Origin of the sequence: Sediminibacterium salmoneum NBRC 103935 (genome assembly GCF_000511175.1) — a bacterium.
Taxonomy (GTDB): domain Bacteria; phylum Bacteroidota; class Bacteroidia; order Chitinophagales; family Chitinophagaceae; genus Sediminibacterium; species Sediminibacterium salmoneum.
Genome location: NZ_KI866530.1, coordinates 2,056,075 through 2,113,307, shown reverse-complemented (window position 1 = coordinate 2,113,307; position 57,233 = coordinate 2,056,075). Strand labels below are relative to the sequence as shown.

General features: G+C 39.4%; 58 protein-coding genes (2 of these 58 only partly in view). 27 read left to right on the top strand and 31 right to left on the bottom strand.

Annotated elements, in window-relative coordinates:
* The 3 genes from P767_RS0109855 to P767_RS0109845 all read right to left on the bottom strand — a co-directional run.
* On the bottom strand, window positions 1-476 hold the 5' portion of the coding sequence (locus P767_RS0109855) for an RNA polymerase sigma factor (protein ID WP_026750861.1). 67 nt of this gene lie to the left of the window's left edge; 476 of the gene's 543 nt are visible here — the first part of the coding sequence; the start codon lies at window positions 474-476; its stop codon lies off the left edge, out of view.
* Between the two features lie 4 nt (window positions 477-480).
* Entirely contained in the window at window positions 481-858 is a 378-nt protein-coding gene (gcvH, locus tag P767_RS0109850; RefSeq protein ID WP_026750862.1) for a glycine cleavage system protein GcvH, read from the bottom strand.
* 67 nt (window positions 859-925) lie between these two features.
* Window positions 926-1,270, bottom strand: coding sequence for a hypothetical protein (locus P767_RS0109845; RefSeq protein WP_026750863.1), 345 nt, complete (start codon window positions 1,268-1,270; stop codon window positions 926-928).
* A 73-nt stretch (window positions 1,271-1,343) separates the two neighbouring features.
* On the opposite strand from P767_RS0109845, the gene serS reads away from it, so the two are divergent.
* Window positions 1,344-2,615 carry a serine--tRNA ligase gene (gene serS, locus P767_RS0109840; protein WP_026764369.1) on the top strand — a complete coding sequence of 424 codons (1,272 nt, stop codon included), beginning with the start codon at window positions 1,344-1,346 and terminating at the stop codon, window positions 2,613-2,615.
* Between the two features lie 87 nt (window positions 2,616-2,702).
* On the opposite strand, the gene P767_RS0109835 is transcribed toward serS, so the two are convergent.
* The gene (locus P767_RS0109835) at window positions 2,703-4,853 is read right to left on the bottom strand and encodes a S9 family peptidase (protein WP_026764368.1); all 2,151 of its coding nucleotides are present in this window, start codon (window positions 4,851-4,853) and stop codon (window positions 2,703-2,705) included.
* Window positions 4,854-4,936: 83 nt separating this feature from the next.
* Between P767_RS0109835 and P767_RS0109830 the strand changes: the two genes are divergently transcribed.
* Entirely contained in the window at window positions 4,937-5,281 is a 345-nt protein-coding gene (locus P767_RS0109830; protein WP_026750867.1) for a carboxymuconolactone decarboxylase family protein, read from the top strand.
* A 3-nt stretch (window positions 5,282-5,284) separates the two neighbouring features.
* On the top strand, window positions 5,285-6,325 hold the full coding sequence (locus P767_RS0109825; protein WP_026764367.1) for a 2-oxoacid:ferredoxin oxidoreductase subunit beta: 1,041 nt from the start codon (window positions 5,285-5,287) through the stop codon (window positions 6,323-6,325).
* 18 nt (window positions 6,326-6,343) lie between these two features.
* Here the strand turns inward: P767_RS0109825 and P767_RS0109820 are convergent, their stop codons facing one another.
* A complete protein-coding gene (locus tag P767_RS0109820; protein WP_026764366.1) occupies window positions 6,344-6,997 on the bottom strand; it encodes a response regulator transcription factor in 654 nt (217 codons plus the stop codon).
* 273 nt (window positions 6,998-7,270) lie between these two features.
* Between P767_RS0109820 and P767_RS0109815 the strand changes: the two genes are divergently transcribed.
* A complete protein-coding gene (locus tag P767_RS0109815; RefSeq protein WP_026764365.1) occupies window positions 7,271-7,882 on the top strand; it encodes an L-threonylcarbamoyladenylate synthase in 612 nt (203 codons plus the stop codon).
* On the opposite strand, the gene P767_RS0109810 is transcribed toward P767_RS0109815, so the two are convergent.
* Entirely contained in the window at window positions 7,879-8,478 is a 600-nt protein-coding gene (locus tag P767_RS0109810) for a ribonuclease HII (protein WP_026764364.1), read from the bottom strand. The two genes, P767_RS0109815 and P767_RS0109810, sit on opposite strands and share 4 nt — an antisense overlap.
* Before the next feature lie 72 nt (window positions 8,479-8,550).
* Between P767_RS0109810 and P767_RS18990 the strand changes: the two genes are divergently transcribed.
* From P767_RS18990 to P767_RS0109795, 4 genes are read left to right on the top strand one after another with little or no spacing between them, the layout of a single operon-like run.
* Window positions 8,551-9,135, top strand: a complete 585-nt coding sequence (locus tag P767_RS18990) for a COX15/CtaA family protein (RefSeq protein WP_262506400.1) — start codon at window positions 8,551-8,553, stop codon at window positions 9,133-9,135.
* A 32-nt stretch (window positions 9,136-9,167) separates the two neighbouring features.
* The gene (locus P767_RS18985) at window positions 9,168-9,614 is read left to right on the top strand and encodes a COX15/CtaA family protein (protein ID WP_262506399.1); all 447 of its coding nucleotides are present in this window, start codon (window positions 9,168-9,170) and stop codon (window positions 9,612-9,614) included.
* Between the two features lie 45 nt (window positions 9,615-9,659).
* A complete protein-coding gene (locus P767_RS0109800) occupies window positions 9,660-10,940 on the top strand; it encodes a hypothetical protein (RefSeq protein ID WP_026764363.1) in 1,281 nt (426 codons plus the stop codon).
* Entirely contained in the window at window positions 10,922-11,896 is a 975-nt protein-coding gene (locus P767_RS0109795; RefSeq protein WP_157611468.1) for a hypothetical protein, read from the top strand. Before P767_RS0109800 ends, P767_RS0109795 begins: the two co-directional genes overlap by 19 nt.
* Before the next feature lie 52 nt (window positions 11,897-11,948).
* Here the strand turns inward: P767_RS0109795 and P767_RS0109790 are convergent, their stop codons facing one another.
* The 3 genes from P767_RS0109790 to P767_RS0109780 all read right to left on the bottom strand — a co-directional run bounded on the left by P767_RS0109790 (window position 11,949) and on the right by P767_RS0109780 (window position 15,014).
* The gene (locus P767_RS0109790; RefSeq protein ID WP_026764361.1) at window positions 11,949-12,857 is read right to left on the bottom strand and encodes a diacylglycerol/lipid kinase family protein; all 909 of its coding nucleotides are present in this window, start codon (window positions 12,855-12,857) and stop codon (window positions 11,949-11,951) included.
* A gap of 19 nt (window positions 12,858-12,876) precedes the next feature.
* The gene (locus tag P767_RS0109785) at window positions 12,877-13,926 is read right to left on the bottom strand and encodes a 3-oxoacyl-ACP synthase III family protein (RefSeq protein WP_026764360.1); all 1,050 of its coding nucleotides are present in this window, start codon (window positions 13,924-13,926) and stop codon (window positions 12,877-12,879) included.
* 80 nt (window positions 13,927-14,006) lie between these two features.
* Window positions 14,007-15,014, bottom strand: coding sequence for an alpha/beta hydrolase (locus tag P767_RS0109780; RefSeq protein ID WP_026764359.1), 1,008 nt, complete (start codon window positions 15,012-15,014; stop codon window positions 14,007-14,009).
* A 170-nt stretch (window positions 15,015-15,184) separates the two neighbouring features.
* Between P767_RS0109780 and typA the strand changes: the two genes are divergently transcribed.
* The 4 genes from typA (at window position 15,185) to P767_RS0109760 (ending at window position 19,269) form a co-directional block, all read left to right on the top strand.
* Window positions 15,185-17,002 (top strand): translational GTPase TypA, encoded by a 1,818-nt coding sequence (gene typA, locus P767_RS0109775; protein WP_037351720.1) that lies wholly within the window; start codon window positions 15,185-15,187, stop codon window positions 17,000-17,002.
* 222 nt (window positions 17,003-17,224) lie between these two features.
* Complete coding sequence (locus tag P767_RS0109770; protein WP_026764357.1) at window positions 17,225-17,509, top strand: hypothetical protein; 285 nt, start codon at window positions 17,225-17,227, stop codon at window positions 17,507-17,509.
* Window positions 17,510-17,571: 62 nt separating this feature from the next.
* A complete protein-coding gene (locus P767_RS0109765) occupies window positions 17,572-18,684 on the top strand; it encodes a hypothetical protein (RefSeq protein ID WP_026764356.1) in 1,113 nt (370 codons plus the stop codon).
* A gap of 3 nt (window positions 18,685-18,687) precedes the next feature.
* Window positions 18,688-19,269, top strand: coding sequence for a hypothetical protein (locus P767_RS0109760; RefSeq protein WP_026764355.1), 582 nt, complete (start codon window positions 18,688-18,690; stop codon window positions 19,267-19,269).
* A gap of 256 nt (window positions 19,270-19,525) precedes the next feature.
* Here the strand turns inward: P767_RS0109760 and P767_RS0109755 are convergent, their stop codons facing one another.
* The 11 genes from P767_RS0109755 to P767_RS0109705 form a co-directional block, all read right to left on the bottom strand.
* Complete coding sequence (locus P767_RS0109755) at window positions 19,526-19,948, bottom strand: hypothetical protein (protein ID WP_026764354.1); 423 nt, start codon at window positions 19,946-19,948, stop codon at window positions 19,526-19,528.
* A 117-nt stretch (window positions 19,949-20,065) separates the two neighbouring features.
* Window positions 20,066-21,067, bottom strand: coding sequence for a GTPase ObgE (obgE, locus tag P767_RS0109750; protein WP_037351718.1), 1,002 nt, complete (start codon window positions 21,065-21,067; stop codon window positions 20,066-20,068).
* Between the two features lie 41 nt (window positions 21,068-21,108).
* Window positions 21,109-21,702: an acyltransferase gene (locus tag P767_RS0109745; protein ID WP_037351717.1), complete on the bottom strand. Its 594-nt coding sequence runs from the start codon at window positions 21,700-21,702 to the stop codon at window positions 21,109-21,111.
* Complete coding sequence (gene paaI / locus P767_RS0109740; RefSeq protein WP_026764351.1) at window positions 21,699-22,118, bottom strand: hydroxyphenylacetyl-CoA thioesterase PaaI; 420 nt, start codon at window positions 22,116-22,118, stop codon at window positions 21,699-21,701. The genes P767_RS0109745 and paaI overlap by 4 nt, the downstream gene beginning before the upstream one ends.
* Before the next feature lie 18 nt (window positions 22,119-22,136).
* On the bottom strand, window positions 22,137-22,913 hold the full coding sequence (locus P767_RS0109735; protein ID WP_026764350.1) for an enoyl-CoA hydratase-related protein: 777 nt from the start codon (window positions 22,911-22,913) through the stop codon (window positions 22,137-22,139).
* Window positions 22,914-22,922: 9 nt separating this feature from the next.
* Complete coding sequence (gene paaD, locus P767_RS0109730) at window positions 22,923-23,420, bottom strand: 1,2-phenylacetyl-CoA epoxidase subunit PaaD (protein WP_026764349.1); 498 nt, start codon at window positions 23,418-23,420, stop codon at window positions 22,923-22,925.
* The gene (gene paaC, locus P767_RS0109725; protein WP_026764348.1) at window positions 23,414-24,205 is read right to left on the bottom strand and encodes a 1,2-phenylacetyl-CoA epoxidase subunit PaaC; all 792 of its coding nucleotides are present in this window, start codon (window positions 24,203-24,205) and stop codon (window positions 23,414-23,416) included. The genes paaD and paaC overlap by 7 nt, the downstream gene beginning before the upstream one ends.
* Complete coding sequence (paaB, locus tag P767_RS0109720) at window positions 24,205-24,573, bottom strand: 1,2-phenylacetyl-CoA epoxidase subunit PaaB (RefSeq protein ID WP_084799904.1); 369 nt, start codon at window positions 24,571-24,573, stop codon at window positions 24,205-24,207. Before paaB ends, paaC begins: the two co-directional genes overlap by 1 nt.
* 17 nt (window positions 24,574-24,590) lie before the next feature.
* Window positions 24,591-25,532, bottom strand: coding sequence for a 1,2-phenylacetyl-CoA epoxidase subunit PaaA (gene paaA, locus P767_RS0109715; RefSeq protein ID WP_037351716.1), 942 nt, complete (start codon window positions 25,530-25,532; stop codon window positions 24,591-24,593).
* A 6-nt stretch (window positions 25,533-25,538) separates the two neighbouring features.
* Window positions 25,539-26,612, bottom strand: a complete 1,074-nt coding sequence (gene paaE, locus P767_RS0109710) for a 1,2-phenylacetyl-CoA epoxidase subunit PaaE (RefSeq protein WP_026764346.1) — start codon at window positions 26,610-26,612, stop codon at window positions 25,539-25,541.
* Window positions 26,605-27,198 carry a TetR/AcrR family transcriptional regulator gene (locus P767_RS0109705; protein WP_026764345.1) on the bottom strand — a complete coding sequence of 198 codons (594 nt, stop codon included), beginning with the start codon at window positions 27,196-27,198 and terminating at the stop codon, window positions 26,605-26,607. The genes paaE and P767_RS0109705 overlap by 8 nt, the downstream gene beginning before the upstream one ends.
* Before the next feature lie 142 nt (window positions 27,199-27,340).
* Between P767_RS0109705 and P767_RS0109700 the strand changes: the two genes are divergently transcribed.
* The 4 genes from P767_RS0109700 to P767_RS0109680 all read left to right on the top strand — a co-directional run bounded on the left by P767_RS0109700 (window position 27,341) and on the right by P767_RS0109680 (window position 30,359).
* Window positions 27,341-28,264 carry a PfkB family carbohydrate kinase gene (locus tag P767_RS0109700; protein ID WP_026750892.1) on the top strand — a complete coding sequence of 308 codons (924 nt, stop codon included), beginning with the start codon at window positions 27,341-27,343 and terminating at the stop codon, window positions 28,262-28,264.
* 177 nt (window positions 28,265-28,441) lie between these two features.
* Window positions 28,442-29,431 carry an aspartate-semialdehyde dehydrogenase gene (locus tag P767_RS0109695; RefSeq protein WP_026764344.1) on the top strand — a complete coding sequence of 330 codons (990 nt, stop codon included), beginning with the start codon at window positions 28,442-28,444 and terminating at the stop codon, window positions 29,429-29,431.
* A gap of 203 nt (window positions 29,432-29,634) precedes the next feature.
* Window positions 29,635-29,916 carry a hypothetical protein gene (locus P767_RS0109685; protein ID WP_026764343.1) on the top strand — a complete coding sequence of 94 codons (282 nt, stop codon included), beginning with the start codon at window positions 29,635-29,637 and terminating at the stop codon, window positions 29,914-29,916.
* A 32-nt stretch (window positions 29,917-29,948) separates the two neighbouring features.
* Entirely contained in the window at window positions 29,949-30,359 is a 411-nt protein-coding gene (locus P767_RS0109680) for a hypothetical protein (protein ID WP_157611465.1), read from the top strand.
* Here the strand turns inward: P767_RS0109680 and P767_RS0109675 are convergent.
* Both P767_RS0109675 and ligA read right to left on the bottom strand, forming a co-directional pair.
* Window positions 30,356-31,027, bottom strand: a complete 672-nt coding sequence (locus P767_RS0109675) for a DUF2461 domain-containing protein (protein ID WP_026764341.1) — start codon at window positions 31,025-31,027, stop codon at window positions 30,356-30,358. The two genes, P767_RS0109680 and P767_RS0109675, sit on opposite strands and share 4 nt — an antisense overlap.
* A complete protein-coding gene (ligA, locus tag P767_RS0109670; RefSeq protein ID WP_026764340.1) occupies window positions 31,027-33,123 on the bottom strand; it encodes an NAD-dependent DNA ligase LigA in 2,097 nt (698 codons plus the stop codon). Before ligA ends, P767_RS0109675 begins: the two co-directional genes overlap by 1 nt.
* 98 nt (window positions 33,124-33,221) lie before the next feature.
* On the opposite strand from ligA, the gene P767_RS0109665 reads away from it, so the two are divergent.
* From P767_RS0109665 to dacB, 7 genes are read left to right on the top strand one after another with little or no spacing between them, the layout of a single operon-like run.
* Window positions 33,222-33,932 (top strand): NUDIX hydrolase, encoded by a 711-nt coding sequence (locus P767_RS0109665; RefSeq protein WP_026764339.1) that lies wholly within the window; start codon window positions 33,222-33,224, stop codon window positions 33,930-33,932.
* A gap of 43 nt (window positions 33,933-33,975) precedes the next feature.
* Window positions 33,976-34,851 carry a YicC/YloC family endoribonuclease gene (locus P767_RS0109660; RefSeq protein ID WP_026764338.1) on the top strand — a complete coding sequence of 292 codons (876 nt, stop codon included), beginning with the start codon at window positions 33,976-33,978 and terminating at the stop codon, window positions 34,849-34,851.
* 28 nt (window positions 34,852-34,879) lie between these two features.
* Window positions 34,880-35,353 carry a gliding motility lipoprotein GldH gene (locus tag P767_RS0109655; protein ID WP_026764337.1) on the top strand — a complete coding sequence of 158 codons (474 nt, stop codon included), beginning with the start codon at window positions 34,880-34,882 and terminating at the stop codon, window positions 35,351-35,353.
* Window positions 35,350-36,324, top strand: coding sequence for a sensor histidine kinase (locus P767_RS0109650; RefSeq protein ID WP_037351715.1), 975 nt, complete (start codon window positions 35,350-35,352; stop codon window positions 36,322-36,324). Before P767_RS0109655 ends, P767_RS0109650 begins: the two co-directional genes overlap by 4 nt.
* Window positions 36,325-36,326: 2 nt before the next feature.
* On the top strand, window positions 36,327-37,031 hold the full coding sequence (locus tag P767_RS0109645) for a response regulator transcription factor (RefSeq protein ID WP_026764335.1): 705 nt from the start codon (window positions 36,327-36,329) through the stop codon (window positions 37,029-37,031).
* A 56-nt stretch (window positions 37,032-37,087) separates the two neighbouring features.
* Window positions 37,088-38,221: an arginase family protein gene (locus P767_RS0109640; RefSeq protein ID WP_026764334.1), complete on the top strand. Its 1,134-nt coding sequence runs from the start codon at window positions 37,088-37,090 to the stop codon at window positions 38,219-38,221.
* Window positions 38,222-38,231: 10 nt separating this feature from the next.
* Complete coding sequence (dacB, locus tag P767_RS0109635) at window positions 38,232-39,575, top strand: D-alanyl-D-alanine carboxypeptidase/D-alanyl-D-alanine endopeptidase (protein WP_026764333.1); 1,344 nt, start codon at window positions 38,232-38,234, stop codon at window positions 39,573-39,575.
* Window positions 39,576-39,589: 14 nt separating this feature from the next.
* On the opposite strand, the gene mutL is transcribed toward dacB, so the two are convergent.
* Window positions 39,590-41,440 carry a DNA mismatch repair endonuclease MutL gene (gene mutL / locus P767_RS0109630; RefSeq protein WP_026764332.1) on the bottom strand — a complete coding sequence of 617 codons (1,851 nt, stop codon included), beginning with the start codon at window positions 41,438-41,440 and terminating at the stop codon, window positions 39,590-39,592.
* Window positions 41,441-41,550: 110 nt separating this feature from the next.
* Here mutL and P767_RS0109625 point away from each other — a divergent pair, with 110 nt between their 5' ends.
* A complete protein-coding gene (locus P767_RS0109625) occupies window positions 41,551-43,278 on the top strand; it encodes a M3 family oligoendopeptidase (RefSeq protein ID WP_026764331.1) in 1,728 nt (575 codons plus the stop codon).
* On the opposite strand, the gene ricT is transcribed toward P767_RS0109625, so the two are convergent.
* The 5 genes from ricT to radA all read right to left on the bottom strand — a co-directional run bounded on the left by ricT (window position 43,265) and on the right by radA (window position 48,660).
* Window positions 43,265-44,575 carry a regulatory iron-sulfur-containing complex subunit RicT gene (gene ricT / locus P767_RS0109620; RefSeq protein WP_245586874.1) on the bottom strand — a complete coding sequence of 437 codons (1,311 nt, stop codon included), beginning with the start codon at window positions 44,573-44,575 and terminating at the stop codon, window positions 43,265-43,267. The genes P767_RS0109625 and ricT overlap by 14 nt on opposite strands.
* Before the next feature lie 122 nt (window positions 44,576-44,697).
* Window positions 44,698-45,897 (bottom strand): DNA polymerase III subunit, encoded by a 1,200-nt coding sequence (locus tag P767_RS0109615; protein ID WP_026764330.1) that lies wholly within the window; start codon window positions 45,895-45,897, stop codon window positions 44,698-44,700.
* A 20-nt stretch (window positions 45,898-45,917) separates the two neighbouring features.
* Complete coding sequence (locus P767_RS0109610; protein ID WP_037351714.1) at window positions 45,918-46,451, bottom strand: glutathione peroxidase; 534 nt, start codon at window positions 46,449-46,451, stop codon at window positions 45,918-45,920.
* A gap of 58 nt (window positions 46,452-46,509) precedes the next feature.
* A complete protein-coding gene (locus tag P767_RS0109605; protein ID WP_051417275.1) occupies window positions 46,510-47,211 on the bottom strand; it encodes a ComF family protein in 702 nt (233 codons plus the stop codon).
* Window positions 47,212-47,286: 75 nt separating this feature from the next.
* On the bottom strand, window positions 47,287-48,660 hold the full coding sequence (gene radA, locus P767_RS0109600) for a DNA repair protein RadA (RefSeq protein ID WP_026764328.1): 1,374 nt from the start codon (window positions 48,658-48,660) through the stop codon (window positions 47,287-47,289).
* 428 nt (window positions 48,661-49,088) lie between these two features.
* Between radA and P767_RS0109590 the strand changes: the two genes are divergently transcribed.
* The gene (locus P767_RS0109590) at window positions 49,089-52,166 is read left to right on the top strand and encodes a SusC/RagA family TonB-linked outer membrane protein (protein ID WP_026764327.1); all 3,078 of its coding nucleotides are present in this window, start codon (window positions 49,089-49,091) and stop codon (window positions 52,164-52,166) included.
* Between the two features lie 19 nt (window positions 52,167-52,185).
* Window positions 52,186-53,580: a RagB/SusD family nutrient uptake outer membrane protein gene (locus P767_RS0109585; RefSeq protein ID WP_216593230.1), complete on the top strand. Its 1,395-nt coding sequence runs from the start codon at window positions 52,186-52,188 to the stop codon at window positions 53,578-53,580.
* Window positions 53,581-53,652: 72 nt separating this feature from the next.
* Here the strand turns inward: P767_RS0109585 and P767_RS0109580 are convergent, their stop codons facing one another.
* The 3 genes from P767_RS0109580 to P767_RS0109570 form a co-directional block, all read right to left on the bottom strand.
* The gene (locus tag P767_RS0109580) at window positions 53,653-55,209 is read right to left on the bottom strand and encodes an Rne/Rng family ribonuclease (RefSeq protein WP_026764325.1); all 1,557 of its coding nucleotides are present in this window, start codon (window positions 55,207-55,209) and stop codon (window positions 53,653-53,655) included.
* A 315-nt stretch (window positions 55,210-55,524) separates the two neighbouring features.
* The gene (locus P767_RS16650; protein ID WP_051417274.1) at window positions 55,525-56,385 is read right to left on the bottom strand and encodes a tetratricopeptide repeat protein; all 861 of its coding nucleotides are present in this window, start codon (window positions 56,383-56,385) and stop codon (window positions 55,525-55,527) included.
* Between the two features lie 26 nt (window positions 56,386-56,411).
* Window positions 56,412-56,696: an HU family DNA-binding protein gene (locus P767_RS0109570; RefSeq protein ID WP_026750914.1), complete on the bottom strand. Its 285-nt coding sequence runs from the start codon at window positions 56,694-56,696 to the stop codon at window positions 56,412-56,414.
* A 163-nt stretch (window positions 56,697-56,859) separates the two neighbouring features.
* Between P767_RS0109570 and mutY the strand changes: the two genes are divergently transcribed.
* Window positions 56,860-57,233 carry the beginning of an A/G-specific adenine glycosylase gene (mutY, locus tag P767_RS0109565; protein WP_051417273.1) on the top strand. It continues 727 nt past the right edge of the window, so the window shows 374 of its 1,101 coding nt (coding positions 1-374); the start codon lies at window positions 56,860-56,862; its stop codon lies beyond the right edge, outside the window.

Below are 57,233 nucleotides of genomic sequence, written 5' to 3'. Positions count from 1 at the left end.
GGTATATCCAGCATTTTGGCCATTTCATCCTGGGTATATCCTTCAAAATAGGCCAGTTTAATCAGGACACTCCATTCTGGTTTAAGCTGATTCACCCATTTGCGAAGATTCAGATCATCTGAAGCTATGTTAACAGACCCTGCTGATTCATATACGGTTTCGGAGAGCGATTGGTTTTGCTGACTTTTTTGAAAGCCCTTACTTCTTGTTGTATCAATGGCCGCATTTCGGGCAATATTTAACATCCATGTATACAAACGGCCCTTACTGCTATCGTAAGAGCCGATTTGTCTGAATATTTTAACGAAAACTTCCTGTAAGGTATCAGCAGCTATTTCCGAATCGGAAACAATACTCAGAATACTATGGTAAAGTGCTCCTGAATAATGGTCGTACAAATAACTGAAGGCGGCTTCATTTCGCTGCGTTAACAACAAAACAAGTTCTGCTTCTGTATATTGTTGATTTGGATTCAAATGATTATCCTACAAGGGCTTCGTAAGCTTCTTTGGTCATTAATCCATCCACGCTGGAAGGATCTGCAACAGTCATTTTAATCATCCAACCATCACCATATGGATCAGTGTTTACTAATTCAGGTTGTTTCTCCAATAAAGGATTTACTTCAGAGATGGTGCCGGTAACAGGTAAAAACAAATCACTTACTGTTTTAACTGCTTCAACGGTACCAAAAACCTCTTCAGCAGATAATTCTTTACCAACGGTGTTGATGTCTACATATACAATATCACCCAATTCATGCTGGGCAAAATCAGTAATACCAATGGTGGCAACATTGCCTTCCAATTTAATCCATTCGTGGTCTTTCGTGTAACGTAGTTCAGCTGGGAAATTCATATCGCTTTGTTTTAATTATGCAAATATTCAATAAAAAACGAAGGCAGAAAATTAAAAATGATAAGCTTTAAAAGCCCGCCTGCTCAAAATACAATAAAACATGGTCTTTTATAAAGTTCTCCTGATCGGGTAAACTCATTTCCGGTAGCGGCTTCACCTGTCCGAAATGCGGCCAACCTTCCTCGTCTTTGCCTTCCATGAGGTAATATCCGCTTTGAGCCAATACCGTACAAACGGCCACATGCATCAGGTCCTGCTTCTGTTCTTTTGAAATTTTTTCGGCCATAAATCCGGTTTCCTGAAGGCCAATTAAAAATAAAACGGCTTCCAGGTCGGGTTTTTTCCCGAATCTCTCTACCAATTTAGCTTCCAAAGCCCACCAGCGTTGCTGTAAATCATCCGTAATAAACATAGTGCAAAGGTAAACCATCAAAGCATGCCATCATCAATTATTGAAAAGGTATATTTGCACCAAATTTGAGCAAATGTTACCCGTAAGTGTATTAAAAGCGAATCCTGAAAAAGTAAAGCAACAGCTGGCTAAAAAGCATTTTAAACAGCCTGAACTGGTGGATTCCATTATTTTAAAGGATGAAGAGCGAAAGAAAGTGCAGGCCGCTTTTGATGATACACAAGCCAAGGTAAACGCCGCTTCCAAGGAAATTGGTCAGTTAATGGCCAAGGGAGATAAGGATGGGGCAGAAGCCATCAAACAAAACGTAGCCACCTGGAAACAAACCCTGGAGCCATTGAAAGAGAAAATGGCCCAATTAGAAAAAGAGCTGTCTGAAGAACTGGTTCAGCTGCCCAACCTGCCAGCCGATATGGTTCCTGAAGGAAAAACCCCTGAAGAAAATGAAGTAGTAAGAACGGGGGGAGCAAAACCGCATCTCAGCGAAGGCGCTGTTCCTCACTGGGACCTGACTACTAAATACAACCTGATCAATTTTGAATTAGGTAATAAAATTACAGGCAGTGGTTTCCCGGTTTACATTGGCAAAGGAGCCAAATTGCAGCGTTCCTTGATTCAGTATTTTTTAGACTTTAATACCGCTGCAGGATATACGGAATACCTCCCTCCATTTATGGTAAATGCAGACTCTGCTTATGCCACAGGACAATTACCGGATAAGGAAGGACAAATGTATCATGCAACAGAAGACGATTTTTATTTGATTCCAACGGCAGAAGTACCGGTAACCAATGTGTACAGAGATACCATTTTAAAAGAATCTGATTTCCCGGTAAAAATGACGGCCTATTCTCCTTGTTTCAGAAGAGAAGCAGGCAGTTACGGAAAAGATGTTCGCGGGTTAAATCGTTTGCATCAGTTTGAAAAAGTAGAAATCATACAGATTGTACATCCCGATAAGAGCTACGAAACTTTAGAAGATATGGTATTGCATGTAGAGAAATTACTGCAATCACTGGAACTGCCTTATCGTATTCTTCGCTTATGTGGAGGCGACATGGGCTTTACCAGCGCCATCACCTATGATTTTGAAGTATTCAGTGCTGCACAGGAGCGCTGGCTGGAAGTAAGTAGTGTCAGCAATTTTGAAAGCTATCAGGCCAATCGAATGAAATGCCGTTTCAAGGGAGCCGATGGTAAAACTCAATTGGTGCATACCCTGAATGGAAGCTCACTCGCATTGCCAAGAATCATGGCTTGTTTGTTAGAGAACAACCAAACAGCAGAAGGCATCAATATTCCTGCTGCATTGCAGACTTATTTTGGAGCTGCGAAAATCAACTAATTAAAAAGCCGACACATTTTTAAGTGTCGGCTTTTTTGTAGCATTATTTTGAAAATGAAGTATGCAATTCCAGTTACAGGAATTACATTAATGCTTAATAAACCGATCAAAGAACTCAATCGTTCTTAGCATCTGATCTACCCGTTGACGGTTATTTCCTGTTCTTGTTAATTCATGGGTTCCGCCCGGATGTCTTACGTACTCTACAGTTCGGCCCAGTACCTTTAAACTCTTGTACAGCATTTCACTTTGAATAACCCCGGTTCTTAAATCATTCTCTCCGTGGAAAATGATAAAAGGGGTATGAATTTTATCTACATAATTAATAGGTGATTCGCGGAATAATATCGGTCTTGTTTTTTCTTCCCAGGGATAGCCGCCAAAATAATTAGGCACCAATCGCCATGCATTGCCTTCTCCAAAGAAAGTACCTAAATCGTACACCCCTCTTTGTGCGCAAGCTGCTTTAAAGCGTTGGTCGTGGCTGATAATCCAGGCCACTAAATATCCTGCATAGGATCCACCAGTTACTGCAAGTCTGGAAGTATCAATGAATCCTTCTTTGGCAGCCAAATCAACAGAGGTCAACACATCGGAAGTGGGTCCTGCTCCCCAGTCGTTCACATTGGCTCTCAGGAATTCTTCGCCATAACCACCGGAGCCCCTTGGGTTTCCATAAACTATGGCATATCCTTTGGCAGCATAGTACTGAAACTCATGCCACATAGAGCTTTCGCCTGGTCCCCACATGGCAGAAGGACCTCCGTGAATATTTAAAATGGTTGGATATTTTTTACCTGCCACATAGTTGGCGGGCTTCATGATCCAGTACTCAACGGTTAATCCTTTCTCGTTTTTGAAAGTTCTTTTTTCGGGCAGACTCAATTGTTTTTTGCTTACCCAGTCGTAGTTGAAACTACTGATGCGTTTTTCGTTTTTACCATTCAAATCGGTAGTGTAGATTTCAAAAGGATTCGCAACAGCTGTCTTTACATACACCAATTTATCTCCCTTCATAGAGTAGCTGCTGATGCTTTCATCTATGGAAGTAAGTTGTTCTGCTTTTTTGGTTTTTACATTCATGCGAAAGATGGGAGCGCCACCATTGCTCTGTGCAGTAAAATAAATATGCTGTTCGTCTTTGCTCCAGGTAAGACCTCCCTTGTTTCTGTCGAAGGGAAGCATAACCAAATCAGCAGCTGTTCCATTCAAAGGCATTATAGCTAATTCGGGCACGTTTACAAATGATACAGTTCCTACCTGAACAGCCAGCCATTTTCCGGAAGGAGAAACGGAGGGGCTATTATATGACTTACCTTTTTCTCCTAATAACTGCTTCATATCAGAACCATCGGTATTGGCTATGAAAATCTGTGTTTCCAATGCACGATCCGGGTGTTGTGTATCATCGGTATTACCAGTGAACAGAATTTTCTTTCCATCAGGAGTAAAGCTGGCACCACCAAAACGGTGGAAGCCATGGGTAATGGCTTTTGGTGTTGCACCTGCTTCTGCAGCCATGATGAATAAGTGCGAAAAAGACTGGTCTCCTGAAGTAGTGGCTTCTTCCTGGAAATTCAGTTTGTTAATTACTTTGGCTTTTCTTTCCGCCACATTCAGGTCTAAATATGCTTTGATTTCTTCGGGTGTTCCATCCGGGTTGGGTTGAGCGGAATTGGGTAACAAAAACTGGTTCTGACTGAATCCAGGCTTCTCGGCAGGCCATGCTGGCACAGCGCCTTTGGGATTCAGTTCTTTGTCTTTCAACAAGTCGCCCAATGAAACAGAGGCGCTGAATAGCAGCATGCTTCCATCCGGGCTGAATACCGGACTGCTGGCACCATATCGGAACCTGGTGATTTGAACCGGTTCTCCTCCCTCCAATGACAATAAAAAGATTTGCGGTTTACCGTCTGCTGCTCTTACAAAAGCAATTTTTTTACCATCGGGGCTCCATACCGGTTGGCTGGCGCTCTCTTTAAATGTCAATGCTCTTGGGGCGGAAGAGCCATCTGCGGCTACCAGGTATAATTGGTTAGTGTATTTGTATTCCCATTTGCTATTGGCCTCCGGCTCTATGCTGTTCAATACAAAGAGGGCCTGTTTACCGTCCGGACTAAGACTTACACTGTTCATTTGTTTAATCTTGTACATGTCGGTGATCTTAACCAGATCAACAGCCTGCTGTGCCAATGCAATGATGGGCAAAAAGCAAATCAGGAATAAAAATTTCTTCATTCGATAGTATTTGAGGTTTAAAATACAAAGAAATTGGTTCAGCTAAGTGTTGCTGATGTATTTTTGCAGTATAATATTATCATATGAGTGAAATGGTGAATGAGTTTAACAGCTACAGAGAGCGGATGAACGAAGTGATTCTTAGCAAGAATAATCTGGTAATGAAGCGCCTTTGGAATCTGGATACAAATACTTACGAAGACGGCGCATTGGATAAGAAAACAAAAGAAATGCTGGGTCTGGTGGCCAGCATGGTTTTGCGTTGTGATGATTGTATCAAGTATCACTTAGGGAAAAGTTTTGAGCTGGGTGTAACCACCGAAGAAATGTATGAAATTTTTGCTGTGGCGAATATTGTGGGTGGAACTATTGTTATTCCACATACCAGAAGAGCTGCAGAATATTGGGAAGAACTTATTAAACAATAAATCATGTCTACTGAAACAATAGCCACTCCAACTTTAACAGCGAAGGATTTTGCAACGGATCAGGAAGTTCGTTGGTGTCCGGGTTGTGGAGATTATTCCATTCTGGCTCAGGTGCAAAAAGTAATGCCGGGTATTGGTGTTCCCAAAGAGAATATTGTTATCATCAGTGGTATTGGTTGCAGCAGCCGTTTCCCTTATTACATGAATACTTTTGGCATGCATAGTATTCACGGAAGAGCTACTGCCATTGCAAGTGGGTTAAAAGCAACCCGACCTGAACTAAGTGTATGGATTGTAACCGGAGATGGTGACGGATTAAGTATTGGTGGAAACCATACCATTCATTTGCTAAGAAGAAATTTTGATGTAAATATTTTGTTGTTCAATAACCAGATTTATGGTTTAACCAAGGGACAATATTCCCCTACTTCAGAAGAGAAAAAAATCACGAAGAGTACGCCATTCGGAAGTATTGATCATCCGTTTAATCCTTTGGCATTGGCGATGGGAGCAGATGCTACATTTATTGCGCGTTCAATGGACCGTGATCCCAAGCATTTGCAAACCCTGCTTACCAGATCTCATCAGCACAAGGGTGCATCCTTCTTAGAAATTTATCAGAACTGTAATATTTTCAATGATGGTGCTTTTGAAATCTTTACTGAAAAATCTACAAAAGCAGATCATGATTTGTTCTTAGAGCAAGGAAAGCCATTGGTTTTTGGAGCCAATCAGAATAAAGGGATTCGCTTGAATGGTTTGCAACCTGAAGTAGTTGAACTGGGAGATAAATTCTCTGCAGACGATTGCTGGATTCACGACGAGAAAGATTTCTACAAAGCACAAACATTAATCAGAATGTTTGATGATCCGCATCAGTCTAATTTTCAGTTCCCCAGACCATTTGGTGTTTTCTATGAAACGGAAAGACCATGCTATGAAGATTTGATGGCGCTGCAAATTGAAGAAACCATTGCTACCAAAGGAAAGGGCAACTTAGATCAGTTGCTTCGTGGAAAGGAAATCTGGGAAATCAAAGCTTAGGTTTTTAATCATGATTTCTTATAACTGAATCAGGTTGTTGCGAAGCGCAAACAAAACCAGACCAACCCTGTTCGTTACTTTTACTTTTTCAAAAAGGTTGTCTCTGTATCCGTCAATGGTTCTGGGACTCAGACTCATTTTAGCAGCAATCTCTTTCAGCGTTAAATCGGTGGCCAGTAATTTCAGGAATTCTTTTTCCCGTTCAGGCAGGTTAATTAAAATCTGGTATTCATCATTGGGTTCTTCCATTCCGTTTCTTACCGAGTGAATAAGATTGGTGCAGAGTAGTTGATTGAAATAAATACCCTTATAATAGAGTTCATTTAAGGCGCGGTTCAATTCTTTGGGATCAGTGTCTTTGGTTAAATATCCCAGTGCCCCAAGTTTTAACATCTTAATAATGGTTCTTTCGTCGCCAAGCATGCTTAATACCATTACTTTAATGGAAGGATGATTGGTAATAATCCATTCGGCTGTTTCAAAGCCATTCATGACTGGCATGGTTACATCGAGCAGAACAATATCAGGCAAATTCCCGGGATCTAATTGCTCAATAAAGTGCTTCCCATGATTTGCTTCAAAAAGAACAGTGTAATCATCAAAGCCACTGATGATTACAGAGAGACCATTTCTTAATAGAACATGATCGTCTACTAAAACAATCTTTTTCATACAGTTCATTTAGTAAAATCGGGGGTATTACTAAACAGTAATATGAAGTAACTAAATTAAATTGAATATAAATTATTAATTATACGATTTTTTGACCGTGATTTCACGGTATTTTTTAGTTATAAATGCGGATTACAAAACCAAAACGGTCAACTAGTTTTAAATTCTATCAATTGAATGGTGACTATTTAATTTGATAGGATTTTTTAACCAGGGGTTACAAACAAACAGAGGGCGACAATAGTCGCCTTCGTTTTTTATTTACCTTTAAGTATGCTATTGCACATTCATCCTGATAATCCCAATCCCCGTCATATTAAAACAGTGATTGATTGTTTGTTGTCGGGTGGCGTTATCATTTATCCTACCGATACCATCTATGGTCTGGGTTGTGATATTTTTCAACCCAAAGCAGTAGAAAGAATTGCCAGAATTAAACAGATTGATCCTGCAAAAGCACAACTGAGTTTTATCTGTAACGATTTAAGTGATTTAAGCAAGTATTGTAAAACAACTGATACGCCCTTGTATCGTTTGTTAAAAAGTCATTTACCGGGTCCCTATACTTTTATTTTACCTGCGAGTAAAGAAGTGCCCAAGATTTTGCAAAACAAAAAAAGCACCATTGGTTTAAGAATACCCGATAACAATATTGCCCGAACCATTGTGTCTGAATTAGGCCATCCTTTATTGTCTGCTTCCTTGCCGGGTGAAATGGTGGAAGAATACACCGATCCGGATACCATGTATGATAATTTTCATCATCTGGTAGACATTGTAATTGATGGGGGCAATGGCGGTATGATACCTTCAACCATTATTGATTGCACCAAGAGTCCTTATGAACTGGTAAGACAGGGAGCAGGTGTTTGGGAAGAGGATTAAAACGGCATTTCCAATTGTTTGGGACTGATATTAAAACTCTTTCGGTGATGCACACATAAGCCATTGGATTCAATGGCCATCCGGTGTTCCAGGGTTCCGTATCCCTTGTTTTTTTTCCAGCCATACTGCGGAAACTGCTGATGGATTTTTTCCATGTAAGCGTCTCTGTATGTTTTGGCTAAAATACTGGCTGCAGCAATGGATGCATATTTACCATCTCCTTTCACAATGCACAAATGGGGTGTTTTTTTGTAAGGCATGAACCGATTTCCGTCGATCAATAAAAATTCAGGTCTTATTTTGAGTTGGTCAATGGCCATATGCATGGCTTTGAAACTTGCTTTTAAAATATTAATTCGGTCTATTTCTTCTGCATCAATACTGGCAACCGACCAGGCCAGTGCATTTGCTTCAATTACTTCTTTTAAAATCAGTCGTTGTTTGGCCCCCACCTGTTTACTGTCATTCAACAATGGATGCTTGAAATGAGCGGGTAAGATAACCGCAGCAGCAAAAACAGGACCTGCATAACAGCCCCTGCCAGCTTCATCGCAACCGGCTTCTATTTGATTTTCCTGATAAAATGCGGGTAACATTTGGTAAAACTACTTAAACATGCATCAATTTCGAAGTTTGAGTGTTATACCTTTGCACAAAAGCACTAAAGCATGAGTTTAACAGCAGCGAAAGAAAATAAATCAGTAGCCACCTGGTTATTGATTGGAGTGGGGATGACGATTATTCAAATTGCATTGGGTGGGATTACCCGTTTAACCGGCAGTGGGTTGTCTATTACAGAATGGGATGTGATTACCGGCTCATTGCCTCCTTTGAACGAAGCGGCCTGGCTGGCAGAGTTTGATAAATACAAACAAACTCCTCAGTTTCAATTGTTGAATTTTGATTTTCAGTTATCTGATTTTAAGTTCATTTTTTTCTGGGAATGGTTTCACCGTTTATGGGCAAGATTAATAGGCCTGGTATTTGCCTTTGGGTTTATATGGTTTATTGTAAAGAAATCATTTAAAAAAGAAATGATAGGTTCTTTGCTGGTTTTATTTTTCCTGGGTGCTTTACAAGGTTTGGTTGGCTGGATCATGGTCGCGAGCGGATTAACAGGTGATGCAGTTTATGTAAAGCCCACTCGTTTGGCAATGCATTTCATTCTTGCATTGGGCTTATTAAGCTATACCTACTGGTTTGCATTGAAGCTGATTGTTCCCAAAGATCAGATAATTGCGGATAAAAAATAAGAAATATCAATCTTGTTTTAATTGGCTTATTGGTGTTACAGTTGATTTACGGGGCTTTGATGGCAGGGCATAAAGCAGCCAATGCAGCAGCTACCTGGCCAACCATCAATGGAAGTTGGATTCCAGATACCATGTTTACGCATCAGCCATTCCTGCTGAATTTTATTGACAATACCATTCTCATACATTTTATACACAGAGGATTGGCCTATATTATTTTAGGACTATTGATTTACTGGTCTCTGCAACTCTTTAAATTATCCGCAACGCCAATACTAAGCAAAGCGGCTAAATATCCTTTGATAATGGTGATTGTTCAGGTAATATTGGGAATAGCTTCCGTATTAACCAGCAGTAGTATTGTACCTGGTTCCTGGGGCGGTTTTGAATGGATGGCGCAGTTGCATCAATTAACAGGTATGTTGTTGTTACTTTCCTTAGTTACCATATTATTTCTGGTTCGGCCTAAAATTTGCTAAATTTAAAAGCAGCTGAATAAATTTAAATAGCTGCTCTAGAACTGAATGAAGCAATATCTGAAAGGCATCTGGTTTTCTTTACCCATACAACTAATGTTGTTGCATTTCAGGCGTTACCAGATATTTCTTCTTTTCTGGTATATCCTTTTTGCAACAGTAGGGGGGAGTTTCATGAAAACTTTCGGGGCTCATTCCCTGTTTCTGGCTCCTGAATATTTTGGTAATATTAGTCCACTGAGTACAGCAATTGTTGGAATAACATCCGGCGTCTTTATCATGAGCTGGAATATCACCACTTTTATTCTGCATAGTAGCCGGATACAATTTCTGGCAACCACTGCACAGCCCTTTCTTAAATACTGTATCAACAATGCCATACTGCCTATAGCTTTTTTAGTTTTTTATTTAATTGAAGCTTATCAGTACAGCAGAAATCAGGAATTGTTTTCCATTAGTGATTTTGCCGGACTGGCATTGGGATATACAGGTGGATTTGTTGTTTCCATTGCTTTTGCCTTTTTATATTTTTTCGGAGCAGATAAAACCATTTACAAAACCATATCGGCAACCATATCTGATGCCAATAAACGTCATGACCGCATGTCTGAAAAAAACAGGACACCTGATTTTAAACAGGATATGCGTGTAGACTGGTTTTTTAGTGCTGCATTTAAATTGCGCAAGCCAAGAAATATAAAGCATTACAATCCTGAATTTTTAGAAGCGGTTTTTAGCAGACATCATTTTGCAGCAGTTATTGCCATTATGATTGCTTTTGTATTTCTAATATTGGTGGGCTATAGCTCTGACGCAAGGTTGTTCCAATTGCCCGCGGCTGCCAGTGTAACCTTATTGTTTGCTATTTTAATTGCGGCAGCAGGTGCGTTGACTTTATTTTTGAAGTCCTGGAGTTTTGTAGCATTAGTGGCGGCATATCTGTTGGCCAATATTTTGTATCAGTATGAAATTCTGGATCCGCGAAACAAAGCTTATGGACTCAACTATGTATCCAGGGCGCAGAGACCGGTTTATACCAGAGAATCTATTCAGGAACTGGCTGCTGCAGATTCTGTTGAAAAAGATAAAGCTGCCTTTTTGAATATACTGAATAACTGGAAGTTTAGGCAGAGAGAAAAAAAGCCAATTCTTTATATTATCAATACCAGTGGAGGGGGAACCAGGAGTGCAACTTTCACCATGAATACATTGCAGCACCTGGACAGTCTGATGAATGGACAGCTCATGAAAAAACCATTCTTATTAACGGGGCTTCGGGCGGTATGCTGGGTGCGGTTTATTTCAGGGAATTGTACCATGAAAAAGTAAAAGGCAAGCCGATTAATTTGCAGGACAAACAATATGTAAATAATATTTCCAAAGACCTGTTAAGTCCTTTATTTTCTTCCTTTCTAACCCGTGATATGCTGGGTCCTGCGCAGAAATTCACTTCAAATGGATTTGAATATGTTAAAGACCGCGGCTATGCTTTTGAAGAGAAGTTGAATGAAAATACCGGAGGTGTTTTTCTTAAAACCATCGGATCTTATCAGGAGGCAGAAGCAAAAGCGCTTATTCCTTCAGTATTTTTTAATTCAGTAATTACCAGGGATGCAAGGAAAATGATTATTGCTTCCCGTCCTGTTCGATTCTTAATGCGTCCCGTTGCGGACAGCACGCATATCATGCCTTTTGATGCAGATGCAGTTGACTTCAACAGTTTTCTCCGCAACCAGAACAGCAATGATATTCATTTGTTGTCTGCTTTAAGAATGAATGCTACTTTCCCATATGTTTTACCCAATGTTTGGTTACCTACCAATCCGGTTATTGATGTAATGGATGCAGGATTAAGAGACAATTATGGGCAGGAATCTGCTTTGCGATTTATAGCTGTCTTTAAAGACTGGATACAGGAGAATACTTCCAAAGTGGTATTAATTCAAATACGAGACAGAAGTTTAAGCGACTGGGACAAGCCGTTGGAGAGTAATTCATTAATTGGATTTTTAACCAAACCCTTCCTGATACTGCAGAACAACTGGTTTAAAATGCAGGACTATTACCAGCATGATCAGCTCGACTATATGCGAAAAGCATATGGAGATAATTTTTATCGTTTCTCATTTCAATATATACCTTCTAAGTCAGAAGCTCCTGCAAGCTTAAGTTTTCACCTGACAGCTGCCGAAAAAAGAGATATTGCAGAAGCGGTGAAAAATCCATTGAACCAAAAAGAATTTCAGCGGTTGCAGAAAACGATACAGCATTCAGAAATCAAGTAATTCTATTCATCGTTTCATTTCAAGATTAGGAATTACTTTAATCTAAACTGACTTACTTCCCTTTCGGTTTGATTAATTTGAAAGCTTTTGGAATAATTTCAATTTTCAATTCTTCAACGGCATCTCTGGGTTCACCGTCAATATGTAGGGGCGCCAGCTTGGGATTTTTTATAGTTAGAGCCGGTGTTTGGAAATACAGAATATTTTTTGAGCTCATGTCTTCCACCAGTTGCTGTACTTTATTGTTTCCACGCATTTGACGCAGAATGGCAAAAGGCAATTTGGCTTTGTTCATTTTCTGCACAATTACAATATCCAGCAGTCCGTCGGATAAACTTGCCTGAGGCGCAATTATGGCATTATTTCCAAATTGATTGCTATTGGCAATGCTGATGAAAAAAGCATCAGTAAATACAGAGAAATTGTCCAATACAATTTCAAACTGATAAGGGTTGGCTTTAAAAAACTGGATAATACTTTGCTGGGTATAAGTAAATAAGCCTCTGGTAGATTTCTGGGCAAAATCATGTGCCACTTGTGCGTCAAATCCCATACCACTCAACATACATGCATATTCACCATTCACCGTAAAAGCATCTATGTATTCTGCTTCGCCATTAAAAATAATTTCAATGGCTTTTTTCATGCTGGTAGGAATACCAGCAGCCCTGGCCAGTCCATTACCTGAACCAACAGGAATAATACCAAACTGAACGCCTGTTTCGCGTAGGGAACCGGTTACCTGATTCACTGTGCCATCGCCTCCCAGGATTACTACATCCGTAAATCCCTCTTTGGCAATATGCTCTTTCAGGTACTCGTAATTGCCTGTTGCATTGGTATTGAATACGCGGTATTCAAAGCCTTTGGCTGCAGTTACTTTTTCAACCAGTTCTCTGATCTTATCTTTTTTAGATGTACCAGAAATGGGATTGATTAAATAAATGATTTTTCTTTTCATGATGCTACACTTGGTATTGCTACCATTTCATTAATGCACTGGCCCAGGTAAATCCACTACCAAAAGCAGCTAAACATACCAGGTCTCCTTCTTTAATCAATCCTTTTTCCCAGGCTTCACACAAGGCAATCGGAATAGATGCTGCCGTTGTGTTACCGTAGTTCATTATATTATTATATACCTGATGGTCATGTAATTTTAATTTTTGCTGAACAAACTGGCTAATGCGCAAGTTCGCCTGATGAGGAATCAGCATATTAATATCAGTTGACTGGTATCCATTTTTTTCCAGTGCTTCTACAATTACTTCCGGAAATTTTACAACCGCTTTTTTAAATACAGCAGGTCCATCCATATAAGGAAAGTTCTGTGCGTTGTCAATCATCTGATGACTCATAAACATCTGTGAAATTTCTGCCTCATCAAAATCTGCATAGTTCTTGGCACCCCAGTGATTCGCATGAGACCCCGGATTGTACATGGCTAAAATTTCAGCAGATTCTCCGTCGCTATGTAAATGGGTACTTAAAATGCCCTGACCTTCTTTTTCAGTTGGTTGCAATACCACTGCTCCCGCACCGTCACCAAAAATTACAGAAACATTTCTGCCTCTGGTAGAGAAATCCAATCCAAAAGAATGTTTTTCACTTCCAATCACCAGGATGTTTTTGTACATCCCTGTTTTAATAAACTGATCGGCAACACTTAGCGCATATACAAATCCACTGCATTGATTTCTTACATCCAATGCACCAATCTCTTTCATCTGCATGGCTCTTTGTACCAATACACCGCAACCTGGAAAATAATAATCAGGAGATAAGGTAGCAAAAACAATAAAGTCAATATCCTGAGGCGTAATACCGGCTCTTTCAATGGCTATTTTAGCCGCTTCCACTCCCATGGTAGTAGTGGTTTCTTCCGTTCTGTGTGCGTAACGACGTTCTTTTATTCCTGTTCTTTCTTGGATCCACTCGTCGTTGGTATCCATATATTTGGTCAGATCATTATTGGTATAAACATTCGACGGAACGTACATGCCGATTCCGGCAATTTTACTCAATGGCATAGCAAACAGTTTAAAAGTTAAAGGTAAGGATTCTTCGCCGTTGGGCTGTGAAGGATCAGTTAATGATTAGTTGTTAAAAATCATTGAATGATTGTTTGTTTTGGCAACTGCATCACAGTTTTTAAAAAATCAGCTGTCTCTTTTTCAACCGAAATAATATCTTTTGATTGAATAGGCGATGCAATCACATGATTGCCCGTATTGGGTACCGGAATCATTTTTTTATTTTTTTCTTCTGTACCTACTTCTGCAAACATTTTCTTCATTGCATCCACGCTTACCACAGGATCCTGCTCTTGTTCATCTTTGTAATAATACAAGACCAGTAAAGGTTGCTTCACTTTTGCAAAATTTTCCTTTGTCATGGTGGTTTCTAACAATTCTTCTAATTGTACAGTGGCTTCCAGTCTATATTTGGTATTCCAGTATTGCTGATACAAGGGATGTTCTTTCTGCACGCCCATATAGTTAGAGCCTTTTACCATACGCGCAATTTGTAATCCCCACGGATTATTTAATAACCATGCATTGGGATCTTTAATGGCAATATTGGGCGAGTATAATACCAGCCCTGCAATTTCAGGATAGATTGCAGCTAACTGCAGTGCTAATGTACCGCCAGTAGAAGTGCCCATTAGTATTACCTTTTCGCCAATTTGCTTACCAATGGCATAAGCTTCTTTGGCAGATTCAAACAAGGATGCTGCAGTCATATTGATGAGGGCATCGGTAGTATCAATACCATGTTCTGATAAACGCGCTAAATACAAGTTGTATCCAAACTGTTTGGCAATATGCTGATGCACCGGGTTGCCTTCTTCCTGACTGGCACTAAATCCATGCAGGTATACAATTGCATAGGGTGTTTTTTGTTTCACACTGTCATTGGCCCAAACAATTCTGGCTTCATTGTTGGGGCGAACCTTGTGTTTTTGTTCATTCGATTGGATCAAAGCCTCCAGTGCTGCAGGCTCTCCCGGAATATTCGGAAGGGTTGTATTGTAAACAGGGGTTTCCGGATTGGGACCAAGCAAATATACAATACCTGCCACTGCAATGAATCCTATCAACCATTTGATGATACGCATACAATTGAATTAACAGGCCAATTTAGGGTTTATTATGTATTACAAGGGGAATCCTTAACAGAATAATGACCCATATTTACTTGCATCCCCCGCGTTAAAGCCGTACCTTTGCCGCCTAAATAAACAGTATCAAATACGTAACTTACTGATACTGAGATAAATACACAATAATGGAAATAAGAAACATTGCCATCATCGCGCACGTTGACCATGGCAAAACCACTTTAGTAGACCGAATTTTGGGTGCAACTAAAGTTTTCAGAGACAACCAGGATGCTGGTGAGTTAATCATGGATAGCAACGATTTAGAAAGAGAACGTGGTATCACGATCTTCAGTAAAAACGCTGCCGTTACTTACAAAGACTATAAAATTAATGTGATTGATACACCCGGGCACAGTGATTTTGGCGGGGAAGTAGAACGCGTATTGAAAATGGCCGATGGGGTAATTTTATTGGTGGATGCTTTTGAAGGCCCCATGCCTCAAACGCGTTTCGTATTGCAGAAAGCATTACAGTTGAACCTACATCCCATTGTAGTAATCAACAAAGTAGATAAGCCGAACTGTCGTCCGGACGAAGTTCATGATGCCGTTTTTGAATTGTTCTTTAACCTGGATGCAACGGAAGAGCAATTGAATTTCCCAACTTTCTACGGTAGTGGTAAGAATGGCTGGTTCAATGATAGCTTAACACAAACAGAAGATATTTTGCCATTAATGGATGGCATCATTAAATATGTACCTGCCCCTAAAGTGAGTGAAGGAACCCTTCAGTTACAAATTACTTCATTAGACTATTCTTCTTTCTTAGGTAGAATTGCCATTGGTAAAGTAACCAGAGGTTCTATTAAAGAAGGTCAGCAAATTGCATTGGTGCAGGGAGCAGATGGTACCGTGAAGAAAATGCGTGTAAAGGAATTGTACGTATTTGAAGGAATGGGCAAGCGCAAAGTAGCTGAAGTACGTTCAGGAGATCTTTGTGCGGTTGTAGGATTGGAAGAATTCAATATTGGAGATACCATTGCTGATGTAGAGAATCCGGAAGGATTACCCATTATCAGTGTGGATGAACCTACCATGAGCATGACTTTCAGCATTAACAACTCACCTTTCTTTGGTAGAGATGGTAAGTTTGTTACATCCCGTCACTTACGTGATCGTCTGATGAAGGAAACTGAAAAGAACCTTGCATTAAGAGTAGAAGATACAGACAGCGCCGATAGTTTCCTTGTATACGGAAGAGGCATTCTGCATTTGGGCGTATTGGTAGAAACCATGCGTAGAGAAGGATATGAATTAACTGTAGGTAATCCTCAGGTATTGGTGAAAACCATTGATGGTAAGAAGCATGAGCCTTATGAAAACCTAGTGGTAGATGTACCTTCTGAATTCAGCGGTAAAGTAATTGATTTGGTTACACAGCGCAAGGGTGAAATGCAGGTAATGGAATCCAAAGGAGAAATGCAACATTTAGAGTTTGAAATTCCTTCGAGAGGTTTGATTGGTTTGCGTTCTCAGATGTTAACCGGTACCGCAGGTGAAGCTGTTATGGCGCATCGTTTCATTGATTACAAACCATGGAAAGGACCTATTCCCGGAAGAAACAACGGTGTATTGATTGCGAAGTTTCAAGGAGTAACTACAGCCTATTCAATTGATAAATTACAGGATCGCGGATCATTCTTTGTAGATCCGGGAGATGAAGTGTATGTAGGCCAAATCATTGCTGAACATATTAAGCCAGGTGACTTAAATGTGAATGCAGTGGAAATGAAAAAACTGACCAACCACCGTGCAAGCGGAAGTGATGATGCAGTAAGAATTGTTCCAAAGCTTCAGTTTACACTGGAAGAGTGTATGGAATACATTCAGCAAGATGAGTGTATTGAAGTAACGCCTAAGAATATTCGTATGCGTAAAACCATTTTGGACGAGAACGAACGTTCTAAAGTTTCCAAAAGCATGAAGTCTGAAGCAGTAGGATAATTTCCTAATGCTTTTAAATAAATGAAGAGCCACCCATTGGGTGGCTCTTTTGTTTGCTATTAAATGAAAAGTAAGAGGTAGAAGTTTTATGATTTCATAAATTCAAACTATTGTGCAATTGCATAAATCACCCTAATTTTTGTAGTGATTGCATTTTATCGAATTTAGAAGTTAATATTAGAGCTAATAAAAAAATATATTTTAACCTTAGGAAGAAAAAAAATGAAGTCTAAATTTTTATCATTAATCTTTATAGTTATTCCGGTTGTTTTTATTTCATGTAAAAAAGATATAAGTAATCTTCAATTTGAAGAAGATCCCTCAGTCATACTTATTAAAAATTCCGCTTTTCCAAGTGGAATACTTAGCTTTAAAAGCCAACAAGATTTAAACAAATTTTATTCAGAAATACAAGAGGATAAATTGAAGTTGATGAAGATTCCTAGCGAATTTATTAGCCTTTCAAAAAACATGAAAAACTCTTATCTTCAGAATCAAATAACATAATAAAAAATACTTCAACAAGTAGCAGCTCGGACAATGTTGATGTTCAGGAATTCCTTATTGATATGGAAACCTACTTAACTCAAGATCCGACAGTTGCCAATATAGTAAATTCTAATTTAGAAGTATTAGTAAATGGCGATTTATTTAAACTTACAAGAATTGGTGTAATTCAGGTTGAGTCGGAGTATATTAATAATTTTAGAGAAATTTACCATGCATTTGAATCAGAGATTTTATATAACCCTAACTTCAACAGTTTTCCTAATGAAACATTTTATGGCAGTAATATTTATCAAGTAAGTGATGGGATCACTAGAATTGAGACAAATATTGATCCATTTGACTTATCAAATCCTATTTTAAATACACCTGGATCTAGTGGCGGAACAATTCCATGTTCTATTATCTTTCCGAGTAACTATCAATATGAAACATATCAAACTGGCAATGATTTCAACTCAGCATATTTCAATAACTTCGATCAAAATCGTAGATTTAAGTTTGAAACATTCAGTACAAATTTCTTAGGTTTGGGAATCTTAAGAACTATTGGAATTAGGGGAAAAGTCCAGAGGAAAAGATCGTTTTTAGGAATACCTTATTGGGCAGAGAGTTATGCTGATGAAATTGTACTTGGAATTGAAAATATGGACTTACATACTGACTATGTTATACCATCACCTTATAACTTTACAACATTACCTCAGCCCGAATTTAATAATATTATAAATTTAAAGATTGGGAATCACATCCTTGAGGCGATGGATTTAAAGCTCAATTTAAACTTTCCATTTGGGCAAAACATAAATAATTCACAAGCTAGTAGTTTTTTAAATGGCCAGCTAAACTCACTTATTAATAATCAGTTTAATGACTTATTTAAACCATTTCTTAATTCACTTATTGATAATATAGATCCAACATTTTCATCAAGATATGAGAAATACGCTAAACAGCTATCGTCAATTAAAGATAATAATAAATTACGTGTTACTGTTGCAAATGCATATAAGGAACAAGGGTATAGTAATGTTAATGTTTGGCGTTTTGATTGGAATATAGGTACACCATGGGGCAGTGGCACTACATATAGTTATGAGATGAAGTCAGGCAGTTTTACAGGAAGAGCAAGAATTGGATGCAACTGGTATGGAATTCGGATAATAAAATTATAATTCATGCGTGTTTATATTCTTTCTTTTTTATTTATTTGCTTAAATATAAACGGCGTTAGTCAAGAATTAGATACTACATCTAATAAAATTGGCATATTTCGTGTTGCGGCAAGTATACCGATTCCTATTGTTAATCTTCAATATGAAATTCCATTAAAAAAGACAGTAACCTTGTTAATAAAATCAGGTTTAAATTTCACCTTGGCTTCAAGTGCCGCATTAAATAGGGATAAAATTAGATCACAAGTAAGTTGGATTTCTTCAATAGAATCAAGATATTATTATTCTTTGAATAGACGTATTAGGAATGGCAAATCAATTAAAAATTATTCGGCTGGCTATATAGGTGTAGAACCATACTTTCGCTCTAACAGTATTGCCTCAATTAATGAGCCTAAACAAATTAATAATGGCAGTTATGGGACTTTTATTAATCTAGGATTTCAAAATCAATCTGAAAAGAATATTTATACAGCTTTTTTTATTGGTGTTGCGCCTTTTGCATTTCGTTTAGGTGAAATGAATACCACTACTGGAAAGTTGGATCGAATTTGGCTTAACTTTTCTATTGGATATGTATTTTAAAGAAATGGTTATGAGTGTTTATTATTTAATAATAATTATAATAGGATCTGGAACTCTGTATTCAAAAGGTAGACAATTACAAAAATCAATTAAAAGTAAAAACACGAATCAAATATCCATTGATTTTTTTTCCTTGTCCTTACATTGGCAATCATTGCTCTTCTAATCTATTTAAAAAAAATTCTTTCCTAGGATAATGATAAATGAAGAGCCACCCATTGGGTGGCTCTTTTGTTTGTTACATTTCAGTTTTTAATTAAGACTTGCTGACTACAGCGTTTTCAATAAAGGTGGTTTCAAAGCTTACGTTATATTGTTCAGACTTCTTTGCTTTAACATCTTCAATTACAAAAGACAATTTGTTTGACTCATCTTTTGGAAACTTAAATGTCTTGTTGAAGTCTTTGTCGGAATAACTTCCTCTGAATACCAATTCATTGTTGGCATCTTTAATAATCAGGGTAAAGTTGGCACCCGTTGGGTTGCTGTATTTTACCTGAATAGTGTGTAGTTGGTTCTTATCAATTCCACTGTACTTTACTTCTGCATGGCTTTTAACAGATATATCATAAGCTCTTACAGGAGATACAGATGCGTTGGCAGATAAAAACATCAAGGAAGACACCACAGATCCAAAAACGATTCTCTTGACACTGGTAACGATTGTTTGCTTTTTCATACTTTTCAAATTTTACTGTGAGTAATAAATTTTTCTCAATTGGCAACAGCAAACGAAAAAGCTTAGTGTACACTATACACATTAATACCCGATTGGATAAAAGGTAACCCAACTATTTTAAATAGGCTTGTTTAAAGTCTCCCAAAGCAGGTCTTTCAGTTCGGTTAGTCCCTTGTTGGTAACCGATGAAATGAAAACATGGGGAATATCAGCCGGTAATTCCTTGCTAATGGCTTCTTTTAATTCATCGTCCAGCATATCGCTTTTACTAATGGCAATAATGAAATCTTTCTGCAACATTTCTTCATTGTAGTTCTTTAGTTCCTGACGAAGAATTTCGAATTCTTTGCGATGGTCATTGCTGTCGGCAGGAATCAGGAATAATAAAGCGGAATTGCGTTCAATATGTCTGAGGAAACGATGTCCCAATCCTTTACCTTCTGCTGCTCCTTCAATAATACCCGGTAAGTCTGCAATACAAAATGATTTTGAATCACGATAAGCAACCATGCCTAACTGAGGGGTTAAGGTAGTAAATGCGTAATTGGCAATTTTAGGTTTGGCGGCAGTAATTACAGATAGTAAAGTAGATTTTCCTGCATTCGGAAATCCCACCAAACCCACGTCTGCCAATACTTTCAGCTCAATATTTTTCCATCCTTCAATACCGGGTTCTCCGGGTTGTGCATGGTCGGGTGCCTGATTGGTTGGAGTGGCAAAATTGCTATTGCCCAATCCGCCTCTTCCTCCGCGCATCCAGATATATTCCTGTCCGTCCTCTAAAATTTCTGCTTCAATCTTGCCGGTTTCTTCATCACGGGCAACTGTACCCAGTGGTACTTCTATGATAATGTCTTTTCCGTCTCTGCCGGTACAATTGTCTTTGCTACCGTTCTCACCGTTTTCGGCCAATACATTCTTGAAATAACGCAAATGCAACAATGTCCAGAGATTGCGGTTCCCTTTTAAAATAATATGTCCGCCTCTGCCGCCATCGCCGCCATCCGGGCCGCCCATGGCAGTTAGTTTATTGCGCATAAAATGCCTTACGCCTGCACCACCATGACCACTGCGCGCAAAAATTCTGATATAGTCAATAAAGTTATTCCGTTCCGACACTTGTATAATTTAAGTGCAAAGATACAACATTGAAATTTGGTCTATTTTTTCATTGCATTCCAGGTGCTGTAAAGGGTCTCCTGTTTGGGGCGGTCGGCAGGAACGGATCTGAGGGGTTCGCAGGGTTCCCAGTATTCCTGCATTTCTTTGGGAAGCTGTTGGTAGAGTGCTGTGCCCTTTGTTTTCCAGGCAATCATTTCATCGGAAACAGTCTTGATAATTTTGGCAGGGTTGCCTGCAATTAAAGAACGGGAAACAAAATGTTCATCTGCTTTAATAAAGCTCATGGCACCCACAATGCATTCATCCTCTAGTACTACATTGTCCATAATAACGGAATTCATACCCACCAGACAATTGCGGCCAATGGTAGCTCCATGAATAACCGCACCATGTCCAATATGGGCGTTCTCTTTTAATAATACGGTGGTGCCTGGAAACATATGCAGGGTGCAGTTCTCCTGCACATTGCAACCATCTTCAATTATGATGGCGCCCCAATCACCCCTGATAGCAGCTCCTGGTCCTATGTAAACATTCTTTCCAATAATTACATTACCTGTAACAGCGGCCTGTGGATGTACAAAAGAGCTTTCATGTACAACCGGTATGAATCCCTTAAAAGAATAAATCATAATGATGCTTTTACAACAGGCTTTCCTGTTCTGAAACAATTTCCTTTAAAGTATGACACCAGTTCATGGTGTTGATTGGTGATGGTTATTTGATACAAACCCGTAGATCTTCCGTTGTGTAATTCTTTGGCTTCAGCAATCAATGTATCGCCTACATGCACGGGTTTCAGAAAATTGATGGAAGTGTCCAATGCCACCGATAAATTATTTCTGTTGTTGCAGGCAAAGGCAAATGCACTGTCGGAAAAAGCAAAGGCAATGCCACCGTGTACAATGCCCAGTCCGTTCATCATTTCTGGTCTTACCTGCATTTTAATTTTGCTGTATCCTTCCTGTATCTCTAATACTTCAATGCCTAACCATTGTGAAAACAAATCTGCTTTCATCATTTCTTCTACAATATGTTGTGGTGTCATGGCTTTCGTTTTATCAATTTATTGGCCTTTGTACTTGGGTGCACGTTTGGCTAAAAAAGCATCCACCCCTTCTTTGAAATCGGCTGTGGCAGCTGCTTTTTGCTGCAACTGATCTTCCAAAGCCAATTGAGATTGTATAGTATTGGTAGCGCTGGCATTCAATGCCTGTTTAATATAACCCAGTGCTTTGGTGGGCATAGTAGCCAGTTGAAACGCCAGTTTTTTACTTTCTGATTCAAAAGCTTCGTCTTCAAATACTTTATATAACATGCCCATTTGCAAAGCTTCTGTTGCAGAAACCTTATCGCCCAGCATCATCAATGCACTGGCTCTTTGAAAACCAATTAATCGGGGCAAAGTGAATGTGCCACCACTATCCGGAAGCAATCCGATTTTAGAAAATGCCTGAATAAACGAAGCACTTGATTTGCTTACAACAATATCGCAGGCAAAAGCAATATTCGCACCTGCTCCGGCAGCAACTCCATTTACAGCAGCCACTACCGGCTTCTGAATTTCTCTTAGTCTTTGTACAATCGGATTGTAATGTTCACTCAGAATTCTTTGCATACCCGGTCCCTGCGGATCCACTACTTCTGCCAAATCCTGTCCTGCACAAAATCCTTTCCCTGCGCCGGTTAAATAAATGGCCCTGATATTTTCATCACTGGCGCATTCATCCAATATAGCCTGCAACTGCAATGCCATGGGTCGGTTGAAGGAATTTAATTTGTCGGGTCGGTTCATCGTAATGAAAGCGACACCCGACTCAACGTTAAATAAGATTGCATCCATAAAAAAACTTTAATGGCATTTAAAATAATCAAAGGGTTCCTTGCACTCTTCGCATTTAAACAAAGCTTTGCAAGCGGTGCTTCCGAATTGTGAAACCAATACAGTATGGGTCGATTGACATTGCGGACAGGGAACAATTAAATCTTCCAGGTAAGCAGCGTCAATGCTTTTGCCCACAGGGGGAGCAATGCCGTAGGCTTGTAATTGCTGCTTCCCTTTTTCGGTCATCCAGTCGGTGGTCCATGCAGGCGATAAAATGGTTTTGATAGTTGGTTCATATCCTGCTCCCAACAAAGCCATTCTGATTTGCATAGCAATCATGTCCATGGCCGGACAACCTGTGTAAGTAGGCGTAATGGTAACCCTTACTTGCCTGCCTTCAACATCAACAGCAACAGCTCTGATCACCCCCAAATCTACCACAGACAATACGGGCACTTCCGGATCCATAACGGTTTCCAGAATTTGCCATATTTCGGCATGTTGAGTTGTGGCTGAATTTACCATTCGCTGTTGGGATAAGCTCTTTGTAAATATTGCATTTCTGCCAGAATATATCCTAAGTGTTCTGTATGCATGCCTATGGCACCTCCTTTCTGTACAAATGTTTTGGCAGGAATAACCAGGCCTGCTTCTTCAAAAATGGCTGAAACTTTTTGGTTCCAGGCAGTCTGAATGGCAGCATAGTTCAGGCAAGCAGCAGTAGCATATTCAGGTTGAATAAACAACTCGCCAGTAAAAGCCCAGATAGCATCAATGGCATTTTGCATGCGACGCTTGCTTTCTTCTGTTCCATCGCCCAGACGCAATACCCAATCCTGACTCCACTTTACATGATAGCTGATTTCCTTGATGGATTTTTCTACAATAGCAGCAACCTGTGGGTCTTCGTGTTTCAATAACTGATTAAACAATTCCAGTTGAAACTGACTCAGCAAAAACAAACGCAAAGTGGTTTGTGCCCAGTCTCCGTTTGGTATTTCCGTAATCAACAGATTTTTAAATTCAACCACATCTCTTAGATAAGCAAGGCTGTCTTCGGTTACGGGCAAACTGATATCCTTGCCTGTTTGTGTAAGTTGAATTGTATCTGCATGCTGGTTGATTAATTCAGCTGCGTGCTGGTATACATTTCTCGCCTGTCCAATATAGTCCAGCGCAATATTGGTTATGGCAATATCCTGTTCTAATATAGGTCCATGTCCGCACCATTCACTGTTTCTGTGTCCAATAATCAATGCATTGTCTGCAAGGTGAAGTAAAAAATCTATCTCGTTTTTCGTAGTTGCCATTACATGTATTTTACTTCATCAGGTAAATCATAAAATGTGGGATGTCGGTACGCTTTATCGTTGGCAGGATCGTACAATGCTTCTGCTTCATCCGGATTACTGGCATGAATATGCTTGCTTTCTACTACCCAGATGCTAACCCCTTCCATTCTGCGGGTGTACACATCTCTTGCATTTTCAATGGCCATGGCAGCGTCGGAAGCGTGTAAGCTACCTACATGCTTATGATCCAGGCCTTGTTTACTGCGAATGAACACTTCCCATAAAGGCCATTCCGCCTTATTGGTTTGCTGGGTAGAAATATCAGCGGCTCCGTTTTTGCTTTCGCCGTAGTCGCCGTAGTAAAGTTTATGTATTAGAAAGCTCATATTACTTGGTTTTAATGTTAAGCTGCTGCTTGTTTTTGTTTCGCCTTTTTATTGGCATAAGCTAAAGCTGCATCCCTTACCCATGCACCTTCTTCCCAGGCTTTTTTACGCGCATCCAGTCTTTCCTTATTGCAGGGACCATTTCCTTGTACTACTTGCCAGAACTCATCCCAATTGATTTCACCAAAATCATAGTGTCCTCTTTCCTCGTTCCACTTTAGGTCCTTATCGGGTAAAGTAAAGCCCAGTACTTTTACTTGCTCTGCACAAACGTCTACGAATTTTTGTCTGAGTTCATCGTTGCTGAAACGTTTGATTTTCCATTTCATGCTTTGAATGGTATTAGGACTTTCGTCGTCTTTGGGGCCGAACATCATCAGGCTTGGCCACCACCAACGGTTGATGGCGTCCTGTGCCATTCTTCTTTGTGCTTCTGTTCCCTTGCTTAATACATACAGGATTTCAAAACCCTGACGCTGGTGAAAACTTTCTTCTTTACAAACCCTTACCATAGCACGTGCATAAGGACCAAAGCTGGTTCTGCAAAGCGGCACCTGATTCATAATAGCTGCGCCGTCTACCAGCCAGCCAATTACACCCATATCTGCCCAGCTTAAGGTTGGATAATTAAAGATAGAAGAGTATTTGGCTTTACCGGTATGCAATTGCTCATACATCTGATCCCGGGTAATACCAAGGGTTTCAGCCGCACTATATAAATACAATCCATGACCTGCCTCATCCTGCACTTTCGCCAATAAAATGGCTTTCCTTCTTAACGATGGGGCACGGGTAATCCAGTTCCCTTCGGGAAGCATACCGATGATTTCGCTGTGTGCGTGCTGACTGATTTGTCTGATCAAGGTCTGACGATACTTTTCTGGCATCCAGTCTTTTGGCTCAATTCTTATTTCACGATCAACCTTGTCCTGAAAGATTTTTTCGAAGTCTTGTTCCATAATTATTTATTTAACATCAAAGTCAATGAATACATTCTCTGTTCTCGGATGAGACTGGCAGGTTAATATGAACCCGTGTTCTATCTCTTCCTGTTCTAATCCATAATTCACATCCATATCTACTTCACCTTCTATCAGCTTTGCCTTGCAGGTACAACAAACACCACCTTTGCAGGCATAGGGGAGATCAGCACCATTTTTTAAGGCGGCATCTAAAATGCTTTCTCCTTCAAAACTAAGATCAAAGGCAAAAGTGATACCATCCTGTTTAACAGTTATATGGCTTTTTACCTCTTTGCTGGCATTCGTTGAATCAGTTGTTTTTTTCTTTGCCTTTGCACCGGTAGTAAATAATTCAAAATGAATTTTTTTGGAATCAACGCCACTTTCTTCCAATGCCTGTTTAACGCCGAAAATCATTTCTTCGGGTCCGCATAAAAAATAGGCAGCTACTTTTTCGGGCTGTAATAAGGTATTCCAAAGCTGTATACATTTTTCCTGATCAATTCTTCCGAAATGAATAGGCGCATCTGTTTTTTCACGGGATAAAATATATACAATGCTGAATCGGCCCATGAACTTATTTTTTAAAGCTTCCAGGGCTTCTTTAAAAATGATGCTATGCCGATTTCTGTTTCCATAAATCAGCGTAAAGCTGCTATCCGGCTCTGTTTGCAGGGTTGTTTTGATAATGGAAAGAATAGGAGTAATGCCACTGCCAGCTGCAAATGCAACGTACTGATTTTTAGCAGTTGGATTGAGCGGAGTAAAAAATTTCCCCTGTGGAGGCATTACTTCCAAAGCCATTCCTTTTGCCAGAGACTCATTGGCCCAGGTAGAGAATAAACCTCCGTTTACTTTCTTAATGGCTACTCTTAATTCATTATCGAGCGGACTACTGCAAATGGAATAGGATCTTCTGGCTTCTTCTCCGTTTATGTCTTGCTTTAGGGTAATATACTGACCCTGTGTAAATCTGAATTTTTCCTGCAAGGAAGAAGGCAGGTCAAAAGCTACAGAAACACAATCTGGTGTTTCTTTTCTTATCTCTTTAACTGTAAGTGTTTCAAACTTAGTCATTCTTTAATCCTCCTACCAAAATGGTAATCATATTACTGGTTAGTGCATCTGCATCAATTTTCTTTGTAGAACGATGCCAGCTTTCAATACCACCTATGGCATGCAGAATAATCAATACTGCCGTGGGCGCATCAATTGCTTTTATTTCCTTATTTCTGATTCCGGTTTCAATGATGGCAGCAAAACGCTTGCGATACATTCTTCGCTGGTTTTGAAAATTAGAGAGGTAAGGGTCTGATAAATGTTTCCACTCTCTGTCGCTTACATAAACCTCTTCGTAGTGATTAATCATTTCGTTGATATGGAATCTTACCAGTTCCTCAACTTTATCAATGGAATTGGTCTTTTTGGCTTCCACCTGATCCATATGATGCATGAAACGGTTTGCCACACCAAAGCAGAGTTCATGTAATAATTCTGTTTTGGATTTGATATGATTATACAAGCTGGCAGCTTCTACCCCTACTGCTTCTGCTAAGTCTCGCATGCTGGCAGCTTTAAATCCTTTTTCTCTGAATAAGGAAGCCGCTTTACTAACGATTACCTCTTTGCGGCTGGTGTTTTTTTCAATTTTTATTCTGGCCATGGAACGAAGATAATATACTAACATGTGTTAGCAATGATTTGTCTAAAATTATCTTGCCCTGTTAGTTTATTGGCTAAACTGCTTATTTGAGTGGATTAGCCGATAAACCATTAATTTCGCAGCCGTATCATAAATTATAATTATGTCTTTAGTTGTTGTAGGATCCATGGCTTTTGATGCCATTGAGACCCCCTTTGGTAAAAGTGATAAGATTATTGGCGGTGCAGGTACCTATATTGCCTGGTGCGCTTCCAATTATACACCTGTTAAACAGATTTCTGTAGTGGGTGGCGATTTTCCTCAGGAGGAACTGGATAGCCTTACTGAAAGAAATGTAGACCTGGAAGGAGTTCAGATTAAAAAGGATGAGAAGACTTTTTTCTGGAGTGGCCGTTACCATATGGACATGAATACCAGAGATACTTTAGATACCCAGCTAAATGTATTGGGAGATTTTCAGCCTGTAGTGCCCGATAGTTATCAGGATTGCGAGTTTTTGATGCTCGGCAATCTAGCTCCCGCCGTACAAAGAAGTGTAATTGAGCAGCTAAAAAACAGACCGAAGCTGATAGTAATGGATACCATGAATTTCTGGATGGAAATTGCCATGGACGACCTGAAGCAAACATTGGCGATGGTAGACTTACTGATGGTGAATGATAGTGAAGCCCGTGAATTAAGTGGTGAATATTCATTGGTTAAAGCGGCTGCTAAAATCATGAAAATGGGCCCTAAATATTTAATTATTAAGAAGGGGGAGCACGGGGCGCTCTTATTCCACGGAAATCAGGTGTTTTTTGCACCGGCTTTACCACTGGAAGAAGTGTTTGATCCAACAGGTGCAGGGGATACATTCGCTGGTGGATTTATAGGACATATTGCGAAAACCAAAGACATTTCTTTTGAGAACATGAAAACTGCCATTATCGTGGGTAGTGCAATGGCTTCTTTCTGTGTAGAAAAATTTGGAACCCAGCGTTTAAGAGAAATCAACAAGGCAGATATTGATTCCAGACTGGATGAGTTTGTTCAACTGGTTAATTTTGATATTGAGTTGGGCAATTAATTGAAAGATTGTAAATTCGTTTTGAATGAGCATTATTAAAAACATAAAACGTAACAAGAAACCACGCTAAGCAGAAGGTGTTTGTATGTTTATGTTTCAATCATATTAACGGGCCTTCCAGATTTGGAAGGCCTTTTTTGTATAACCAAAACCCCGAGAGGGAAGGAGAATTAAAAAATGAAAGTAGCTGTTGTTGGCGCAACGGGTTTAGTAGGAACCAAAATGTTGCAGGTATTGGCTGAAAGAAATTTTCCGGTATCTGAAATTGTACCGGTAGCATCTGAAAGATCCGTAGGTAAGGAAGTAAGCTTTAAAGGGAAAGCATATAAAGTAGTAAGTATGGCGGATGGTATTGCAGCAAAACCTGCCGTAGCCATTTTTTCTGCTGGTGGCAGTACTTCTCTGGAATGGGCCCCTCAATATGCAGCAGCTGGAATTAAAGTGATTGATAACTCTTCTGCCTGGAGAATGGATCCCACAAAGAAACTGGTTGTTCCTGAGGTTAATGCTTCGGCCTTAACTGCTGAAGATTTCATTATTGCCAATCCCAATTGCTCTACCATTCAGATGGTGGTTGCCCTACAGCCGCTTCATGCAAAATATACCATTAAGCGTGTGGTAGTAAGTACCTATCAAAGTGTAACTGGTACTGGAAAAAAAGCGGTAGACCAATTGTTTAATGAGCGCAAAGGAGTGGAAGGTGAAATGGCTTATAAATATCCCATAGATTTAAATGTAATTCCTCAGATTGATGTTTTTCTTGACAATGGATATACCAAGGAAGAAATGAAAATGGTGTTGGAAACCAAGAAAATCATGCAGGACGATTCTATTCGTGTAACGGCTACAACGGTTCGCATTCCTGTTATTGGTGGACATAGTGAATCTGTGAATATTGAATTTGCCAATGAATTTGATGTAGCTGAAGTAAAAGCATTGTTGGCAACTGCTCCGGGTGTTATTGTGCAGGATGATTTGCCCAATCAGATTTATCCAATGCCATTATGGGCACATGAAAAAGACGAAGTATTTGTAGGCAGAATCAGAAGAGACGAAACCCAGGAGAAGACCCTGAATATGTGGATTGTAAGCGATAACCTAAGAAAAGGTGCGGCTACCAATGCTGTTCAGATTGCTGAATACATGGTTGCCAACGACCTTTTATAAATTTTGCTGAATGCGCAGATTCCGATTACTATGGTTTTGCCTGCTGTTAGTGTGTATGGGTTGTGGTACCCGTTTGTTTACTTATCAATCAAGTGAAACAGGAACAAAAACTGGATCAAAGATTACAGGTGAACAATTCTATCAGCAGGCAATGACCATGCAATGAAAGCAACGGGATTCTTTTACATTGGCAGCATCATTTAATGATTGAAGGTCAGCGAAAAGGTCAAGAGGGCTTAATCAGTGGCATCAAAAAAGATGTTGTGATTTCAGATCTGCTTATGCGTTCTACAAAACAGCATCGGGTTGCTATTTATGGCTGGCATCAGTTGAATGGAAAACCCATACAGCCTTTGTATACGGGTCATGTAGACTGGTATCTGATGAAGCATTTTCAGACGGAACCAGATATTAATTATTTTAGGGGAAATTCAATCTATTATTTATGCGAGTATTCCTATTTTTATCAGCTTTGTTATTGTTGATAAGCTGCCAAAATCAAACAAAGGATGCAGCAGTGAAATCAGATACTGTGGTTGTTAAGCAGGATACCATTTCAGAAATTCGCATCAGTCCTTCATCCAAACCTGCAGCTACCTATAGTGTTCCGGTAGATGATGGCATGGGCAATATGAATAACTGGAAATTTGCGGTAAATATTTACGAAACTTCTAAAACCTTTGAGTACAAAGTTAATATTCAATACAAGGAGATAAGATCCTCTGAGATTGTGCAAATTCCCAACTTTAATATATTACCTGTTGTTGCTATTCAGCCAGGTAAAAATCCTATGTCGTGCATCATTGGGTTCAATGATGCAAAAGGAACTTTTAAGGATTATGTACAGGTAAGCGTTTCAAACGACCAGTTGAAGTTCAAGAAGATTAACAATTACAAAGTTCGTAAGTACAGTACACCTGTTAATTAGTCTTCCATCCCCCGGTTCAAAAATTGTAGCAGGGGCTTCATGGTTGCAAATGCAGTCACTATCTTTTTTACTAAATCTTCCTGTGTCAGTTCTGCATCGCTGATGGGAACAGATACAATGAAATTTTTTAATTTAATGTATTCAATGGCAGGATTATCTTTTTCATAACCCTTGGGTTCTCTGATAAGCGACATGCCTTCTTCTCTGGACAAATCTCCAAATAGCTTTTTGAAATTTTTATTGCCAAGGATACCCTTGAATTCTTCCCAGTTATAATCTATTTCCTGCCTTACTTTTTTAATCTGATCGGGTTCTCCCCCGTATAAACCGCCCCCAATAAAGCTTTTACCTCCTGGCTCACAATGAAAATAATATCCAGCCATCCAGGATTTTTTTCCTCCTTTTACAAAATAGGCTGCCATATTGGTTTTATATGGATTCTTGTTTTTACTGAAACGAACATCACGGTTGATTCTGAAAATACAGTCCTTGTAGGTAAGTAAGGAAAGCTCTTTGTCGAAATCATTTGCTTTTGCCAGTATTGCATTAACCAGTTCAATGAAATCTGATTTTGCGTTTTCGTAAACGGAACGGTTTTCGTTAAACCATTCACGACTATTGTTCTTCTTTAACTGAGTTAAAAATTGAAGTGTTTTTTTATTCAACATTATTGTCTGTTAATTAATTCAATAAATTCCTGTTCGGTAATAATTTTTATGCTGTTGATTTTTTTTGCTTTTTCCAGTTTACTTCCAGCATCAGCACCAACTACCAGGTAATTCAGTTTGCTGCTAACACCACTTAAAATAATTCCTCCTGCAGCTTCTACTTTTGCCTCTGCTTCCGATCTTTTTAATTGTTCCAGCGTACCGGTAAACAAAAAGCTTTGTCCCTGAAGGCTTCCATCTGCACTCACTTCTTTTTTAATATTCACCAGCTGCAGACCCAGTTTTTCCAGTTCTTTCAGCATTTCCAAGTTCTGAGGGTTAGAAAAAAAGTGTTGAATACTTTTGGCTACTTTAATTCCTACATCTTCTAGTTCTAACAAGTCGAGTTCGGTTTTATTGGCAAATTCCATCAGGTGGTTAACTGAGTTGGCCAATGTTTTGGCAGTGGTTTCTCCAACAAATCGTATACCTAATGCATATATTAGTCGATACAGTGGTTGTTGTTTACTGGCATCGATGGCAGAACGCAGATTACCCAGGGATTTTTTGCCAAAACCGTCCAGGCTTGCAATGGAAAAATAATCGAGCTGATAAATACCCGGAATATCTTTCAATAAGCCTAGTTCGAAGAACTTTCGCACATTGGCTTCTCCCAGGCTTTTGATGTCCATGGCGTCTTTGCTTACAAAGTGTATGATTTTTTCTACTACCTGTGCGGTGCACTCAATATTAATACAACGCCATACGGCTTCGCCTTCTTCTTTAAATAATTCACTGGTACAAACCGGACAATTTTTAGGAAACTGAATCAGGGTCTCATTTCCATTTCTTAATTCCGGCAAGCTTTTTACAATTTGAGGAATCACATCCCCTGCTCTTTCAATTAACACCTGATCTCCGATTCGCAAATCTTTTTGCTGAATGTATTCTTCATTGTGCACGGAAATACTAGATACAGTAACCCCTCCCAGATAAACAGGTTTTAGTTTGGCTACAGGAGTTATTGCCCCGGTACGCCCTACCTGAAACTCAACATCGAGTAAAATTGTAGTTGCCTGTCTGGCTTTGAATTTGAAAGCAATTGCCCATCTGGGGTGATGAGATGTCATTCCCATTTTTTCCTGTAAAGTCAATTCATTCACTTTTATAACCATGCCATCAATTTCATAAGGCAGGTTGTCTCTGCTTGCTTCAAATGAGAGACAATAATCAATTACACCCTCAATTCCTTTTATAATTCTTTTTTCTTTTTGGGGCGATCGGAAACCCATGTCCCACAATAAAGAAAGGCTACCACCATGCGTTTCCAAAGCTTTGTCGTGCTGATTATTCAGGTGTGTAACATAACTGATATGGTATAAAAAAGCATCCAGATTTCTCTCTGCTACTTCCCTTGGATCCTTCATTCGCAGGCTTCCGGAAGCAGCATTTCTTGGATTGGCTAATGGGCTTAATCCCTTTGAAACCAGTTTCTGATTGTACTGTTCAAAAGCATTTTTGCTCATGATTACTTCGCCCCTGATTTCAATTTGATAAATACCTCTGCTGGAAAATGGTGCGTAAACAGGGATTGATTTGATTTGCTTTATATTGTTGGTAATGTCTTCTCCAGCAACACCATCTCCTCTGGTAACGGCCCGGACTAATAAATCATTTTCGTAATAAAGGGATATGCTGGCCCCATCAAATTTGGGTTCAATGCAATATTCAAGTAAATCGAATCCACTTAATTCCCTGGCTTTTCTGTCGAAGTCTTTCAGGTCATCTGCATTGTAACTGTTATCCAGACTTAGCATAGGAACCAGATGCGGTGTAGTTACAAAGTTCTGGTTCAAACTACTTCCAACTCGCTGTGTTGGTGAGTCAAGACTAATGAGGTCTGGATTGGCATTCTCCATTTTCACCAATGACTGATATAAAACATCGTACTCGTAATCTGCCAGCAAAGGCTCATTCAATACATAGTATCTGTATTCATGAAACCTCAGCACTTGTTTCAAAATAGGCAAGTCAATTTTGGGTGCCGTACTGTTTAGCCCTGTTAGTATATCCCTGGTTTGTTCCTGTAAAACTTTTGTCTGTTCTGCGGTGTACATAATGCGTCTTGAGCTGTAAAGATAGAAATTACCCAACAACCCTTAACTTTGTGTACTAACTACGCAATTGCAGGAGGTTACTCCAAACGCTTGGCCATATGAAGAAGAATTCCGTTAAAGCGGTACATAGTTTAGTGGATACTTATCCCAAAGTTCCGTTAACCGTGGACTGTGTCATATTTGGTTTTGAAGAGAGTAAGCTTAAAGTCTTGCTTATCAAAAGTGATTTGTCTATTTATCAGGGCAAACTTTCTCTTCTGGGAGATTTTGTTAAAAACAATGAAGATCTGGATGATGCAGCTTACAGAATCCTGAGAGAAAGAACAGGTATGACCAATGTATTTCTAGATCAGGTAAAAGTGTTTGGTAAACCCGACAGGCATCCAGGGGGCAGAGTAATTACAATTGCCTACTGTTCACTATTAAATATTCAGCATCATTCATTGAATATTCATGAAAATGAACTTGATTGGTACGATTATGATGCGCTGGAAGATATGGCTTTTGATCACAAGCAGATTGTTGACGAATGCCATAGCTGGTTGCAAAAGAGGATACAGGAGCACCCATTGGGCTTTAATTTATTGCCGGATAAATTTTCACTTCGTGAGCTTCAAAATTTATATGAAGCCATTCTGGGAGTTTCATTAGACAGAAGAAATTTCCGAAAAAAATTTGCTTCTATGGATTTGCTAATCGACACCAATGAAATGGAGCAGGACGTATCTCACCGTCCAGGTAAACTATATCAATTCAACTTTACTAAGTATGAGAAAAAGAAAAGAAAGTGGATTGGAATTGATTTTTAGCTAATCTGCTAATGTTCCTTTACTTTTACTTAAACAGTTTGGTATGTTATATTCAATGACTGGTTACGGCAGAGCAGAACAAGCCATCGGCGATAAGAATTTTTTAATTGAAATCAAGTCTTTAAATGGAAAGCAATTTGATTTGCGACTGAATATTCCTGCTTTACTGAAACCCTATGAATTTGATGTAAGGAACTTATTGAACGAAGGATTACAAAGAGGTAGTGTTGAATGTAATATTACCATTAAACTGAATGGGGCTAATAAGCCGGTAACCATTAATACGGATCTTGCTAAAGCTTATTTTCAGCCGGTATCACAATTGGCCAATGAACTGGGTCTGGCAACAGGGGATATATTAAGCACCATTTTGAAATTGCCGGATGTTATTACCCCATCCACTGAAATGTTATCTGAATCAGAGTGGAGTCATTTTGAAAATCTGTTGAAAGAAGCCATTGCTCAGCTGAATAATCACAGAAAGGAAGAAGGTAAATCCATTGAAGCTGATTTATTGGTCAGACTAAAGAATATAGAAGAACAGCAGCAACTTATAACTCAACTAGAGCCACTGCGCCGAACCAAAATAAAAGAAGGTTTAGTAAAAGTGCTGGAAGAAAATGTAGGTAAGGAAAACTACGATCCAAACAGACTGGAACAGGAGTTGATTTACTATATTGAAAAAATTGATATCAGTGAAGAGCAGGTTCGTCTGAATAATCACTGTGCTTATTTCAGAACAGTATTGAATGAAAGCGGTCTTTCAAAAGGTAAAAAACTGTCTTTTATTTTACAGGAGTTTGGAAGGGAAATTAATACTACGGGATCTAAAGCCTACGATGCCACCATGCAAAAAGCAGTTATTTTAATGAAAGATGAACTGGAGAAGGCAAAAGAGCAAATTTTGAATGTTTTATAGATTCAGCACAGTCTGTATCTTTGATAATATGGATTTAGCGAAAACTTTTCTGGTAGCAGGCTTGGCAATCATGCTTTTGAGCAGTTGCCAATCGAATGGGGTCTTCGAAAAAGTAGCTTTTTTTCAAAAACACGAATGGGCGGCCAGCAACCAGCCTGATTTTCGATTTGCTGTTACAGATACCAATGCACTGTACCATATTTATGCTGTTGTAAGACATGAAGACGCCTATAGGTATAATAATCTCTGGGTTCATTTCTCTACTCAATCACCCGGCGATTCAGCTAAAAAACAATTAATCAATTTGCGATTGGCAGACAATCGCAGAGGATGGCTGGGAACAGGGATGGATGATGTTTTTGACCATCGTATACGTCTTACCCAAGCACCTATTCATTTGAAATCAGGAACCTATAAATTCACCCTTCAGCAAGCAATGCGGGAAGATCCTTTGCCTTATGTTCTGAATGCAGGTATCCGAGTAGAAAAAGTAGCTAAATGAAAACGCTGAAGCCACCTAAATTGGCATTTGTAACTTTTGTATATTGGTTTTTACTTTTATACATGATTGCAGCGCTTGCCTGGTGGTTTATTGCCCTGGAAAAGCAAAATGGAATTCTGGCGGAAATAAGAATTTCAGAAATTTACAAAGACGATCCTGAATATATTAATAAACTGGCCCGTATTGAAGAACTGCGCAAACGAAAAACAGCACAGTACGTTGGAGAGGGGCTTACTTTTCTCGCCTTAATTTTAGTTGGTGCCGTTTATGTATACCGTGCCACACGTCGGCAACTTAAGTTTTCTGCTCATCAGCAGAATTTTATGATGGCTATTACGCATGAATTAAAAACACCAATTGCTGTTGCTCAGTTAAATTTGGAAACACTGCAAAGAAGAAAACTTGAAGAAGAAAAGCAACAAAAACTAATTGCGAATACGCTGCAGGAAGCAAACCGGCTGAACGCTTTGTGTAATAATATTTTATTTACTTCTCAGTTGGATGCAGGAGGATACAAGGTAAATTTTCAGCAAATCAACCTGACGGATATTGCTGAGACCAGTGTGGATGATTGCAAAAGCAGGTTTCCTGAAAGGGAAATCACCGATTCAATAGAAGAAAATATTTTCATTGAAGGAGATCCGTTTTTACTGCAAATGCTGCTGAATAATTTATTGGAGAATGCAATTAAATATGCTCCTAAGAATCTGCCTATTCATGTTACACTGGTAAGAAGTGCTAATAAAATCTGTTTGGCTATTGCAGATTTAGGTCCAGGTATTGAAGACAGGGAAAAGAAAAGCATTTTCGATAAATTTTACAGGAGTGGGAGCGAAAATACCCGGAAGGCGCAGGGGACCGGACTAGGCTTGTATCTCTGCAAAAAAATTGTTGAAACCCATAATGGCTACATTTCTGTGACAGATAATCAACCAAATGGAAGTATTTTTAAGGTCACATTTAAATCGTAAAAATGGCAACAGATAAAGCAAATATTCTCATTGTTGAGGATGAATTGAATTTGCATGAAGCATTAAAGCTGAATCTGGAAATGGAGGGCTATGAAGTAACTTCTGCTTTTGATGGGAATGAAGCACTCAAGAAAGTAGAAAATGCTTATTTCGATTTAATTATCATGGACATAATGCTTCCTGAGCTGGACGGAATAAGTGTAACTGAGAGCATACGTGTACACAACAATGAAGTGCCCATACTGATGCTGAGTGCTAAAAACACACCCGCCGACAAAGTACTGGGCTTAAAGAAGGGAGCAGACGACTATTTAACTAAGCCCTTTAACCTGGACGAACTTTTAATAAGAGTTTCAAAGCTTATTGAAAAAAACAAACGACTCCAGGTGAAGGAATCAATAGGAGATCAATACAAATTCGGTAATAACCTGATCGACTTTAAAGCACAGGATGCCATCACCTGGAACGGTCAGCATGTAGACTTAAGTAAAAAAGAAGCCATGCTGCTGAAACTCCTGATAGAAAACAAGGGAGAAGTGGTTACCCGGGAAAAAATCTTACAGGTGGTATGGGGATACAACGTGTATCCAACCACACGAACCATCGATAATTTTATTCTTAGTTTTAGAAAGTATTTTGAAGAAGATAGCCGGAACCCCGTTTATTTTCATTCTGTTCGTGGTGTTGGTTACAAATACACCGATTAATTTTATTGGCAATAATCAATAGGTTTTTTTCGTTAAAGGGGTACAAAATCGTACCCATGTCATTATCCTCTATAGTAGATTTTCTTGAACCCGTTAATCTTGCTGAAATTTCTTTGGATGAAGGTTTCAAAGACACACAAATTGGAAAACATATCCAGGCTTTTGAAGAGGAGTTACCCGATATCAGCGAAGCCGACCTGGTGATAGTGGGCTGTGGAGAAATGCGCGGCATGGGCATGCAGTATACCAATACCAGTGCCCCCAATAAAGTCAGAACTCAGTTTTACAAATTGTACTATTGGCACTCAGAAGTAACCATAGCCGATTTGGGAAATATTAAAACCGGAGCCAGCCTTGCAGATAGTTATGCTGCGGTAAAAATGGTTGTAAGTGAACTGATACAGATGGGTAAAAAAGTACTCATTCTGGGTGGTTCCCATGATATAACCACTCCTCAATATCAGGCCTATGGATCATTGGATAAAATTATTGATGCTGTTTCAGTTGATGCCAGAATTAACCTGGATATGGACAGCCTGGAACCTGCAGATCAGTTTCTGGTAGATATGTTTACCGGAATACCCAATCACCTTAAGCACTATACACATATTGCATTTCAAAGCTATTATATGCATCCGCATATGCTGGAGACGATTAATAAACTTGGATTTGATTTCTATAGAGTGGGTCGGGTGAAAGAGGCAATTGAAGAAATGGAGCCCGCTATCCGGAACAGCGAATTGTTCAGCTTTGATATTGAAGCCATTCAATATGCGCATGCGCCTGCAAACCGTGTAACACCCAATGGATTAAACGGAGAAGAAGCCTGCACATTAATGCAATATGCAGGAATGAGTAATATCTGTAACACAATTGGACTATACGGATATGATGTAGCAAAAGACATGCATGAAATGACAGCTATACAACAAGCCCATATGATTTGGTATGTGATAGATGGAATCCACAGAGGTAAGCAGGAAGCCAGTTTGGAAAACAGGAATGAATTCAATGAATTCACCATGGCATTTGCTGAAGCTCCTACTGCATTTTTACAAAGTAAAAGAACAGGAAGATGGTGGATGCAATTGCATGATGGTAAATTTGTAGCTTGCAGTCATAAAGATTATATCGTAGCCTGTAACAATGATATTCCTGAACGTTGGTTAAGAGCTGTTGAAAGAAGTTAAAATCTGCCAAATGAAAAATCTGTTTTTCTGTGTTGTGTTGCTTTCTCTTTTTGTATCCTGTAAAGTATCTCAACCCGTATCGCAATCTTTAAAACAAAAGGAAGCTGATTTTTATCAGCAAAAAGCAGAACAGGTTTTTTTTCAGCATCCGGCTTTTCAGCCTGCCCACCTGGGAGTCAGCGTATTTGATCCCGCCAGCGGAAAATACCTGTATAATTATCAGGCAGATAAATTTTTTATTCCTGCAAGCAACACCAAAATTTTCACCTGCTATGCAGCGATGAAAAATCTGAGCGATAGCCTGGTTGCTTTTCAATACTTAAAGGACGAGGATAATATTACATTGAGATTTACCGGAGATCCAAGTTTTTTGCATCCTGATTTTGATGAGCATCCTGCCTTTGATTTTTTGCAAAAAAACGCCCCTAAAATCACCATCGTTGCACCGAAATATTCAGCAGAAGCATTTGGAAATGGCTGGGCATGGAACGACTTTGATGCTGATTATTCTCCGGAAAGATCACCCATGCCGATTTATGGCAATCTGGTGTATTTTGGTAAAAAGGGAAATCGTATAACCGTTACTCCCAAAGCGTTCAAGGACTCATTGGTCATTTTTTCCAGTACAGAGGACGGTAAATTTGCTATTGCCAGAAATAAGTCTGAGAATAGCTTTACAGTGGTCAAAAGCAATCGCAATTTTAACGGAACTTCTATTCCTTTTGTTGTAAAACAAGATATGGAACAGCTGATGATTCCTTTGCTGGAAGATACGCTCAACAGAATACTGAGTTATGCCAATGAGGTTGTGCTGGATAATCCTAAGTGGGAAAATTTTTATTCGCAGTCTACAGATAGTCTCTTAAAAATCATGATGCATAGAAGCGATAATTTTTATGCAGAGCAGGTATTATTAATGGTGGGCAATCAGAAATTGGGAATCATGAATGATGCGCAGGCCATTGATACTTTATTGAAGTCGGATATGAAAGGAATGCCCCAAGTTCCCAGATGGGTGGATGGCAGTGGACTGAGTCGTTATAATTTAATGACTCCGCAAGACTTCATCTGGATATTAAGCAAAATGAAGCAGGAGCAAAGCTGGAATAGAATAAAAACCATTTTCCCGACTGGTAATACCGGCACATTGGGTGGTCTGTATAAAGGATACGAAGGAAAAATCTTTGCCAAAACAGGAACACTTTCCAATCATGTTGCATTAAGTGGTTTCCTGGTTACCAATCAAGGGAAGGAATTAATTTTTTCTGTTATGGTAAATGCGCATCAATCTTCTGCCTCTGTAATAAGAAAACAGATAGAACAGTTTCTTACCTCTATTATTAGTGAACAGTAGAAACCAATCCTTATTTATTTATTAAATAACTGCTCCAGGTAATTGCCTTTGTATTCAATAAAAGTGGGGGAACCAGAGGGGCTTATATTAGGCGTATTGCAGACAAACAAATCATTAACCAGTTTCGCCATTTCTCTCTCATCCATACCTGTGCCCGATTTAATGGATTGTTGTTTGGCCATGCAACGAACCAGTTTCTCCCGTTGACTGAATTTAACATCACTGCTGAAATGCTTGAATTGCTCAATCAACATTTCAATCGCATGCTTCTCGTTTCCTGTTGTAATATCGGCAGGTGTACCCTGAATTAAATATTCCTGCTGTTCATCTTTTTCTATCTGATATCCGATTAATTGTAAGTCGGGTAACAATTCATCCAGTAATACTTTATCGGAAACAGTTAATTCCAATGGTATTGGGAATAAGCTCTTTTGTGTAGGAGCTTGTTTGTTGTGTACCGCCTGACTGTACTTTTCATACAAAATTCGTTCATGTGCCAGCTGCTGATGTACGAGTAAAAAGCCTTTTTCGGTTGTAGCAATGATATAGGTTTGCTGTACCTGTAAATACTGTTGTACAACCGGTACATTCAGTAAACGGTTACCTGTAAATGATTCTTCAAAAATCTGTTTCTCTTTTCCTGCATCTCCACCCAATAGGTCTGAAGCGGAACCCGAAGGCTCAAAGAAAGACTTCCAGCTTTTCAATTCAGATTTTGCACTGGGTTCAATTAAATGAGCCTGGTGTTTCTGAGTGAATGCCTTATAGAGGCTGGATGAAACAGCTGCATCCTTCTGGTTGCTGGTAAAAGGTTTGCTTACTGCATCCAAACCCTGAATATCTGCGTTCAATGAAAAGTCTAAAGAAGGAGCTATGCTAAATTGTGCCAATGCATGTTTGATGGCTGCCTGAACAAATGCATACACAATCTTTTCATCCTCAAACTTAATTTCCTGTTTGGTTGGATGCACATTGATGTCTACCTGACCCGGATCTAAATCTATATACAGCACATAGCTGGGAAAACTATCTTTTGCAATCAATCCTTCAAACGCCGCATTCACTGCATGATTTAAGTAAGCACTTTTAATGAAACGATTATTCACAAAGAAATACTGATCACCTCTTGTTTTCCGAGCAGTATCGGGTTTGCCAATAAAGCCGCTGATATTCATATAATCTGTTTCTTCTGAAACCGTCACCAATTTTGCATTATAACTGTTGCCTAAAATCTGTACAATTCTTTGCTTGCGTGAACCGGCTTCCAGATGGTATACTTCCTGACCATTGCTTTTTAAAGAGAAAAATATTGCTGGATTAGCCATGGCAACCCGGATGAATTCATCCATGATATGCCGCATTTCGGCTGCATTACTCTTTAAGAAATTTCTGCGGGCAGGAACATTAAAGAATAAATTTTTCATGCTGATACTGGTGCCTACCGCAGCGGTACAGGCTTCCTGACGAATTACTTTGCTGTTTTCCACTTCTACCCAACAACCCAGTTCATCTTCTGCTCTTCTGGTTTTTAATTCAACTTGTGATACCGCAGCTACCGATGCCAATGCTTCTCCTCTGAATCCCATGGTGCTGATTCGGAACAAATCTTCAATCTGTCTGATTTTACTGGTAGCATGTCTTTCAAAGGCAATGCTGGCATCTTCCGGACTCATGCCCTTGCCATTGTCTATTACCTGAATCAGTGCCTTTCCGGCGTCATTTACCAGTAATTGTATTTGTGTAGCACCAGCGTCCACTGCGTTCTCCAATAATTCCTTCACTGCACTGGCAGGTCTTTGAATTACTTCACCAGCAGCGATCTGATTGGCTATATGATCAGGTAAAAGGTGTATAGTATTACTCACAATAATGTCTTCAGCGCTTAGGTCTCAAAAAATAAAAGTTTGTAAAAATAAGATTCCTGAACCAACTGCAAGGTACAGTTGCCCTAAATTTGCGGTTAAATTGAGTGAATATGCACCCGAAAGCTGCGATACAGAAGATTCCCAGAAGTTTTTTGCCTGCTGATTATATGGTAACTGACTGGAATAGCCTGGAGCCCTATTTTATAGAGTTGTCTGAAAGACCCCTGAATAATAAAGCAGATTTATCGCAATGGCTGCAGGATTTGAGTGAACTGGAGGCAGTGGTAAGTGAAGACGCTTGCTGGAGACAAATTAAAATGACCTGCGATACTACAGATAAAACACTGGAGGATGCGTTTACTTATTTCTGCATGGAAATTCAGCCTAAGCTACAGTCTTATGCAGATTTACTGAACAAAAAATTAATCAACTGCCCCTTCATTAATGAGCTGGACCAGTCGCTTTATCATACTTATTTGCGTTCGGTAAGAAAAAGCATTGAATTGTTTAGAGAAGAAAATATTCCTATTGCCGCTGAGCTAAGTGTTTTGCAGCAACAATACGGAGCGATTGCCGGAAAGATGACTATTGAAGTAGATGGAAAAGAGTATACCTTACAACAGGCAGCCAAGTTTCTGGAGAGTAGTGACAGAAAATTACGTGAATCTGTTTATTATAAAATTCAGGATCGTAGAAAGCAAGACGAAGCGGCCATGCATGAATTGTATTCAACCCTGATAGCCAAGCGTCATCAGATAGCGGTGAATGCCGGTTTTGAAAATTACAGAGACTATAAGTTTAAAGAACTGGGTCGGTTTGATTATTCCAAGGAAGATTGTTTTCAGTTTCATGAAGCGGTGAAGCAATATGTATTACCACTGGTGAACGAAATCTATGAAAGAAAACGTCAAAAGCTGGGACTGGATACATTAAGGCCCTGGGATACTGAAGCAGAGCCTGCCGGAACACAACCTTTAAAACCGTTTACTACGGGTGAAGATTTATACGAAAAGACAGTAAAATGTTTTGATCAGCTGAATCCATTCTTTGCGGATTGCCTTCGCAAAATGAAAGAGATGAATCATTTTGATTTGGAGAGCCGCAAGGGTAAGGCTCCGGGAGGTTACAACTGTCCTTTGGCAGAAAGCGGAGCTCCTTTTATTTTTATGAATGCAGCCGGACAAATGAGTGATGTAACAACTATGGTGCACGAGGGCGGACATGCGGTGCATTCTTTTTTGGCACATCCGCTTCCTTTATCTGCTTTCAAGGAATATCCAATGGAAATTGCAGAGGTAGCCAGTATGGCAATGGAGCTTTTCAGTATGGATCACTGGCAGGCATTTTTTGATAATGAATCTGATTTGCTTAGAGCCAAAGAACATCAGTTGGAAAGAACCATCACCATCTTCCCATGGATTGCCATCATCGATAAGTTTCAGCACTGGGTATATGAGCATCCACAGCACAGCGTTGAAGAAAGAACAGCTGCCTGGATGAATATTCTTACTGAATTCTCCACATCAGCAATTGATTATACAGGGTTGGATGCCTACAGAGCTATTGGCTGGCAAAGACAATTGCATTTATTTGAAGTGCCCTTCTACTATATTGAATACGGTATTGCACAATTGGGTGCTATAGGTCTTTGGATGCAATACAAGAATAATCCCGAACAGGCCTTGGAAAACTATATGAATGCCCTGAGTTTGGGAGGCACAAAAACATTACCTGAATTGTACAAAACTGCCGGACTGGAATTTAATCTAACTCCTGCCTATATTAAAACCCTTATGGAATTTGTAAAAACCGAAATGGATCAGCTTATTCCGGCTTAGGTCCGTTCTCAGGTCTGGAATTATTCCCGTTATTTGGCCTATTGGCGGGACCATTATTCGGCTGAACGGGCCTGTTGGGTCTGTTTGGCTGAGGTCCACGGGGTCCGCGAGGAGCATTCGGATTGTTTTGCTGTGGTCTTCTGGGTCCCTGCCCCTGATTTTGACCACCACCCTGATTTTGCCCCCCTTGTTGAGGACTTCTGTTGGGCCCCTGGTTGGGTTGGTTCCTGCCTTGTGGTGCATTACCCTGCTGACCACGTTGGTTATTTCTTTGCTGATCTCTTCTTCTTCGGTCGTTTTTCTCCAATGTTTTTAAACTGATTTGTCCAACCAGTTCAACAAATGCAGGTTCCGCCTCTTTCTGTTTATTGCTTACAATTTCAACAGCCTGTAATTCATCTACTCTTTGACCCTGCTTGTTCAGGCGTTTAATCTCTTTAACGCGATCAATGGTTAATGGATAGTGCTTGGTATTATTGGGCAGCACATACCACATTAAATTTTTAAAAATATCTTTTTTAATCAGATGAGCGGTTCCCATTGCTGTATCCAATGTGTCAGCATAATCAGGGAATTGCTGAAGTGCATCTAAATAAGTATCCAGTTCGTAGTTCAGGCAACATTTTAAACGGCCGCACTGACCACTTAACTTGGTCTGATTAATAGAAAGGTTTTGATAGCGTGCTGCGGTAGTATTTACGCTTTTGAAATCGTTCAACCAGGTACTGCAACAAAGTTCTCTGCCACAGGAACCAATACCACCTAGTTTTGCAGCTTCTTGTCTAATACCAATCTGTCTCATTTCTACCTTGATCTTGAAATCACTGGCAAAAATTTTAATCATTTCCCTGAAGTCAACGCGATCATCAGCGGTATAGAAGAAAGTTCCTTTTTTACCATCTGCCTGAATTTCAACTTCACTTAGTTTCATTTGCAGATTCAGGCTTCTGGCGATGGTTCTGCTTCTGGCCAGAATTTCTTTTTCACGGCCTTTACTTATTTCAAAACTCTCAATATCTCTTTCCGTACTTTTTCTGAGAATTTTTTTCATCTCGGGGCTGAACTCGTCAATCTGTCTTTTCTTTAATTGCATACGAACCAGTTCGCCGGTGAGGCTCACTTCACCCACATCAAAACCACTTACGCCTTCAACGGTAACGTATTCCCCTTTTTCAAAATATTGTAGTGTAGGATTTCTATAGTATTCCTTTCTGCTTCCCTGCTTAAAGCTAACTTCTACCACGCGGCAGCTGCTTTCAGGATCGCTGAAAGGCAGATTCATTAGCCAGTCGTGCACATTTAAACGATTGCATCCGCCCGTGCTGCACCCTCCATTACTTTTACAGCCGTTAGGCTTTCCTGTTCCACAAGATCCACATCCCATATATATATGTAAATAAAAAGTTCTTTAATTGATACCTATTTACTCAAAATTAAGGTTTTGTTCTGAATGATATGGTATAGTTTAATGGTCAGTGCCTGAAACAGCATTTTGGCGTGGGCATTGCGTTCTATGTAGTAAGCGGCCTTGTCCAGCTCCTCAATCATGCATTCCTGCTGACTAACGGAAGCAATTTTATTCAGTCTTTTGGCAAAGTCTTTTTCCTCAGCTGCCACTTTAATCTGTTCCTCGCTCATTACGCGAATACGAATGCTTTGTTCCAGCAAGTGGTTGAAATAACGTAGAAATTGTTTTTGTTTTTCTCTTCCCAGTCTGCTGACTTCATCAATAAATTTCAGTTGAGCGGCCGGTCCGGTTTTCAGCATGGCATTCAACCATTCTCTTAACAAAGACTGCCAGTCTTCGTCGGCATGTTGTAATAAATGCAGGGCTTCCCTGTAGTTGCCCTCACAAATCCCGGTGATTTGTCTCGCTGTTTCTTCATTGGCTTTGGCACGTTCAGTCAATGCTTTTTCAATATCTGCATCTTCCAATGCTGGAATACGAACCAATTGACACCTGCTTATAATAGTAGGCAGAATCGATTCTTCATTTTCAGCAACCAGAATGAAAACGGTATTGGGCGGAGGCTCTTCAATCAACTTTAAAAGTTTGTTCCCCTCTTTGCCCAGGTATTCGGGCATCCAAAGCAATAAAACCTTGTATCTGCTTTCAAAACTTTTTAAACTCAGCTCCCTGATAATCTGGTTGCATTCTTCCGCTGTAATATTTCCCTGTTTGTTTTCGGCACCAATACTTTGCAACCAGTCGTAAACATTACCATAAGGCATGGTTTCAACAAAGCTTCTCCATTCTTCAATATAATCTGCGCTTACGGGCTTATCTCCAGATTTTCTGGGAATAACGGGATAAGTAAAATGCAAATCGGGGTGCACCAGTTTATCTGCTCTTACATAGGCAGGTTGGTTGGCTATTTGTTCGGGGGGAATAAAACCGCCTGAAGGTTCCAATGCCGTCATTCCACCAAAAAGATCTTCTACTACCGGGGCTTCGGCAGGAAGGCTTACAATATATTGCGCAAAAGCAAGGGCAAGTGGAAGTCCACCTGCCCCTTCTTTTGCCAGGAATAATAATGCGTGGCTAAGTCTGTTATGTTCAACCATTTCAGCCAAATGCTGCTTAATGGTATCCTGTCCTATTACATCTGAAAAAAGCATCTGTAAAAATAGCTGAAAAACTATTTTACATACTTTAAAATTTCTTCGCTGTCTGGTTTTACTTTGCTAGGATAATAAGCAATCATTTTTCCATTTTCATCCAGCAGGAATTTCCCAAAATTCCAGCCTACTTCTGCATCCAGTACACCATTCTCTGCTTTTGCAGTCAGCCATTTGTAGATGGGTGCCATATCGTTTCCTTTAACACTTACTTTGCTGGCCATTGGAAAGCTTACGCCAAAACGAGCTTTGCAAAAGTCCTGGATTTCACTATCTGAACCTGGCTCCTGACCTCCAAAATTATTGGCTGGAAATCCTACGATTACCAGTTTGTCTTTGTGGGCTTCATACACTTTTTGTAAAGCTTCATATTGAGGGGTGTAGCCACATTTGGAAGCCGTGTTTACTACTAGTATCTTTTTTCCTTTAAAGCTGGAAAAATCAATGGTTTTGCCATCAATCGACTTTACTTTAAAACTATGAATGCTGGGTCCGCCGGGTAGGGTAAATGCACTAAGCATAACAAAGCTGATGATTGAAAGAAAGTATTTCATGCGTTTTTATTTATTATAACGAAACTAAGCAGAAAAAGTTGATGCAGTAAGGGGTAGTTTAAACGGTATAGGCTGCAGTTACGATACTGAGTTTTGTGCCAGGTACACTTAAAATGGCATTTCCGCATGCTTCCAGGCTGGCACCAGTGGTAATTACATCATCAATCAATAGAATATGTTTGTTTTTAATATAGGCTGGATCCACGACCCAGAATGCATTTTCCATGTTTTTCCATCGGCTGATGCGGTTACCCTGGGTCTGTGTTTGCGTATAAATAAGACGGGAGATAGCTTTGGTACAAATGGGTTTAGGCCAGACTTCTTTGATTCCCTCACAAATAAGGGCAGCCTGGTTGTATCCCCGTTGAAATTCTTTTTTGGGATGAAGGGGCAGGGGCATTAGTAAATCAACACTATTAAACCGGCTGGTAGCTATTAACTGACGTCCCAGGCATCTTCCAAGAAATTTACCGGCTTCTTTGTTCTGATGATATTTTAACTGGGCAATCAGGTGTTGTACCAATCCGGACTTATAAAAATAAAAACCGGCCCCGGCTGCCGTAACGGGTATTCTGCCTTCAAAAATTTTATCAATTGGATTACCGGTTTTGTCCAGAAAATGCGTTTCGGGTAGCATGTGCATACAGGATGCACAAATGAATTGATTGTCTTTTAAATAATCAGCGCCGCATCCGCAACAGATATGCGGAAAAAACAATTGTTGAAATGCATTGATATAATATTGAATAGGTATTGACATGAAGTCAATTTCTGCATAATATTATTAACACAGATGCGTATTTAACGAAGAAAAAAATGTTTTTAAACGGATTCTTTAAAACAATTGCTGATACACTTCATCTACTCTGCTAAGGGCAATAATCTGAATCTGAAATGCTTTTGCATCAAAACTTTTTTTGTTAAACTTTGAAACAATAATTTTTTCGAAACCCAGTTTTTGAGCTTCTGCAATTCGTTGTTCAATTCTGTTAACGGCTCTGATTTCTCCATTCAATCCAACTTCTCCGGCAAAGCAAATATTTTTTGGTAGCGGGTTGTCTTCATAAGAAGAAAGCAATGCACAAATTACCGCAAGGTCAATGGATGGGTCTTCAATTTTTATTCCTCCGGCAATATTTACAAAAACATCTTTCAGTCCGAATTGAAATCCACCTCTCTTCTCTAATACTGCCAGTAAAAGTTGTAATCTTCTTAAATCGAAACCGGTAACCGTTCTTTGTGGTGTTCCATATACACTGGGAGTTACCAGTGCCTGTACTTCAATTAAAAGCGGACGCATTCCTTCCAGGGCAGCTGCAATTCCACTTCCGCTCAATACTTCTTCTCTCTGAGCAATTAGTATTTCTGAAGGATTGGTTACAACGCGCATTCCGGTGCCCCCCATTTCATAGATACCCAGCTCAGATGTAGAGCCAAAGCGGTTTTTAAGTGTTCTGAGAATTCTGTAAGCATAGTGTCTGTCACCTTCAAATTGCAGAACGGTATCCACCATATGCTCCAGAATTTTGGGTCCTGCAATGGAGCCATCTTTTGTTATATGACCAATCAGAAATACGGGCGTGTTGGTTTCTTTTGCAAAGCGTTGGAAGGCGGCAGCGCATTCTCTTATTTGTGAAACAGTACCTGCAGCTGATTCAATCAGATTAGACTGTAGCGTTTGAATGGAATCTACAATCACCAGCTCTGGTTTTAGTTTTTTAATTTCTTTAAAAATGATATTGGTGTCTGTTTCAGTAAGCAGGTAAAAATTTTCATTGGAGATATTAAGACGATCAGCACGCATTTTAATTTGCTGCTCACTTTCTTCTCCACTGATATATAAAACCCGGATATTTTTTAACAGCAATCCATTTTGTAAAAACAAAGTGCTTTTACCAATTCCGGGTTCACCGGCAACCAACACCAGACTACCAGCTACAATCCCCCCGCCTAACACTCTGTTTAATTCTGCGTCTGTGGTAACCAATCTTTTTTCTTCCTGGTAACTTATTTCATTTAGTGCAATTGATTTGCTCGTTCTTTTTTTATCTGAGTAGTCATCCCAGGTAGTTTTTTCTTTTGCGTCTCCACTTTGAATTATTTCTTCTGAAAATGTATTCCATTGATTACAGGAAGGACATTTTCCAATCCATTTTGTACTCTCGTATCCACAATTGCTGCAAAAAAAAGCGGTCTTAATCTTACTCATAACAGGTATAATAAGGGAATTTAAAGGGAAAATTATAAAACGCAAAAGGGCCAACAAAACTGTTGACCCCTTTACTTACTAACCCATTAAATTCTACCACTAAATTACCAAAATAGGGCAAACTGCAAAATTAATTTTTGTTGCAGTAAGAGGTTTTTCCTCATTTCCGTTTTTTAAATTATTGATAAACAATAGTAAATAGATAATATTAATAATATATTTAAAATAAAACTATATATAAGACTTTTGCTCGTAAGTTTTTAGAATTTAACCCAATCAGGGGTATTCACATATGAATTAGGCGGTTTTAACCATTCATCCTTTTAACAAACCTTAAAAAAACCTTTAACAAATCGTTTACAAATGAAATTTTTGTTAACTTGGTGGCTGACTGGTGAACTCACCGGTATAGAACCAAAAAACTAAATATGAGAAAAAAACTGCTAGTAGGGCTTTTTGCTCTCTTCTGTGTTGTGGTAGCTCATGCTCAAACAACCGTGTCAGGTAAAGTTACTGACGCCGCCAACGGGGCTCCGCTGGGTGGTGTTACAGTAAAAGCAAAAGGTACCGCTGTTACCGCTTTAACAGGCGCGGACGGTGCGTACAGCATTAAAGTAACTTCCAGCGTAAAAACCCTGGTATTTTCTTATGTAGGATATTCTGAAGTAGAAGCTCCTGTAAGAGGTACCAATGTGGATGTTGCCTTGAACTCTTCTGTTTCTAATTTGAGTGAAGTAATCGTTACCGGTTTCGGTGGTGCTCAAATTAAAAGAGAAGTAACTGGTAATATTGCCCGCGTAAAAGGAAAAGATATTGAATACATGCCCACACCGAGTGTGGATGCCGCATTACAAGGTAAGGCAGCAGGTGTATTTGTAAACAGCCAGTCTGGTAAATTAGGACAGGCGGTTACTGTTCGTGTTAGAGGAAACTCTTCTATCAGTGCGAGCAGCCAGCCTTTGTATGTATTGGATGGAATTCCAATGACTTCCAATAGCCAGAGTTCTTATGGTGGACAAACCAATCCATTGGTTGACCTTAACCCCAACGACATTGAATCTATTGAAGTATTAAAAGATGCTTCTGCAGGTGCCATCTTCGGTTCTCGTGCAGCAAACGGAGTTGTCTTGATTACTACTAAAAGAGGTCGTGCAGGTAAAACTCAGGTTACTTTTAACTATCAGACAGGTGCTGCTGAAGCAACCAAGCGTTTGAAAATGTTGAATTCCGAAGAATACGCTACGCTTATTTTAGAAGGTGCCAAATACCGTGATGATTTGGATGGTACTCCATTAAATGATCCGGATAGCTGGACTACCTATGTTAAAGATGGTGTAATGGATTACTACAGTTATGGTAACTGGTCTAAAGATCCAAAGAAATCTTATGACTGGCAGGATGCTGTTTTCCAGAAAGCTCCGTACAGACAAGCTGATTTACAAATCAGAGGTGGTACAGATAAAACCAAGTTTTTCTCTTCATTCCAGCATTTAGAGCAATCCGGTACCATGATTGGTAACGAATTAAAGAGAACTACCGGTCGTTTAAGCATTGATCAGAAAGTGAACGATTGGATGGATATGGGGGTTTCTTTAAGCCTTTCCAGAACCTATAACAGACGTTTACCAGATGATAACGCCTTCTCTAATCCTTTACAGGCAATCGCATTAATGCCAATGACTCCATTCACTGATCCGAATACAGGTTTACCAGCTGGTGCGCCTCCCGGAGACGTGAACATTCCTTTGTATTATAATCCGGTATTGTCTGTTGACTATGCCAAGTATACGCAGGATGTTTACAGAACATTTGGTAATGCATATATCAAAGCTTATTTAGCTAAAGGATTAACCTTCCAGACTGAATTTGGTATGGACTACTTAAGTCAGAATGAAGAAGGTTACTTCCAAACTCAGACTGTTAGAAACCAAACCAGAGCGTCCAGAGGTTTGGGTACCAACAGAGGTGCATTTGTAACCAACTACAATACACAGTCTTACTTTAATTATAGCACTGTTGTAAATAAACACAATATCAGTGCAACATTGGGTACTCAGTACCAACAGTCTCAGGCGAAATACAACTTTACAGAAGGTACTGCATTCCCTTCCGATTCTTATCAGAAGATTGCAAGTGCGGCAACCATTTCCAGTGGTAGTTCTTCTCAGACCGATTTCAGATTCCTTTCTTATTTCTTAAGAGGTAATTATACTTTTGATGAGAAATACATTGTTGCGGCAAGTGCGCGTATTGACCAGTCTTCCAGATTCGGTAGAAATTCAAGATCTGGTTTCTTCCCTGCGATTTCTGCGGGCTGGATCATGAGTAATGAAAAATTCCTACAGGATAATAAATTCATCAGCTTCCTGAAAATGCGTGCGAGCTACGGTATTGTTGGTAACGCTGAAATCGGAAACTTCCCTCAGTTAGGTTTATTCTCTGGAGATGCGGGTTACGCAGGTGCTGCAGGTCAGCGTCCTTCTCAGTTGAGAAACGACAACCTGAAGTGGGAAACTACCAAACAGTTTGATATTGGTTTCGACTTCGGTTTCTTGAACAACCGTATTACCGGTGAAATCGACTACTATGTTAAGAATACAGAAGGTTTATTGTTGAATGTAAATATTCCTGCAACTACCGGTTTCAACAGTCAGGTTAGAAACGTAGGTAAATTACAGAACAAAGGATTTGAGTTTGTATTGAATACACAGAACCTGATTGGTGCATTCAAGTGGAATACCAGCTTTAATATTGCCCGTAATATTGGTAAGGTAACTGATATCGCTGGTCAAATTATTGAAGGTGGAATCAGCAGTATGAACCGCGTTCAGGAAGGATATGCAGTAGGTGTTTTCTATACCCCACAATATGCCGGAGTTGATCCTGCAAACGGTAACGCATTGTTCTATTTAAATACCAAGAATGCAGATGGTTCTTTAAATAAAGGAACAACCAGCAACTATAATCTTGCACAAAGAATTGTAGCAGGAGATCCAAACCCTGATTATATCTTAGGTATTACCAACAACTTCTCTTACAAAGGATTTGATGCATCTATTTTCTTTAATGGTGTATTGGGTAACGAGAACAACATTTATGGTATGGGTAGATACTCTTCTGCAAGTATGTTATACGAAGACAACAATACTGCAGATCAGTTGAGAAGATGGCAGAAGCCTGGTGATATTACTGATGTTCCTCAGGTACGTTTGTACAGAGTGAATGGATCTCAGGCCAGCAGCCGTTATATCGTAGATGGTTCTTACATCCGTTTAAGAACAGTTTCTTTAGGCTACACTTTCAACGCAAAGCAATTGTCTAAATTTAAAATCGAGCGTTTAAGAGTTTATGTATCTGCACAGAACTTGTTAACCTTTACCAATTACACTTACTGGGATCCGGAAGTTAATGCGGACTCATTCGATTCAAATATTGCTAAAGGAAATGACTTCTATACATCACCTCAGCCAAGAACTATTTTGTTTGGTGTGAACGTAGGTTTTTAATTAATTAATAATAACTATTATGAAAATATTAATCAACAACATGAGTAATTACTTCAAAGCTGCATTGCTTTTAGGTACTATTACACTGGTAGGTTGCGAAAAAAGATTGGACATTGCACCAACAGCTAGTATAGCGGATAATCTTGCATTAAATACAGAAGGTGATGTTTTGGTTACCCTGGTAGGTGCATATGATGGTGCACAAAGTGCCGCAGCTTATGGCGGTGATATCATGGTTTTAAATGATGTTATCGGCAACTCTACCAATATTAACTTTACAGGAACTTTTGCTGGCTTATCTGATGCTTATCAGACGCAGATGGTTTCTGATAATAACTTTGCTCGTGATACCTGGGCAGCTTGCTACAACACCATTAATCGTTGTAATAATGTGTTAACAGCTGTTGCCAAAGTAACTTCATCTACTGCTAAGAAAAATTCAGTAGAAGGGGAAGCTTTAATGTTAAGAGCATCCATGTATTTTGAATTGGTAAGATTGTTTGCCAAATTCGTTGGAGATGGAGACTATGCTACCAACCCGGGTGTTCCATTGGTTTTAACCCCAACTGGTAACGTAACAGATGCAAACTATCCTGCAAGAGCTACCGTAAAAGCGGTGTACGATCAGGTAATAGCAGACTTAACCAAGGCTGAAACCTTGTTGCCAACTTCAAATGGCAATTATGTAAGTAAATGGGCTGCTGCTGCTCAATTGAGCCGTGTATACCTTATGATAAAGGATTATGCTAATGCAAGAGATGCTGCTAACCGTGTTATTACTGGTAGTGGTAAGTCTTTGGCTGCTAATTTTGGCAACAACTGGTTTACTTTCATTAACAATGCAGGGGCAACTCCAGGTGAATACCTGTTTTCTTTGAAAGTAACTGCACAGGATGGTACCAATTCACAGAACACTTATTTCGGCAGAGCTATCGGAACTATTCCGGGAACTGCTGGAAGAAGCGATTGTAAAATCAGAACTAACCATATCAATGCATATGAGAATGGTGATTTCAGAAAAGGCTACTTTACTTTAAGTGGTGGTAACTACTATACCAATAAGCACCTTGATCGTTTTGGTGATGTTGCTATTATCCGTTTAGCTGAAATGTATCTGACTCGTGCAGAGTGTAATCAGCGTCTGAATACAACTGTAGGAGCAACTCCTTTGGCTGATATCAACAGAATCAGAACCAGAGTTGGTTTGGGATCATTAGCTGCCGTTACTTTGGATGATATTACCAAAGAGCGTTCTTTTGAATTGGCTTTTGAAGGTCATTATTTAATAGAAGCCAAGCGTTTACAAACTGCAGTTGGCACATTGGCCTGGAATGATCCTAAGTTAATTTTACCAATTCCAAGAAGAGAAACTGACGTAAACAAGAATCTTGTTCAAAACGCAGGATACCAATAAGCGAATTGTTTGCTTGCATAATAAACCCCGGTTCAGTTATCTGACCGGGGTTTTCTTTTATTTAAAGCTGAGTTATAGTTTAATTTCCTCTTCGTGCTCGTTAAAGAAACGGAACTCAACTATATGGTAATTATTATTAGACTTAATCTTGATTTTTGTTTTAAACTTCTTATTCCATTTTCTAATAATGGAACTGAAGAAAAGGCCCTTCGTTAAATGCGAATACACAATTGGATTTACAACGAGTGTAAGGTTATTATGTGCATGAGAAGTTAAATAAGACAAGCGCTTTTCAATTTCATCCTCTAACAGAAGGCTCGATGTTATTTTTCCTGAACCCTTGCAAACCGGGCAGTTTTCTGAAGTATTGATATTTACTTCAGGACGCATGCGCTGGCGGGTTATCTGCATCAGCCCGAATTTAGAAATAGGAAGAACAGAATGTTTGGCACGGTCTGTTTTCATGAATTCTTCCATTGCTTCCTGTAATTTTTTCTTATTGTCAGGAAGTTTCATGTCAATAAAATCAACTACAATAATACCGCCAATATCTCTTAATCTAAGTTGTCGTGCAATTTCCTCAGCCGCCTCCATATTGGTTTGCAGGGCATTCTCTTCCTGATTATTGCTTACACTTTTATATCCGCTGTTCACGTCTATTACGTGTAGTGCTTCTGTATGTTCAATAATTAAATAGGCACCACTGGGTAAATTAACGGTTTTGCCAAAAGAGCTTTTTACCTGTTTGGTAATGCCGTAATGATCAAAAATAGGAAGGCCATTCCCCTGGAACAAACTAACAATATCCTGTTTATCCGGAGCAATGCGTTGAATATAAGACTGTGTATCAGCAAAAATGGTTTGATCATTCACCACCACTTTATTGAAGTCGGCATTTAAAAGGTCGCGCAGAATACTGGTGGTTTTTGTTTCCTCACTTAAGATTCTCACAGGAGCAACCGCACCCTTCAGTTTTTTTTGAATGCTATTCCAATTCTCAATGATGCCCAAAAGGTCCTGATGTAGTTCTGCGGTACTTTTTCCTTCCGCAGCAGTTCTTACTATAATACCAAAGTTTTTAGGCCTTATAGCTTCCACTATTTTATGCAGTCGCTTTCGTTCTTCTCCGGAATGAATTTTTTTGGAAACAGCAACAATTTCATTGAACGGGGTAACAACCACGAATCTCCCCGGAAGGGAGATTTCACAACTTAATCTGGGGCCTTTTGCTGCAATGGGTTCCTTCAGAATCTGAACCAATACATTGGGCTTACCATTTAGTACTTCGTTGATTTTTCCTGTTTTTATAATTTCAGGTTCTGTCTGAAATTTGGAGAAATCAAAGCCATTAGGATCCATGTCGTGAATGGCCATTTGGGTGTACTTGATAATTGATCTGGCGTAAGGACTTAAATCGGTATAATGTAAAAAGGCATCTTTTTCGTATCCAACATCAATGAAAGCTGCATTTAACCCAGGGATTAGTTTTTTTACTTTTCCCAGATATAGGTCACCCACAGCAAAGTTCATATCCGCACTTTCGCTATGAAGTTCCACCAGCTTTTTATCTTCCAGTAAAGCTATTTCCACGCCGGTTGGACCAGCATTTATAATTAATTCTTTGTTCACAGATTTGCAACTTTAAAATACAAAGACAGGAACCTAATTGCAGGACCTGACATCTACTTAAACTATTTATTGCTGCTGAATAAGGAGGAGGAGTAAAGTTGCAGAAATTCTGGAGGCAACAGCAAACAGTAGATAAGTATCAAAAGCATTGCACCACGGTGCAATGCTTTTTACTATTTTTCAAGAGAAGACCTATTTCTTCTTCTTATGACGATTCTTTCTTAGACGTTTTTTTCTTTTGTGCGTCGCAATTTTATGACGCTTTCTTTTCTTACCACAAGGCATACAAAGAGATTTAAATAGTTAAACAATAAATTATTTTTTCAATTCCATGATTCGGTTACTGAGTTCTTCCTTTGCCTGAGGTATTTTAACCAGCTCCCTTGCTTTTTCATAGTAAACAATAGCGTTGGTTTTATCTCCTTTAAGGTCGTAACACTCAGCTATATGAAATATAGCTTCAATGTTTTCGGGTTCCTTTTTCACTATCAGTAAAAATCGTTCAATCGCTTTGTCGTATTGTCCGCTTTTTTTACCTCCCAGTGCAAGCATCATTTGCCCATAAATATTATCCGGGTTTCTGTCTACTACTTTCTTAATCAGTGTAATTCCTTCCATAGGGTTGGTACTGATATTTCCGAAAAGGTAGCAGGCACCCAGTCCAATACTGCTTGAATCATTTGCAGGATTGATTTTAAGGGCATTTTCTAAAAGAACTTTCGCATTGCTCGCCAACCAGTTCTGCATGGCTGGATCACCAGACATCATTAACCGGTCTAAAAACAAGCGGGCGGCAAAGGTGAGGCTTTTTTCAGAATTTTCCAACTTCGCAGCCTCTGAAGTATAATATGCGTATAAATCGAACTTTCTGGCCGAGTCTAGCCAGAAACGTGCTATTTCATGATAAGCGTGTATTTGCTGGTCTTTTACATCCCCTCTGGTTACTGAATTTTCCAAGGCTGTCAGTCGCTGAGACTGAGATGGGGTAATACTTTCCTTTGCGGTCGCTAAAAGGGTATTGATGTCTATTTTCTGGGGGGAATCAGCTGAATGATCGTGTCCGTCATCTTCTGAATGTGTAACAGCCGACTTGTCTGGAACGGTTTTACCGCCAAAATACAAGGCAAAACAAAGTAAAAGCGCAAGGGCAGAAAGAACGTATTGTTGTTTTTTCACGGAAAGTTCAGTTTCTGCAAAGGTAACTACTTACGTTTGCTTTTCACCTCACTTACAAATTCTTTGGCAGGTTTAAAGGCAGGAATAAAATGTTCAGGGATTTCTACAGCTACATTTTTTTTAATGTTACGTCCAATCTTGGCTGCTCTTTTTTTGGTAATAAAGCTGCCAAAGCCGCGTATATAAATGTTTTGGCCTTGAGAAAGACTCTCCTTTACCTCCTTGAACATTGTCTCCAGTGTAACCAAAACATCTACTTTTGGTATACCTGTCTTTTCAGAAATGTTGTTGATGAGATCTGATTTTCTCATTATTAGTTGTTTTTTTAATAGGTATTTGGATTAAAGTAACTAAAAAAAGCTGAATTACCCAAAAAAACGGTTATTGTTTTTAAAGACAGTATCAAATCATTCAATTAGTTACAGTTGTAAATTTGATTATATATTAACTATTCCCTTCCAGAAACAACTACTTATGAGGAATAATAACAAGATAAAAGAGGCGGCAAAGCGGTTTTTTACCAATCAATTGATGGGTTGGAATCAGGATAAAAATAAACGAAATATGCCATGGAAGGGAGAGAAGGATCCATATAAAATCTGGTTGAGTGAGGTCATGTTGCAACAAACAAGGGTATCGCAGGGATTGGAATATTATAACCGTTTTGTGGCAGCTTTTCCAACCATTGTAGATTTGGCCAATGCTTCAGATGAGAAAGTATTCAAAATGTGGGAGGGTTTGGGTTATTATAGCCGATGCCGGAACCTATTGTATACAGCACGTTATATAAGTTATGAACTGGGGGGTAAATTCCCAGATGATTACAGTCGGATTATACAATTAAAAGG

What these genes read in the sequence shown, in the direction of transcription:
- gcvH (WP_026750862.1), bottom strand. Translation starts at nt 858, where the DNA reads ATGAATTTCCCAGCTGAACTACGTTACACGAAAGACCACGAATGGATT.
- P767_RS0109845 (WP_026750863.1), bottom strand. Translation starts at nt 1,270, where the DNA reads ATGTTTATTACGGATGATTTACAGCAACGCTGGTGGGCTTTGGAAGCT.
- serS (WP_026764369.1), top strand. Translation starts at nt 1,344, where the DNA reads ATGTTACCCGTAAGTGTATTAAAAGCGAATCCTGAAAAAGTAAAGCAA.
- P767_RS0109835 (WP_026764368.1), bottom strand. Translation starts at nt 4,853, where the DNA reads ATGAAGAAATTTTTATTCCTGATTTGCTTTTTGCCCATCATTGCATTG.
- P767_RS0109830 (WP_026750867.1), top strand. Translation starts at nt 4,937, where the DNA reads ATGAGTGAAATGGTGAATGAGTTTAACAGCTACAGAGAGCGGATGAAC.
- P767_RS0109825 (WP_026764367.1), top strand. Translation starts at nt 5,285, where the DNA reads ATGTCTACTGAAACAATAGCCACTCCAACTTTAACAGCGAAGGATTTT.
- P767_RS0109820 (WP_026764366.1), bottom strand. Translation starts at nt 6,997, where the DNA reads ATGAAAAAGATTGTTTTAGTAGACGATCATGTTCTATTAAGAAATGGT.
- P767_RS0109815 (WP_026764365.1), top strand. Translation starts at nt 7,271, where the DNA reads ATGCTATTGCACATTCATCCTGATAATCCCAATCCCCGTCATATTAAA.
- P767_RS0109810 (WP_026764364.1), bottom strand. Translation starts at nt 8,478, where the DNA reads ATGTTACCCGCATTTTATCAGGAAAATCAAATAGAAGCCGGTTGCGAT.
- P767_RS18990 (WP_262506400.1), top strand. Translation starts at nt 8,551, where the DNA reads ATGAGTTTAACAGCAGCGAAAGAAAATAAATCAGTAGCCACCTGGTTA.
- P767_RS0109800 (WP_026764363.1), top strand. Translation starts at nt 9,660, where the DNA reads ATGAAGCAATATCTGAAAGGCATCTGGTTTTCTTTACCCATACAACTA.
- P767_RS0109790 (WP_026764361.1), bottom strand. Translation starts at nt 12,857, where the DNA reads ATGAAAAGAAAAATCATTTATTTAATCAATCCCATTTCTGGTACATCT.
- P767_RS0109785 (WP_026764360.1), bottom strand. Translation starts at nt 13,926, where the DNA reads ATGCCATTGAGTAAAATTGCCGGAATCGGCATGTACGTTCCGTCGAAT.
- P767_RS0109780 (WP_026764359.1), bottom strand. Translation starts at nt 15,014, where the DNA reads ATGCGTATCATCAAATGGTTGATAGGATTCATTGCAGTGGCAGGTATT.
- typA (WP_037351720.1), top strand. Translation starts at nt 15,185, where the DNA reads ATGGAAATAAGAAACATTGCCATCATCGCGCACGTTGACCATGGCAAA.
- P767_RS0109770 (WP_026764357.1), top strand. Translation starts at nt 17,225, where the DNA reads ATGAAGTCTAAATTTTTATCATTAATCTTTATAGTTATTCCGGTTGTT.
- P767_RS0109765 (WP_026764356.1), top strand. Translation starts at nt 17,572, where the DNA reads ATGGAAACCTACTTAACTCAAGATCCGACAGTTGCCAATATAGTAAAT.
- P767_RS0109760 (WP_026764355.1), top strand. Translation starts at nt 18,688, where the DNA reads ATGCGTGTTTATATTCTTTCTTTTTTATTTATTTGCTTAAATATAAAC.
- P767_RS0109755 (WP_026764354.1), bottom strand. Translation starts at nt 19,948, where the DNA reads ATGAAAAAGCAAACAATCGTTACCAGTGTCAAGAGAATCGTTTTTGGA.
- P767_RS0109745 (WP_037351717.1), bottom strand. Translation starts at nt 21,702, where the DNA reads ATGATTTATTCTTTTAAGGGATTCATACCGGTTGTACATGAAAGCTCT.
- paaI (WP_026764351.1), bottom strand. Translation starts at nt 22,118, where the DNA reads ATGACACCACAACATATTGTAGAAGAAATGATGAAAGCAGATTTGTTT.
- P767_RS0109735 (WP_026764350.1), bottom strand. Translation starts at nt 22,913, where the DNA reads ATGGATGCAATCTTATTTAACGTTGAGTCGGGTGTCGCTTTCATTACG.
- paaD (WP_026764349.1), bottom strand. Translation starts at nt 23,420, where the DNA reads ATGGTAAATTCAGCCACAACTCAACATGCCGAAATATGGCAAATTCTG.
- paaC (WP_026764348.1), bottom strand. Translation starts at nt 24,205, where the DNA reads ATGGCAACTACGAAAAACGAGATAGATTTTTTACTTCACCTTGCAGAC.
- paaB (WP_084799904.1), bottom strand. Translation starts at nt 24,573, where the DNA reads ATGAGCTTTCTAATACATAAACTTTACTACGGCGACTACGGCGAAAGC.
- paaA (WP_037351716.1), bottom strand. Translation starts at nt 25,532, where the DNA reads ATGGAACAAGACTTCGAAAAAATCTTTCAGGACAAGGTTGATCGTGAA.
- paaE (WP_026764346.1), bottom strand. Translation starts at nt 26,612, where the DNA reads ATGACTAAGTTTGAAACACTTACAGTTAAAGAGATAAGAAAAGAAACA.
- P767_RS0109705 (WP_026764345.1), bottom strand. Translation starts at nt 27,198, where the DNA reads ATGGCCAGAATAAAAATTGAAAAAAACACCAGCCGCAAAGAGGTAATC.
- P767_RS0109700 (WP_026750892.1), top strand. Translation starts at nt 27,341, where the DNA reads ATGTCTTTAGTTGTTGTAGGATCCATGGCTTTTGATGCCATTGAGACC.
- P767_RS0109695 (WP_026764344.1), top strand. Translation starts at nt 28,442, where the DNA reads ATGAAAGTAGCTGTTGTTGGCGCAACGGGTTTAGTAGGAACCAAAATG.
- P767_RS0109685 (WP_026764343.1), top strand. Translation starts at nt 29,635, where the DNA reads ATGATTGAAGGTCAGCGAAAAGGTCAAGAGGGCTTAATCAGTGGCATC.
- P767_RS0109675 (WP_026764341.1), bottom strand. Translation starts at nt 31,027, where the DNA reads ATGTTGAATAAAAAAACACTTCAATTTTTAACTCAGTTAAAGAAGAAC.
- ligA (WP_026764340.1), bottom strand. Translation starts at nt 33,123, where the DNA reads ATGTACACCGCAGAACAGACAAAAGTTTTACAGGAACAAACCAGGGAT.
- P767_RS0109665 (WP_026764339.1), top strand. Translation starts at nt 33,222, where the DNA reads ATGAAGAAGAATTCCGTTAAAGCGGTACATAGTTTAGTGGATACTTAT.
- P767_RS0109660 (WP_026764338.1), top strand. Translation starts at nt 33,976, where the DNA reads ATGTTATATTCAATGACTGGTTACGGCAGAGCAGAACAAGCCATCGGC.
- P767_RS0109655 (WP_026764337.1), top strand. Translation starts at nt 34,880, where the DNA reads ATGGATTTAGCGAAAACTTTTCTGGTAGCAGGCTTGGCAATCATGCTT.
- P767_RS0109650 (WP_037351715.1), top strand. Translation starts at nt 35,350, where the DNA reads ATGAAAACGCTGAAGCCACCTAAATTGGCATTTGTAACTTTTGTATAT.
- P767_RS0109645 (WP_026764335.1), top strand. Translation starts at nt 36,327, where the DNA reads ATGGCAACAGATAAAGCAAATATTCTCATTGTTGAGGATGAATTGAAT.
- P767_RS0109640 (WP_026764334.1), top strand. Translation starts at nt 37,088, where the DNA reads ATGTCATTATCCTCTATAGTAGATTTTCTTGAACCCGTTAATCTTGCT.
- dacB (WP_026764333.1), top strand. Translation starts at nt 38,232, where the DNA reads ATGAAAAATCTGTTTTTCTGTGTTGTGTTGCTTTCTCTTTTTGTATCC.
- P767_RS0109625 (WP_026764331.1), top strand. Translation starts at nt 41,551, where the DNA reads ATGCACCCGAAAGCTGCGATACAGAAGATTCCCAGAAGTTTTTTGCCT.
- P767_RS0109615 (WP_026764330.1), bottom strand. Translation starts at nt 45,897, where the DNA reads ATGCTTTTTTCAGATGTAATAGGACAGGATACCATTAAGCAGCATTTG.
- P767_RS0109610 (WP_037351714.1), bottom strand. Translation starts at nt 46,451, where the DNA reads ATGAAATACTTTCTTTCAATCATCAGCTTTGTTATGCTTAGTGCATTT.
- P767_RS0109605 (WP_051417275.1), bottom strand. Translation starts at nt 47,211, where the DNA reads ATGTCAATACCTATTCAATATTATATCAATGCATTTCAACAATTGTTT.
- radA (WP_026764328.1), bottom strand. Translation starts at nt 48,660, where the DNA reads ATGAGTAAGATTAAGACCGCTTTTTTTTGCAGCAATTGTGGATACGAG.
- P767_RS0109590 (WP_026764327.1), top strand. Translation starts at nt 49,089, where the DNA reads ATGAGAAAAAAACTGCTAGTAGGGCTTTTTGCTCTCTTCTGTGTTGTG.
- P767_RS0109585 (WP_216593230.1), top strand. Translation starts at nt 52,186, where the DNA reads ATGAAAATATTAATCAACAACATGAGTAATTACTTCAAAGCTGCATTG.
- P767_RS0109570 (WP_026750914.1), bottom strand. Translation starts at nt 56,696, where the DNA reads ATGAGAAAATCAGATCTCATCAACAACATTTCTGAAAAGACAGGTATA.